The following is a 57,048-nucleotide window of genomic DNA, read 5'->3' on the forward strand; positions in this document are numbered from 1 at the left end:
CACTATGCCCTGATCCTGGCGCTGGCGACGGCGCTCGTGGTCTCCGTCGTGCCGGTGATCGGTGCAAGGCGCCTCGACCGTGCGATGATGGATCTGGCCTCCGTCGGGTCCCTGGCTATGTTCGCGCTGGTGGCGTTCTCCTTCGGAGTCCTGACCTACGCCCATGTCGTTTCCGACTTTTCGGTCGCCAACGTCTGGGAGAACTCCCATTCGCTGGTGCCGCTGCTGTTCAAATTGTCAGGTGTCTGGGGCAATCACGAGGGCTCGATGATGCTCTGGCTGCTGATCCTGGTGCTGTTCAGCGCCCTGGTCGCGCTCTTCGGACGGAATTTGCCCGATACGCTGCGGGCAAACGTGCTCGCCGTGCAGGCCTGGATATCGGTCGCCTTCATCCTGTTCATCCTACTGACCTCCAATCCCTTCATGCGGCTGGATCCGGCTCCGGCCGAGGGGAAGGACCTCAACCCGGTGCTGCAGGACGTCGGTCTGGCGATCCACCCGCCGCTGCTCTATCTCGGCTATGTCGGCTTCTCCGTCTGTTTCTCCTTTGCCGTGGCTGCCCTTCTCGAAGGCCGCATCGATGCCGCCTGGGCGCGCTGGGTGCGGCCCTGGACGCTGGCCGCCTGGACGTTCCTGACGCTTGGCATCGCCATGGGCTCCTACTGGGCCTATTACGAGCTCGGCTGGGGCGGCTGGTGGTTCTGGGATCCGGTCGAGAATGCCTCCTTCATGCCCTGGCTTGCCGGGACCGCGCTGCTGCATTCGGCGCTCGTCATGGAAAAGCGCGAGGCGCTGAAGATCTGGACGGTGCTGCTTGCCATCCTGACCTTCTCGCTGTCGCTGATGGGCACGTTCCTCGTGCGCTCGGGGGTTCTGACCTCGGTGCACGCCTTTGCCAGCGATCCGACCCGCGGCGTCTTCGTCCTGTTCATTCTGCTGATCTTCATCGGCGGGTCGCTGTCGCTCTTTGCCTTCCGTGCGCCGCAGCTCTCGGCCGGCGGCCTGTTTGCGCCGATCTCGCGCGAAGGGGCGCTTGTCCTCAACAACCTGATCCTCACCGTCGCCTGCGGCACGGTGCTGACAGGCACGCTCTATCCGCTGCTTTTGGAGACGCTGACCGGTGACAAGATCTCGGTCGGGCCGCCCTTCTTCAACATGACCTTCGGCCTGCTGATGGCGCCGCTGCTGGTCATCGTTCCCTTTGGCCCGCTGCTCGCCTGGAAGCGCGGCGATCTGCTCGCTGTTCTGCAGCGGCTCTATCTGGTCGCGATCCTGGCTTTTGTTGTTGCGGTGGTCTTCTTCTATGTCCAGCACGGCGGTCCCGTGCTTGCCGTGCTCGGGCTGGCTGGAGCGCTGTTCCTGATCTTCGGCGCGATCGCCGATCTGTGGTATCGCGCCGGCGTCGGCAAGGTCGCGGCCTCCGTCGCCTGGAGACGCCTTGCCGGCCTGCCGCGCTCGGCCTTCGGCACGGCGCTCGCGCATGCCGGGCTTGGTGTTGCCGTCCTCGGCATCGTCGCGGTGACCACCTTCGAAACCGAGCATGTCATCGAGATGAAGTCCGGCCAGAGCGTGGAAGCCGGCGGCTACGCCGTGCGGTTCGACGGCATGAAGCCGGCGACCGGACCGAACTACAGCGAAGAGCGCGGTCACTTCACCATCAGCCGCGGCGGCGTCGAGGTTGCCGATGTCTGGTCGTCCAAGCGGATCTACACGGCGCGGCAGATGCCGACGACGGAAGCCGGCATCGTGACGTTCGGGCTGAGCCAGCTCTATGTGTCGCTCGGCGATCCGACGAACGACGGTGGCATGGTCGTGCGCATCTGGTGGAAGCCCTTCATTCTCTGCATCTGGGGTGGCGCGGTGATCATGGCGATCGGCGGCTTCGTGTCGCTGAGCGACCGGCGCCTGCGTGTCGGGGCGCCGAACCGCAGGGCAAAGCCGCTGCGTCCTGCCATGGAGCCGGCCGAATGATGAGGCGTCTGCTCCTGGTGATAGCGATAGTTCTGTCGGCCGCGCCGGCCTTTGCCGTCAATCCGGACGAGGTTCTTGCCGATCCGGCGCTCGAGGCGCGCGCCCGGGCGATCTCCGCCGAACTGCGCTGCATGGTCTGCCAGAACCAGTCGATCGACGATTCCAATGCCGAGCTTGCGAAGGACCTGCGCCTGTTGGTGCGCGAGCGGTTGACCAATGGCGATACGAACGAACAGGTAATGAACTACATCGTCTCGCGCTACGGCGAGTTCGTGCTGTTGAAGCCGCGCTTCGAAACGAAGACGATCCTTCTGTGGGGCGCGCCGCTCCTGCTCGCCGTCGCAGGCGGCCTCTCGCTGATCGTCTTCGCACGGAAATGGGTAGGCCGGCCGACGGGCTCCAAGCTGACAGCCGAAGAACAGGCTCGCCTGAGAGAATTGCTCGACGAGTGATCCTACGACCGCCTGTGGAGGCGGCGGCGCACCACAGACGCGACAAGCACCCCCGTGAATGCCAGCACCACACTACCGGCGGCAATAGGTCCTGCCGATGGCGAATAGACGTCCATCATCGCGCCGACCGAGGACGAGCCCGCCGCGCTGCCGACAGCGTAGGCGAGGGCGAAGGCCGCACTTCCCGCGACAAGCGTGTCCCCGGCATAGCGCTCGCCGAGGATCGTCAAGGCGCAGGTGTAGAGCGAAAAACTAGCAGCGCCCATGATGCCGAACATCACCAGGATCGCCGCCTGCGACTGAAGAAACGGGATCGCGATGAAGCTCAGCCCGGCGAGCAGGCCGGAGCAGATGGCGACGCCAAAGCGCGAGGTCTTGTCGAGCAGCCAGCCGACGACAGGTTGGGCAAGCGCGGTCGGCAGCGCGAGCACCGTAACGCTGATGGCGGCGAAAGCCTCGGAATAACCGAGCCGGACGAAATAGACGGGCATCGCCGCAATGGCGGCAATGTCGGCGAATGCAAATGCGACCACCATGCAGATCAGCATCGGTGCGCTTCTGACAAACTTGAAGAGCGCTCCCGAGGCGGCCTGCTCGGGAAGCGTCCGTGCTCTCCGGGTGAGGATGATCGTCAGGAAGGCGACGCAGGCGACGTAGACGGCAAGCAGGGCGAAGGCGAAGCCTTGCTCCGTGCCGAAGATCGGGATCACGAGCGGACCCGCGGCAAAGCCACCGCACATGCCGGCGCCGTAGAGACCGGAAACGCGCCCGCGCAGGCGGTCGGGACAGGCGGTGTTGAGCCAGGCCTCGCTCAACATGAAAATCAGGCTGACGAAGAATCCGAGAAAAAGTCGGGCGACGCACCACACCCAGAACGAGTCGAATGTTGCGAAAGTGGAGAGGCTGACGGCACAGCCGATGAGGCCTGCGACGATCAAGCGATCGCCGCGGACTTTTCGCGACAGCCACGTGACCGCAAACGTTGCGACAGCAAGGCCCGCCGCAAAGCAACCGGCGTTGAAGCCGATGAGGCTGGGCGCAACGTTACGATGCTCGAGGACCAGAGAAATCAGCGGGTAGGTCAGTCCCTGTGCAACCGCGAAGGCGGTGACACCGAAGATGACGGCTGCCAGCGCGGCAGTGTCGGGCGCAAAATCCTCCCCCGTGACCACATGGGCCATTGTCTCGTCCTCCTCCGGTTGTGGAAAGGAGGCTTATCGACTCCCAGAGCCTTAGTCGAGGGCGAGATTGCTGCACGGATCGCAACGCGTCGTATTGCACATTACGAATTTTTCATCGGTCGGACAGTTCGCAGTAAGGTGTGCCGTCCTATATCTTGCTTCATCACCCGATCTGGTCATCCCGATCCTGTAGATGTTGAAGTCAAAGAAGGTGCACTCATGTTTAAGAATATCAAAGCTCCGTCGCTCAATACCGCGCTGAAGGCTTCGACCGTCGCCGGCCTTGCCGCTGCGGTGTTTGCGACCGGTATTCCCCTCGAAATCACCCGTTCTTATGCCGAAGCCGTAAAGGTTCAGGCCCCGTCTGTTCCTAGCTTCGCGAACGTCGTCGATGCGGTTTCGCCGGCAGTTGTTTCCGTGCGTGTCGAAAACCGTGTCAACCCCGTCGCCGATGACGAGGGCAACGGCTTCGCCTTCGACTTTAATGGCCGTGGCTTCGACGATCTTCCGGATGCCCTGAAGCCTTTCTTCCGCCAGTTCGGTGAGCAAGGTCCGCAGGGCCAGCAGGGCCGTCGTGGTCCGCAGGGTCACCATGGCCCGCAGGATGGCAAGGGCCGTCTGCGTCCGGTTGCCCAGGGCTCGGGCTTCTTCATTTCTGAAGACGGTTACATCGTCACCAACAACCACGTCGTTTCCGACGGCGCGGCATTCGTTGCGGTCATGAACGATGGCACCGAGCTTGATGCCAAGCTGATCGGCAAGGACCCCCGTACGGACCTCGCCGTCCTCAAGGTTGATGGCAAGGGCCGCAAGTTCACCTACGTCAACTGGGCCGATGACAACGGCGTTCGCGTCGGCGACTGGGTTGTCGCTGTCGGTAACCCCTTCGGTCTCGGTGGTACGGTAACGGCCGGTATCGTTTCGGCTCGTGGCCGCGACATCGGCTCCGGCCCGTATGACGACTATCTGCAGGTTGACGCTGCTGTGAACCGCGGCAACTCCGGTGGCCCCACCTTCAATCTCAGTGGCGAAGTCGTCGGCATCAACACCGCGATCTTCTCTCCGTCGGGCGGCAATGTGGGTATTGCGTTTGCCATCCCGGCGTCTACGGCCAAGGATGTCGTTGCTGACCTGATGAAGGACGGCCAGGTATCTCGCGGCTATCTCGGCGTGCAGATCCAGCCCGTCACCAAGGACATCGCCGACTCACTCGGCCTTTCCGAGGCGAGCGGTGCGCTTGTCGTCTCCGCTCAGGCTGGTACGCCTGGTGAAAAGGCTGGCATGAAGGCAGGTGATGTGGTCACCGCCGTCAACGGCGAAACCGTCAAGGATGCCCGCGACCTCAGCCGCCGTATCGGCGCCATGACGCCCGGCAAGAAGGTCGAGCTCTCCGTCTGGCGTGCCGGCAAGGCTCAGTCTCTGACGGTCGAACTCGGAACGCTGCCCGCCGAACAGAAGGATGCTTCCGCTGACGACGGCGATCAGGCACCGGAAAGCCAGGCTCCTGCTTCCGAAAAGGCTCTGGCTGATCTGGGCTTGACGGTTGGTCCTTCCGAAGACGGCAAGGGTCTGCAGATCACCGGCATCGACCCGGATTCCGACGCGGCCGACAAGGGCATCAAGGAAGGCGAAAAGATTACCTCGGTCAACAACCAGGAAGTCTCTAACGCTGATGATGTCGTCAAGGTCCTGAACCAGGCGAAGAAGGATGGCCGCACGCGGGCACTCTTCCAGATCCAGTCGAAGGAAGGCAGCCGCTTCGTCGCCCTTCCGATCAATGGCCAGGGTTAATCCGCCAACCCTGACATAGGGGGGAGCCGCGCCTTCTGGGCGCGGCTCCCTTTCGTCCATATCCGTAGGTGATCGCAATGACCTCTTCGCAACAGGAAGAAGCTTTGAGCCTTGCCGAAACGCAGCCGGCAGGTAATGTCGACCGCATGAAGATTCTCATTATCGAAGACGATCTCGAAGCAGCGGTCTACCTCACCAAGGCATTTCGTGAGGTTGGCATTGTGGCCGATCACGCGAGCGATGGCGAAAGCGGGCTCTTCATGGGCTCGGAAAACAGCTATGACGTGATCGTCATCGATCGCATGTTGCCGCGCCGCGACGGTTTGTCCGTCATCAGCGAATTGCGCCGCAAGGGAATTCATACGCCGGTTCTCATTCTCTCCGCTCTCGGCCAGGTGGACGACCGCGTTACAGGCCTCAGGGCGGGTGGTGACGACTATCTGCCGAAGCCTTATGCCTTCAGTGAACTTCTTGCTCGTGTCGAGGTGCTTGGCCGCCGCAAGGGCACGCCGGATCAGGACGTTGTCTATCGCGTCGGCGATCTTGAACTGGACCGGCTCGCGCATGAGGTTCGACGCGGTGGCAAGGAAATACCGCTGCAGCCGCGCGAATTCCGCCTCCTCGAATATTTGATGAAGAATGCCGGTCAGGTCGTGACCCGAACGATGCTTCTCGAAAACGTCTGGGACTACCACTTCGATCCTCAGACCAACGTCATCGACGTTCATGTTTCGCGACTGCGGTCGAAGATCGAGAAGGACTTCGCCCAGCCGCTTCTCAAGACCATTCGCGGTGCGGGGTATATGATCAAGGACGAGGGATGAACCGCTTCTGGTTTCTCTTCAAGTCTACGGCAGTCCGCCTCTCGGCACTTTACATCCTGCTCTTCGCCATCTGCGCCGCGACGTTGGTCTTCTATGTGACCGCGATGTCCGAGCGGCTTCTGACCAACCAGATCCGCGAAGCCGTCCAGCAGGAAGTCGATCAGGTCCAGCGGGCCTATGATGCCGGCGGCATGAACCTTCTTCTTCGGACGATGGAGCGTCGCGCGCGCCAGCCCGGTGCCAATCTCTATATCATTGCCGGTCCCTCGGGCGATATCCTCGCCGGCAACGTCGCATCTGTGCAGCCCGGGGTGCTCGATGAGGAGGGGTGGACCTCCATGCCCTTCACCTATCAGCGTTATGCGGAAAGCGGCATCAGTCGCCGGCACATGGCCGTTGCCAACATCTTCGTGCTGGACAACGGGTTGCGTCTGCTGATCGGCCGCGACCTCGGGGAGCCCGAGGCATTCCGCGGGCTGGTCCGGCAGGCGCTGATGATCGCGCTCGCGATCATGGGTCTCGGGGCGATCATCATCTGGTTCGGCATCGGTCGAAATGCCTTGAAACGCATCGACCGCATGTCCGATGCCAGCAAGAAGATCATGGCTGGCGACCTCTCGCAGCGTCTTCCAGTCGGCGGTTCCGGCGACGAGTTCGATCGCCTGTCTGTTTCACTCAATACGATGCTCGGCCGGATAGAGAAGCTGAACGAGGGATTGCGACAGGTCTCAGACAACATTGCGCACGACCTCAAGACGCCGCTGACGCGGTTGCGCAACAAGGCCGCCGACGCACTGGACACCAAGGACGGCGAGGTTCGACGCGTCGCGCTTGAGGGAATTATATCCGAGTCCGATCAGCTGATCCGTACGTTCAATGCACTGCTGATGATCTCGCGCGTCGAAGCGGGATCGGTCGCCGCAGAAATGTCGGCGGTCGACCTCTCGGCGATCGTGGCAGACAGCGCTGAACTCTATGAACCCGTCGCCGACGAAGCCGGGTTGGTGCTCACATCATCGATCCAGCCGGATATCGAGGTGCAGGGCAACCGCGAGCTAATCGGCCAGGCGATTTTCAATCTCATCGACAATGCCATCAAATATTCCTCGGATGCCGAGGGCCACGGCGATATCGCGCTGAAGCTGCTCCGCCGGGCCGATGGCATTTGTCTCTCAGTCGCTGATCATGGGTCGGGTATCCCGGCCGAGAAGCGGGAGGATGTGCTGAAGCGCTTCGTGCGGCTGGATGAAAGCCGCTCCAAGCCCGGCACCGGCCTTGGCCTCTCCTTGGTCGAGGCGGTGATGGAACTGCACTGCGGGAAGCTGGAACTGTCCGATACCGATCCGCAAAATCAGGAAAAGCGCGGCCTCACGGTCAGTATGATCTTTCCGGTGAATAGCTCTCCGCGAACACGTTGACTACTGATTGAATTCTGTGTTGGCCATCGCTGCCACAGACCCTAGGTTAGATTCCAGTTGCCGGAAGTTGTGTGATTCTCCCCGGCGGTTCTCGGTTCTGTTCGCCAGGGAGGGTGCATGCTGACGGGTTCGAGGCATAGCCTTGTGGAAGTAGCCGACGGGCTGCTGAAACCGCTGAACAAGAGCGAGTTGAAGCTTGCCCAGACGGATCTTCAGAAGATCGGCAAAAGCGAACCTGCCGTGGCGCAGATGCTCAAGGCGGACGGCACGCTTCGCGACTTCATCACAACCGCACTGACCTTGTCTCCCTATCTACGCGAGATTGCCAACATCGATACGGCAATCGTCGCAACTGCGATTTCGGAGCCGTTGGAACCGCGCATCGAGGCGCTGATCGCGGAGGCGCGTTCCTGCTGGAAGCCGGCAGCAAATGGCGAGGCGCCGAGCGAAGCGGAAGTCATGAGCCGCCTGCGCATCATCAAGCGCAAGGTCGCTTTCCTCGTCGCCCTGGCGGATCTGGCCCGGATTTTCGACGGTCGCGTGACGACCGCCTGGTTGAGCCGGCTCGCAGAAGCATCCGTCAGCGCGGCGATCGATCACCTTCTGCTTGCTGCTCACGATGGGGGCAAGGTAACGCTCAAGGACGTGACCGCGCCCGGTGAGGGCTCGGGGCTGATCGTTCTTGGCATGGGCAAGCTCGGCGCATCGGAGCTCAATTACTCATCGGATATCGATCTGGTCGTGTTCTTTGACGAACAGGCGGGGATCGTCGCAGATCGTGATGACGCGATCGAGATCTTTCCGCGTCTGATGCGGCGGCTGGTAAGGATCATGCAGGAACGGACCGCCGATGGATACGTCTTCCGCACCGACTTGCGGCTGCGGCCGGATCCGGGATCGACGCCGCTTGCCATCTCGTTCGATGCGGCAATGATCTATTATGAGGGCAGAGGGCAGAACTGGGAACGTGCCGCTTTCATCAAGGCACGGGCGGTCGCTGGCGATATCCAAGCCGGCGAGCAGTTCCTGCGCGGGCTGGTTCCGTTCGTGTTTCGCAAGTATCTCGACTACGCTGCTATCGCCGACATCCATTCCATCAAGCGGCAGATCCATGCGCACAAGGGATATGGCGCAATCGCGGTCAAGGGCCATAACGTAAAGCTCGGTCGTGGCGGCATCCGCGAGATCGAATTCTTCGCGCAAACGCAGCAGCTGATCGCCGGCGGCCGGATGCCGGCACTTCGTTGCCGCGGTACCGAAGAGACGTTGGCGGAGCTGACAAAAGCGAGATGGATCGACGAGGAGACGCGCGACGAGCTGACAGAGGCCTATTGGTTCCTTCGCGACGTCGAGCATCGAATTCAGATGGTGCACGACGAGCAAACCCATCTTTTACCCGAGACCGAAACCGATCTGAAGCGCATCGCCTTCATGATGGGGTTCGACGACACGCCGAGTTTTGCCACGCGCCTGGTCGAGGTCTTCAAGACGGTCGAGCGGCGCTATGCCCGCTTGTTCGAACAAGAGACCAAGCTTTCAACAGAAACGGGCAATCTGGTGTTCACCGGTCAGGCCGACGATCCCGATACGCTGAACACGCTGCGCAAGCTCGGCTTCGAGCGCCCGTCCGACATTTCTCGCGTTATCCGCACATGGCACTACGGTCGCTACAAGGCGACGCAATCCGTGGAGGCACGCGAACGGCTGACTGAACTGACACCGGAGCTGCTGCGCGTGTTCGGGGAAAGCAACCGCGCCGACGAAGCGATCCTGCGCTTCGACAGCTTTCTCTCCGGCCTGCCCTCCGGCATTCAGCTGTTTTCGCTCCTTGGCAGCAACCCGGCGCTTTTGTCGCTCATCGTCAACATCATGTCCTCGGCGCCGAAGCTGGCAGAGGTCATTGCCGCCAAGCCGCATGTGTTCGACGGCATGCTTGATCCCGGCCTGATGGCGGAATTACCGACGCGATCCTATCTCGCCGAACGCATACGCGGCTTTCTCGCGCCCGCGCGGGACTATGAGGAGGTGCTCGATCGACTGCGCATCTTCGCGGACGAACAGCGCTTCCTCATCGGCATCCGGCTGTTGACCGGCGCGATCCGAGGCGCCATGGCCGGCCGCGCCTTCACTCATCTGGCCGATCTCGTCCTTGAGGCAGTGCTCGATGCCGTCATGAAGGAGATCAGGACGGCACATGGCGATTTTCCGGGTGGTCGTGTGGCTGTGGTCGGTATGGGTAAGCTTGGGACCTTCGAACTCACTGCAGGTTCCGACATCGATATCATCCTGCTCTATGATTACGACGATGAAGCCGCCGAATCATCGGGCCCCAAGCCTCTGGACTCGACGCGCTATTTCACCCGCATCACCCAGCGGCTGATTTCGGCGCTCTCGGCGCCGATGGCGGAGGGCGTGCTCTATGAGGTCGACATGCGCCTCAGGCCCTCGGGAAACAAGGGGCCGGTCGCCACCCGCATCAAGTCCTTCGAAAAGTATCAGCGCGAGGAAGCCTGGACCTGGGAGCATATGGCTCTGACGCGTGCCCGCCTCGTGTGCGGCGACAAGGAATTGATCAAGGAGGCTGAGCGGATCATCGCAGACGTGCTTCGTTCGAAGACCGACGCAGAGAAGATCGCCAAGGACGTGTCGGAGATGCGGGCCCTGATTGAGCAGGAAAAACCGCCGGCCAGCATCTGGGACCTGAAGCTCATTCCGGGCGGCTTGATCGACATCGAATTCATCGCGCAGTATCTGCGGCTCGTGGCCTCCACCAAAGGCATCGCCATCGAGGAGGACGACTTCAATACGGCAGGGCAGGTGAAGTTAGTCGGCGCGGAGCTGATGGACCGTGATGATATGGAACTCTGCCTAGCGACACTGTCGCTCTATACCGATATCTCACAGCTCATCCGCCTATGTATCGATGGCTTGTTCGAGCCGAAGGAGGCGCCGGCGGGCCTCATTGATCTTGTCTGCCGTGCAGCCGATTGCCCTGACATCAAGACGCTTGAGGGAGAGATCAAACGGCTCTCGAAAGCCATCAGGAAAGTATTCCAGATAGTTGTGAAAACTTAGCGGTCGCCGTTCGGGATGTGCAGGGAAATGACGGTGCCGATCGCCTCGCGCGAACGGATCTTCATTTTCCCGCCTTGAAGGATCGTCAGCGACCGCGAGATCGCGAGACCGAGGCCAGAGCCTCCCTTGCTTTTCGCGTACTGGTTTTGCACCTGTTCGAAAGGCTGGCCGATCTTGCCGAGCGCCGCGCGAGGGATGCCGATGCCGGTGTCGGCAATCGTCAGCATGACGCCGCTGCTGGTACGACGCGTGCGCACGGCGATGTGACCGCCTTCGTTGGTGAACTTCACGGCGTTGGAGAGCAGGTTCAGCAGGATCTGCTTCATGGCACGGCGATCGGCGGTCAACCGCATTCCATCGCAAAGGCGCTGTTCGACGAAGATGTTCTTTTGGGCGGCCGGGATTGCTGTGAAGCGAAGGCTTTCCTCGATGAGCGGCGCGAGATCGATCGTCTCGCACTCGAGCTTCATGTGGCCGGCCTCGATCTTCGACATGTCGAGAATGTCGCTGATGACGTTCAGGAGATGCTTGCCGCTGTCGTGAATGTCGCGGGCATATTCGTTGTACTTCGACGACCCGAGCGGACCGAACATCTGATCCTGCAGGATCTCCGAAAAACCGAGGATTGCGTTGAGCGGCGTGCGAAGTTCGTGGGACATGTTTGCCAGGAACTCGCTCTTCGCACGGTTGGCGCCTTCCGCGCGCTCCTTCTCGAGCAGGTAGTTGGAGTTGGCGACAGAAAGGGCCGCCTTCTGGCTTTCCAGCGTCTGGCGGGAAGCGGAGAGGTCTCCGATCGTCGCCATGAGACGGCGTTCGGAGTCGCGCAGGCGCTCCTGGTTGCGCTTGAGCAGCGTAATGTCGGTGCCGACCGAAACCATGCCGCCGTCGCGCGTACGGCGCTCGTTGATCTGCAGCCAGCGCTCGTCGGCAAGCTGTACTTCGGTTGTGCGGGAATAACCGGAGCCATCTGCGTCTGCGATACGGCGTTCGATCACGGGGCGCGCGGCGGCAGCATTGACGACTGTGCGCTCGGTGCCGGGGACCAAGACGCTATCGGGAAGTCCGTACGCCTGCTGGAAGTGCGCGTTGCACATGACGAGGCGGTCGTTCTTGTCCCAGAGCACGAAGGCTTCCGATGTGCATTCGATGGCGTCGGCCAGTCGCTGATCGGCCTCGGCATAGCGCTGGGCGAGGCGATGCTGCTCGGTCACGTCCATCGCGATACCGATCATGTGGACGCGGCCGGAATTGGTGCGGATCACCTGCGCGCGAGCCCGCATCCAGACATAATGGCCGCCGGCATGCCGCATGCGGAAGATCTGGTCGACCTGGCCCGCATCACCGCGAGCGATTGACCGGGCGATTTCGTAGACGCCGCCGTCATCCGGATGCATCAGGCGGGCGGCATCGCTGAAGCACATCGTCCGGTCCGAGCCGGGAAGCCCAAGCATTTCGTACATCGAGCGCGACCAGTAAAATTCGCGGCGGTCGAAATCGAAGTCCCAGAGCCCACAGCGCCCGCGCGACAGCGCGGTTTCGACGCGAAGGTTCGACTCGAGAAAGGTGTCGTCGGCATCGCGGGCGCGCTTCACCTGCATATAGTAGGCGTAGAGGATGACGAGCAGGATCGAGGAGATGCCTGCGAAGAGGGTCACGTTCAGCGTGACCTCGTCTCGCCAGAGCTTGCTGATCCGCTCCAACGACGTTGCCGCGATGACATAGCCGCCGGAGTTGCCGATGAGCGTGATTTCCGCGTAGTGCGGAAGCCCGCTGATTGTTGTCTCGATGACGCCAGCGCGATCGCCGAACCGGCGAACCGCCGAGATCTCTGAGAAGAAATCGCCGACGCTGGCGCCGAGGTAAGCCGAGCCGGCCGCAGTTGCGGCAAACACCTTGCCGCTTGGCTGCACGAGCAGCACGAACGCATCGTCATCCAGGCGGTCCTGCGGAAGGAAGCGCGCCAGCCGAGCCTGCGCCTGCGCGGCATCCGCGGTTTCGAAGATCCGGTTGGCTTCGGCGAAGGCCGCGGCGGCGGTCGCGGCGGCAAGCGCGGTGGAATGACGGGCAGCGGCTTCTGTCCGCCCGTATTCGGAGACCATTCCAAAGAAGTGTGACGCGGCTACAACCGTAAGGAAGGCTACGATCAGGATCGGAATAATTCGCTTCAGGACGATTTCGACCTGCGACAGGCTGCGCGAAGACGATGAAGTCATGGCGGAGCGGCGGACTGAAAAGCTGTCCCGCCAGGCCAGGAGGCCGTCGAAATCGACACGCAGCCGTCCCTCGGCTGCGGTTGCCCGCCGCACGTTCATCATCTCTTCAGCCTTGATCCCTCGTGTGATTCGCAGCGCCGCTCGCCCGAACCTAACTCAATGAATCACTGGTGATTCGCCTTGTCCAGAGGAAAAGGTAAAAATCTGTTAACCGATTCTAGATGCTGAATTTTCTTTGGCGGTCAGAAGGTCGCTGCGACCAGCGCAGCGGCCTTCGACAGCAAATCACCCTTTCAGGGTGCGTTCCACGATGTCGCGGACGTCGGTCGAAAGCTCCGCGGCGCGTTCGATTTCCAGCAGGGCAGCGCGGGCATGGTCCTGTCGAACCGGCTCCAGGGAGCGCCAGGAACGCATCGACGTCAGAATGCGCGCGGCCAACTGAGGGTTGCGCCGGTCGATGTCGAGAATCTCGCGTGCGAGGAAGCGGTAGCCCTCTCCATCGGCCCGACCGAAGCCTGTCGGATTGGCAAAAGCGTAGGTGCCGACCAATGAACGGACGCGATTGGGGTTAGTCCTCTTGAACAGAGGGTTCTCCATGAGCTTCAGCACCCGATCGAGCGTGCCGCCGCCTGGTATCGTTGCCTGCACCGAAAACCATTTGTCGATGACCAGGGCGTTCTCGGAGAACCGATCCCGGAAGGTCGACAACGCTTCGGCAGCTTCCGCGCTGTCTGGGAAACGGTGCGCAAGGAGCGTCAGCGCATGTAACAGGTCGGTCATGTTGTTGGCGGCATCGAAGGCAGCCTTGGCGCGTACCGGCGAATTCTCGGCATAGGAGAGGTACGTCAGCGCGGCGTTGCGCAGGGCGCGGCGACCCGCGCTCGTTGCGTCCGGGCTGAAGGTGCCGGGCGTCGTCATCGAGTGATAGAGTGCAGCGAACGTGTCGCGTCCGGCGTCGGCAACCTGTTTCATGACTGCCTGGCGGCCGGCGTGGATTGCGTCCGGATCGTTATTGCCCCCGAGTTCGCGGGCAATATCGGCTTCGCTGGGCAGCGCCAGGGCCTGGGCGCGGAAGGCGGGTTCCAGGCTCTCGTCAGCCGCCGCGGCGACGAGGCTGTCGACGAAGGTTGTCTCACAACCGACGGGGTTTCCTTCCCGTGCATCGCGAGCGGCCTTCAAAAGGTTCGGAAGTGCAAGGTCCGTCAGGGCCTGCCAGCACGCGAAATGGTCCGTCTCATGGCGGGCGAGCAGCGCCAGGTCGGCAGGCGACTGGTCGAAATGGAGATTGATGGGAGCCGAGAAGCTGCGATTGATCGAGATCACCGGTCGCGTCTGGATCCCGTGGAATACTGCCGTTTGGGTGCGCTCTGTGAGATGCAGAATGGTGCCGGTATATTCCGCACTTTCAACGGAAGTCGGCGCTATGGCTGCTCCATCCTCCGCAAAAAGTTGCAGGTTCAGCGGAATGTGCATCGGCTGCTTGTCGGACTGACCCGGGGTTGCAGGGATCATTTGCTCGAGCGAGAGGCTGAAGGCTTTTGCGGCAGCATCGTAAGAGCCGGAAGCCGTAACCAGCGGCGTGCCGGCCTGATGGTACCACAGTGAGAATTGTGTGAGATCGCGTCCGCTGGCATCCTTGAAGCATTTCACAAAGTCCTCGATCGTGACAGCCTGGCCATCATGACGGTCGAAGTAGAGGTCCATGCCCTTCTTGAACGTCTCCTTGCCAAGCAGCGTCGCGATCATTCGCGTGACTTCGCTGCCCTTCTCGTAGACGGTTGTCGTATAGAAGTTATTGATTTCACGGTATTTTGTCGGTCGAACAGGATGTGCGAGCGGGCCTGCATCCTCTGGGAACTGCTCGGATTTCAGGTGGCGGACCTCGGCGATGCGCTTGACCGGGCGCGAGCGCTGGTCGGCCGAGAACTCGTGATCACGAAAGACGGTCAGGCCTTCCTTCAGGCACAGCTGGAACCAGTCGCGGCAAGTGATGCGGTTGCCGGTCCAGTTGTGGAAGTACTCGTGGGCGATGATCGCTTCGATGTTGGCGTAGTCGCTATCCGTGGCCGTTTCCGGATCGGCAAGTACGTACTTGTCGTTGAAGACGTTGAGGCCCTTGTTCTCCATCGCGCCCATGTTGAAGTCGGAGACGGCGACGATCATGAAGATGTCGAGATCATATTCGCGCCCGAAGACCTCTTCGTCCCACTTCATCGAACGCTTCAGTGCGTCCATCGCGTAAGCGGCGCGCGGCTCTTTGCCGTGCTCGACATAGATCTTCAGGGCGACCTCGCGACCGGACATCGTCGTGAACGAATCCTCGATGACGCCGAGATCGCCGGCGACCAGCGCAAAGAGATAGCTCGGCTTAGGATGCGGATCGAACCAGGCGGCGAAGTGCTTGCCTTCGCCATAGCCCGCGCCGCCGAGGAAATTGCCGTTCGACAGCAGCAGCGGGTTGGCGGCCTTTTCGGCAATGATGTTGACGGTGTAGGGCGCCAGAACATCGGGACGGTCAAGGAAATAGGTGATCCGCCGGAAACCTTCAGCCTCGCACTGCGTGCAGTAGATGCCGCCGGTGCGGTAAAGGCCCATCAGTTTCGTATTGGCTTCGGGGTTGATGATCGTAGTGATCGTCAGCTCGAACGGATCGGATGCGGGTAGATCGCGGACCGTCAGGCTTTCCGGCGTCGCCGTGTATTGGTCGGCCGGCATTTCCATCTGATCGAACAACAGGCCGGACAGCGTCAGTTCATCGCCGTCGAGCACCAGCGGAGCCTTGGGATCGACACCCTCGCGGCGATGGAAAATCAGTCGTGCTTCAACCTTGGTTTCAGTGGGATCGAGTTCGAAGGTCAGATCCACGCGTTCCAGAACGAATTCGGTGGGCTGGTAGTCTGCCAGATTGATGACCTGGCCGGTATCTGTACGCATGGTGTTCCCTGAAGACCTTGAGCGGATGAGTGCTTCGTACGCAGAGTAGGCACTCCGCCACAAATTTTGACAGGCATCTTTACACCAAAGTCTGAACCAAAGTTAAAGCGAAATCGCGGCAACGGCAGATTTGGAGGATCTCGGAACGGCCAAATCTAGGCGGATCCGTGACTAGGATTTTAGGTTGAGGGTTGCCCTTATCGCCTCATCGTCTTCAGTCCGCTGAACGACGACGCCATGCCAGCCCAAGCCATCGTAATCCTCGTAGCCGAGTGTCCTGGCGAAAGCGACAATCGAGCCGTTGTTATCATAGTAGCTACCGCGGGCCGTACCTGCCTGGTTCTGAAGCGCAAAATGGCTGAAGAGAAGGTTGGGATTGCTGGAGGCGATGATCCTGTTTGATCCATCGAGCAACATCACGGTCGTTTTCTCTGCTATCTGCGGAGGCAGGTTGGCTTCGGTTTCGACGATCGCCTGTCCCTGCTTCTGCCAGTCAAAATACACACCCAGTGTTCCGAGAGTTTTGCCGTGGAGCGTGCCGCCCTCGCGCACTGCCGTTGCATAGACAAGGGCGGTGCGGTTGCCATGCAGATGGCTGTCGCGGACATCGTCGACGATGTAGTCGTCTCCCGACGCGCAGCGTACGGATGCTTGGAACCAGCCGTCGCCTGCAAGCGATCTTCCGGCGGTCTTGCGCCGAAATTCAGGGTTTGCCGAGGCGATCACCTGACCTGAGGCATCTGTCAAAACGAGGTCGAGATAGACGCTGTAGAAGCGATTGATGACCCCAAGTCGTTGGGCAGCGAAGGTCGCCCTTTCCTTTGTCGGCTCCTGCAGCGCCTGCCAAAGCGCGGCATCGGTCGCCCACCACCGCACGTCGGCGGTTCGCTCGAAGAGATTGCGGACGATCAGTTGCACGAGAGTTTGGGCGAGATCGGTAAGCCTTACGCCCTCCATCTCGTTCACGAGCGCTTCCGCCATGACGCGGGAATGCCCGATACGCCCAACGACGTTGCCTTCGAATTTCCCTGAAATGTCGCTTGCGACCTGTGCCAGCCGCTGCACCTCGTTGGCAACGACAGCAAAGCCTTTCCCGGCTTCGCCGGCGCGGGCGGCTTCGATCAACGCATTGATTGCAAGAAGCTTGATCTGCTTGACCACATGCGAGTTCGCGGCGCTGAAACTTTCAAGATCGGTGCCGATTCCCTCCGTTACCGCACGCATCAGCCGTGGTGTGGCGGTCAACCGTTGCTGATCGTTGTCCCTGGATTTGAGCTGCGTCATGGAAATTGCCCCGATAGCTATGCAAGCTGAGAGAAAGAGGACTGAAATATCGGCCAATCAATGCGATTCTATGGTTTCCGAAGCGTTAAGGCAGACACTCATCGGATGAACATTTTTGGGCACATCTCAGATTTGATGAAAATTTGTGCGATCCGATTGATTGAGCATCGAAATTTTCCGATTTTCTATCTGTTCATTCGGCCCGGCGACTGTCACAGTCGAGATGTGCCGAGTCTGGCGCGTCCTCCTGCCTCCAAACAGCAATCCAAGAGTTCAAGACATGCGGTCGGCTACGGGAAACCCGATGAGGGGTATTGCGTTCAAGGTCGGCTCGGTGGTTGTTTTCCTGGCAATGCAGACCTTCATCAAGCTCGCCGGCAGTGACATCCAGCCGGGGCAGGTGACGTTCTGCCGCTCCTTCTTCGCACTGTTTCCCATCATGGCTTACCTTGCCTATCGCGGCCAGTTGCGATCGGCATTCTATACGGCCAATCCGATCGGTCATCTGAAGCGGGGAACGCTCGGCATCATATCAATGGGGCTCGGCTTCTATGGGCTGCTGCACCTGCCGCTGCCGGAAGCCATTGCACTTGGCTACGCGATGCCGCTTGTCGCCGTGATCTTCGCAGCTGTGTTTCTCGGGGAAACTGTCCGAATCTACCGCTGGAGCGCCGTACTTTTCGGGATTGTCGGCGTGGCCATCATATCGTGGCCGAAACTGACCCTTTTCCGTGAGGGCGGGATCCATGCCGAGCAGGCGATTGGCGCGCTAACGGTGTTGCTGGCTTCGGTGCTCGGCGGCATGGCGATGATTCAGGTGCGACGATTGGTCGAGGAAGAGAAGACCGCCACGATCGTCCTCTATTTTTCGATCACCGCCACGGTGTTCTCACTCGTGACAGTGCCGTTCGGCTGGCAGGTCCTTGATCTGGCGCCGCAATTGCTTCTCATCGCGGCCGGCTTCTGTGGGGGCGTGGCGCAGATCCTGTTGACGGAGAGCTACCGGCACGCTGATGTCTCGACGGTTGCGCCGTTCGAGTACACATCGATCGTCATCGGCGGTGTCGTCGCGTATTTCGTGTTCGGCGATATCCCAAGCGGGGCCACACTCCTGGGGACAGCAATTGTCGTGGCGGCCGGAATATTTATCATCTACCGCGAGCACCAGTTGGATCTGGAGCGCCGTGAGGCACGGCAGGCCGGATCCTGAAGGCCGCCTGCAATCGCAGCTTTGCGACGACGCAACGGAAGTTCTCGCGTCTTGCGGGAGAAATTCAAACGAAATAGTGAACGACATCCGAACAGTTCTTGCGTCTTATGAACTTGACGAAGCATCATTTATTCGCAAATGCGCATGTTATGGGCTGGTCGGACGTCCTGGTGCCTGGGGAGTGCCGACGCCGGATACGCGCGTCGGGAGAAAAATGCCTCTTAGTGCCGAAGACTTGGTTGCGAACCCGAAGTTCATCCTGGCCCTCCGCTTCCATGCGGGGCGTATGCGCGGCATGTTCAACACCGGCCCGCGATTGGCGCGTTTGCTTGCTTCACAACAACGCTGGTTGCTGACGCAGACTGCCTATGCGCTTGCCATGGAGCGCAATCCCGCAGAACCCACGTCGGGCTTCACGGCGGTTCGGCTGACGCGCGAGATCACATCGCACAAGGTGGCCAGCCGCAACACGGTGTTGAGCTTTATCGACGAACTCGTCACCTACCGCTTCATCGCCTATGCGCCCGGAGCCGAGCGCCGACGTCCCCGCCAGTTCGAGCCGACGGAAATCAGTCATCAGGCGATGTTTGGCTGGTTGGTCTCCAATCTGGGCGCTCTCGATCTGTTGGACGGCGGAAGCCGGGTTGCCCATGTTGAGGCTCACCCGGAACTGATCCGCGTCATGCAGCCGCGAATTGCACTCAATTGCCTCCAGGATCCCCAGTGGAGAGAGCCCCCAGAGCATGTGGCGCTCTTCCAGTGGAACGACGCTGGCGGACTGATCGTCGATCATCTTGTCTCGCGGATCGATCTGGACGGCGACGATCCCGAGCGCGTCGTGGTCGGTCATGTTGACAGTCGCGCACTGGCGGCGGATTTCATGATATCGCGTACGCACTTGCAGCGGCTTTTCGCCAGGGCGGCGCAGCAAGGATGCATTGGTTGGGACACGATCGACAAGAAACCCGTGCTCTGGATGTCGCGTTCGTTTGTCGAGCAATACAGTCGGTGGCAAGCGATCAAGTTCGCCTATGTGGACGACGCGTTCCGCTGCGAGGCGCGCGGCCCGTCGAGGATCCAGGTCGGTGAGAATTGATCAGGCAGGCAACGCGACAAGAGGCCAGCAAATGCCAGCCTCGGCCTCAGTATTGCTGAAAGTCCGCAAAGATCATGGCGGGACGCGCGATGCGTCCGCTGGCGCCAGTCCCGCGAGCAACCATTTGCTCGTTCGTGGCGAAGCCAATGCGGCTGTAGCTTTGCGTTGTGCGGCCTTGCTCGCTAGCAAGGCGAAGGGTTTCAAACCCACAGTGTATAGGACGAAAACGTGCAGTCATTGCCTTGGTTCCTGTTGATTCCTCCCAAGACACAGCAATATATTGCACTGCAACATGAACTTTTCAATGCATTAGAATAAACGGCAGATATGCGAAAATCGCATAGGTGTTTTCACAAAAGATTTGTATTTGCCTATTTTCAGGGCACGTCAGAGCGCTGCCAGTTTGGCCTGAAAAGCCAAAAGATCGTTCCAGGCCAATCGTTTGTTGACTGGTGCCGTCAATAGATCCTGAGGGTGCAATGTCGCAATCGCAGGAATAATGCGGTTTCCGACCGCAATCTCTCGCCATTGCCCGCGCAACCCGTGAATCGTATCGGTTTCGCCAAAAAAGACCCTGGCGGCAAAGTTGCCGAGTACGAGAATCGCCTTCGGCTCGGCAAGAGCAATCTGCCGCTCGATGAAAGGACGGCAAATATCCATTTCGGCGGTCGACGCAATGCGATTGCCCGGTGGTCGCCAGGGAATGACCTGCGTCAGCAATATGGCGTCGCGCTGCAGACCGATTGCCCCGAGCATCTTGTCGAGCAGTTGGCCAGGCCGTCCGGAGAAGGGCTGGCCTTCACGATCATCGTCCGCCCCTGGCGCCGAACCGATCACCATGATCCCGCTGGCCGCATCACCGCTGGCGAAGATCGTCGAGCGTGCGCTGTGCTTGAGATTGCATCCGTTGAATGCCTCGAGCGCCGTTTTCAGTTCCTGAAGCGAACGGGCGCTCTCGGCGGCGAAGCGTGCCTGCTGCACGGCCTCGCCATCCGGGACCGAAGGCTGCGGCCGCTGGGCTGCACGCTCGGGGGCGGGAGCGTTCCTTTGTGTGGTCTGAGCCGCCGGGCGGGCCGTGGACTCCCGAACGTCAGCAGTCTGCGGCGAAGGGACCGTGCTTCGCCTTGCCGCTTTCATTGCCTCGAACTCAGCAAAGCGATCGACAGCTTCCTCCTCGAGCAGCCATTCCACGCCGGCTTCGGCATGGAAATGCAGAAGCGCGGCGAGTTCGCCCGGAGAGAGTTCGCTGACGGAGATCATAACGGTGACCTTAGCGAAGCCGAGACGTCAATGAAAGAGCACGATAGGCCGGAGACGACCTATTGCACCGTCCATTGCGTGATGTCCTCACGTTCGCCAATCAACGCCAAGCCGTGGGCGATGGAAAGCAGTTCGCCGCCGGTCTCGATGCGGTCCTTATCGAAGCGCTCGGTGAAGATGCGGCGCACAGCCGGGACAAACGACGTGCCTCCGGTGAGGAACACCTTGTCGATCATGCCGGATGTCGTGTTCGTCCTTTCCAGCACGTCATCGAGTGCGCCTTCGATCCGTACGAGATCATCTGCAATCCAGCTTTCGAAATCGGCCCGTCGAATCGTCAGGTGGCCTCCGCGGCCGAGGGGCGCGAAGTCGAATGCTGCTTCGTCCGAAGCGGAGAGCGCCATCTTCGTCGCGGATACAGCCTGATAGAGCGGGTAACCTTCATCGTGGTCGACGAGATCGATGAAGGTCTCGAGCTTCTCGGGCTCGAGCGCCGTGCGCACAAGCTTCTTGAGATCCTCGAATTCGCGCGACGTCTTGAAGATGGAGAGCTGGTTCCAGCGACCGAAGCTCGAGTAGTAGTTCGTCGGGACTTCAAGGATTTTGTCGAAACTCTTGAAATGACTCCCCTTGCCGATCTGAGGGGCGACGATGTTGTCGATCATGCGATAGTCAAAGTGATCGCCGGCGATCCCGACACCCGAATGACCGATCGGGGTCGCCGTCAGTTTGCCGGCCACCGTTTCAAACCGGATAAGCGAATAGTCGGTCGTACCGCCGCCGAAGTCGGCGACGAGAACCGTCGCATCGGATTTCAGGTTCTGCGCGAAGTAGAACGCGGCGGCCACCGGTTCGTAGACGTAGTGAACCTCCGGAAAGCCGAAGCGGGACAGCGCCTCGTTATAGCGCTGGGTCGCCAGCGCAGGGTCAGGGTTCGCGCCGGCAAAATGCACGGGGCGGCCGGTGACGATACGCTTGACGTCGGACGGCCAGTTGTCGCCGGCATAGTTCCGGAGGCGCCTGATAAAGACCTCCATCAGGTCCTCGAAACTGTGGCGCTTCGCATAGACGAGGGTGCCCTGAAAGAGCGCGCTTGCCGCAAAGGTCTTGATCGACTGCAGGAACCGGCAGTCCCCGGGGTTATCGATGAATTGCCGGATTGCCGCGTGGCCGGCCTCGACCTTCAGGGCAGACGTGCCGAGTTGCGGATCCTTCATGAAGGAAAGGGCAGTACGCATGCTGTCGGCAGTTCCGGCCGCACTCGTAAAGGCCATTGAATGCGTTGTCGGCCCGTCAGCCGTGGCCAAAACCGTGTTCGTCGTGCCGAAGTCGAATCCTAGCGCCTGAGCCATGCCCGCACCTCATCAAGTCGATTGTTTTTTTGGGAACGGAGGCCAAGCTCCGCTAAGGCGCGAAACAACGCGCCCAAGGAGGGCGCGTGATGCCATAGAGGCCGCCGTTGTTCAAGGCTTGAAGTGAAAAATGGAGCGGGCGCCAAATGGCGCCCGCTTGTTCCCTACTCGGCGGCCAATGCCTGAGGTATCTCCTCATCGTGCTCGGTCTTCTTCTTCCGTCCAAAGCTGAGGAGCCAATCGCTAAGCCTGCCCATTTCGACGAAGATCACCGGGGTGATGAAAAGCGTCAATGCTTGCGACACGACGAGACCGCCAACGACGGCAATGCCGAGCGGCTGGCGCAGTTCCGAGCTTGCACCGGTCCCGAGAGCGATGGGAAGCGCGCCGAGGAGGGCGCAGAAGGTCGTCATCATGATCGGGCGGAAGCGTCGAACGCAGGCTTCATGAATCGCCTCCGACGGCGACATGCCGTTGCCGGAGCGCAGGTTCTCCAGCGCCACGTCGATCATCATGATCGCATTCTTCTTGACGATACCGATCAGCATCAGCAGGCCGATGAGCGCGATGATCGAAAGATCGAAGCCCATCACTTTCAACGCCAGCAGGGCACCGAGTGCCGCGGCCGGCAAGCCGGAAAGGATCGTCAGCGGATGAATGAAGCTTTCGTAGAGGACACCCAGCACGACGTAGATCGTCAGCACTGCCGCCAGGATCAACAGCGGCGTGTTGCCCTGGGACTGCTCAAATATCTGCGCCGTGCCACCGTAGGACGTGAAAACGTCCGCTGGCATGTTGATGTCTTTCTTGATCTGGTCGATCGCCGCCGTGGCATCGCCAAGCGCTTCGCCGGCTGGCAGGTTGAAGGAGACTGTCGTCGAGACCAGCTGACCGGTCTGGTTGATCGTCACCGGCCCCGTCGTGCGTTCTACCCTTGCGAAGTTGGACAAGGGAACGAGGGCGCCGTTGCTTGAAGCGACGCGGATTTCCTGAAGCTTCTGGTCGTCCCAGGGCTTGCTCGTATCGTACTCGACGATCACGTCATAGCTGTCGCCGGTCGACTGGATCTGGGCGGCGGTGTATCCGCCAAAGGCTTCCTGCAGGGTCGTCCGCAGCTGTCCGTCGGTAATCCCGAAGGCTGCCGCCTTCTCCGTGTCGACGAGGATATTGGCCTGCAGGGCATTGTTCTGCGCATCTGAGGCGACGTCGGTGAAACGCGGATCGGAACGCATGGCCTGCTGGATCTTGTCTGCCCAGACGTTTGTCTGATCGGCGCTCAGCGCCTGAACGACGAGCTGGTATTGGCTCGCCGTCTGACGGCCGCCGAAGCGGAGGCTCTGTTGCGGCGTGATGTAGGCCTGCAGCCCAGGAATCTTGCCGATGCTCGCCCGCAATTCCCGTAACGTCTGCTCAAGCGGTGGACGCTGATCCTTGTCCTTGAGTTCGACAAACATCGTGCCGTTGTTCAACGGACTGCGTGCGTTGCCGCCGACAATCGACATCACGTGATTGACGGCGGGATTCTGCTTCACGAGTTCCGCTGCCTGGTTCTGCAACGCTTGCATCGCCGGATAGGAGATGTCCTGGCGTGCGCGCGTCGAGATGTTAAGGCGGCCAATATCTTCAGTGGGGAAGAAGCTGGATGGCAGCGTCATGAAGAGATAGACAGTCACGCCAACCGACGCCACGAACAGGGCGAGGACGGCTGGACGATGCTTCAGGCACCAGCCGACCGATTTTTCATATCCTCTGAGTGTCCGCTCGAAACCGGCATCGAACCAACGGATGAAGAAGGGCGGGCGGTCGTGGCCACTGCCGAGCCGTGATGCCAGCATCGGCGTCACTGTGAGCGAGACAATCGCGGAGGCGACGATCGCGATCGCAACGACCATGCCGAACTCGTTGAAGATGCGGCCGACGACGCCGCCCATCAACAGGATCGGAATGAAGACGGCAATCAGTGACACGGACATGGAAATGATGGTGTAGCTGACTTCGCCGGCGCCTTTGATCGCCGCATCGAGAACCGGCATCCCTTCCTCGACATGCCGGAGAATGTTTTCCAGCATGACGATCGCGTCATCGACGACAAGGCCGACTGCGAGCGTCAGTCCGAGCAGCGAGATGTTGTCGATGCTGTATCCGAGCACGTACATCATGCCGAAGGTGGTAATCAGCGAAAGCGGCACGGCAAGGCCCGGAATGATCGTCGCCGTCAGGTGACCAGTAAAGAGGTAGATGACCAGGACGACGAGGCCGATCGTCAGGAGCAGCGTAAACTTCACGTCCTTGATCGCGTCCTTGATCGGCTGCGCAGAGTCGTTCATGACCTTTGTCGAAACAGAGGCGGGGATTTCGGCGTGCAGACCCGGCAGCTTCGCCCTGATTGCGTCGACGACCTCGACGGTATTGGCATCGGGCTGGCGTTGAATGGCAAGAATGATGCTGCGGTTGCCGTCGTACCAGCTGCCGGTATTCTGGTTCTGAACGCTGTCCTGCACGTCGGCGACGTCGCCGAGGTGGATCGGTGCGCCGTTGGGATTGGCAATGACAAGCGTACGGAACTCGTCGGCATTGGTCCGCTGAGTGTCCGCATTGATTGTCATGCTTTGCGAGTTGTTCTGCAGGGAGCCGACGGGAACCTGGCTGTTGGCAGCGACCAGCGCCTGGTTGACGGTATCGATACCGATGCCGCGGTTGAGAAGCTTGTTGGGATCGACCTCGACCCGGACCGCGTAGGTCTGTGCACCGAAGACCGAAACTTCCGCCACACCGGGAAGCGTCGAAAGGGACGGCGAAATAATGTCCTCGGCGATCTCGTCGAGCTTGCTGCGAGGCATGGTGTCGCTCTGCACGGCAAGCAGCATGACCGGCGCATCGGCGGGGTTGGTCTTGCGGTAGCTTGGCGGCGTCGTCATGTTGTCGGGCAATTGCCGCGTGGCATGCGAGATCGCTGCCTGAACATCGGCTGCTGCCGCATCGATGTTGCGATTGAGATCGAACTGCAGAACGATGCTGGTGTTGCCGAGCGAGTTCGTGGCGCTGATTTCGCTGATGCCGGGAATGGTCTGGAACTGCTTGATCAGCGGCGTGGAGACCGAAGTCGCCATCGTCTGCGGTGAAGCGCCGGTCAGCGCGGCCGAGACGTTGATCGTCGGGAAGTCGACCTGCGGCAGGGCTGCCACCGGTACGAGCTGATAGCCGGCAAGGCCGGCCAGCACGACGCCGATGGCAAGCAGCGTCGTTGCGACAGGACGTCGGATACAGAAATTCGGTATCATTCTTCCGTGCCCGCTGTGATGATTTCGGTTTTGCCTGCGGCTTGGTTAGCCGAGGCGACGTTCAATGCCTTGTCGTCGAACTGCTCCTTGACCGGCTGCTGGTCGACCAGCTGCGCCTGTCCCTCAATGATGACGTGATCGCCCTCAAACAGGCCTTGCGAGACGGCGGTGAAACCCCCGTTCGCGCGCGCCACGGTGACGGGCGTCACATGAGCCTTGCCGTCGCGCGCGACAATGGCGAAGAAGCCGTCGGCGCCGGGACTGACAGCAACGGTCGGGACCACGACCTGCTGTTCATTGTTGTTGAAGTGGACAACGATGTTGACCGATTGCCCGGGCCATAAAGCGCCGGACGCGTTCTCAAACTTCGCCTTCGCGAGAATTGTGCCGGACGCAGGATCGACGGTGTTGTCGTAAAAGCTGATATGGCCCTGACGTGGCTTGGCCTTGTCGGATTGAGGAACGGTGCTGACGTCCACCGGACCTGCGGCAAGTGCAAGCTTCAACTGCCGGAGGTCGCGTTCCTGCAGGTGGAATTTCACGTAGATCGGATCGTACTTTGCGATCGTCACGATCGCGGAGCCGGCGTTCACAAAGGCACCTGGGCTCACGGCGATATCGCCAAGGCGTCCGTCGAAGGGCGCGCGAATATCGGTATGCTCAAGCAGGACCTGATCGACGGCAAGCGCGGCCTTATCGGCCTCCACGGTCGCGGCTGCCGTATCGCGGGCCGCCTTTGCCTGGTCATAGCTTTGCTGTGTGCCGGCCTTTGAGCTCAAAAGGTCATTGGCGCGTGCCAGCGCCGTTTCGGACTCCGCCAGGGTTGCCTGGTCGCGGACGACCATGGCGCTGTCCTTGTCGACAGTTGCCTGTGCGGTGCGGGCATCGAGTTTGGCGATCAGATCTCCCTGTTTCACGGTGGCGCCGTCCGAGGCGAGGATCTGCGTAACGATCCCCTGTTCCTGGGCCGCGATAGTGGTGTTGTCGTCCGCATCCGCCCAGCCGGAGGCTGTGACGTCTCGGGGCAGGACGGTCTCCACTGCTGCGACAGTCTTGACCAGCGTTGGTCCGCCGTTGCGGTTGCGACCCTTGCTGCCGCCCTTCTGATCACCGGATTTCTGCGATGCATCGCCCGCCGTTTGGTGGCCGCCGTCGGCGGCATCGGCCTGCGGCTGACCGTGGGGCAAAAATTGCGAAAGATACGGGATTCGTTCCCTGTATTGCCAAGCGCCAACGCTGGCAGCAGCTATAATGCAGGCCGTGATCAAAAGTTTCTTCATATGCGAGACCGGTTTGGGCGAGTTGCGCGAAAATCAAGGCTCTATTGAACCACGTCTATTACGGCGCAAAAAAGACACAATTGCCGAACCGACCATCACTAAGTGGTTATAATGGCTTAAATTTTTGTAATGAAAGAATGATCTGAAATACCATTTGTTGGGCATCGGCGATCCGCCGTAGCCGACACTTTCCCAATTTCCCCTTTTCAATCAGACGGATCGCGCCGCTCCGCCGTCGCAGCGTACAAGACTGCCCGTGATGTAGCTCGCGGGCTGGCTGCAAAGAAAGGCGGCGGTTGCAGCGAACTCTTCGACCGTCCCATAGCGACCGACGGGGATTGCGGCCTCCTTGGCAGAGCGGATTTCATCGAGGCTCTTGCCGGTGCGCTTGGCGGCCGCCCCATCTACCTCGTCGGTGCGGCCGGTCAGAATGCTCCCGGGAAGCAGAAGGTTTGACGTGACCCCAAAGCGTCCGATCTCCGTTGCCAGCGTCTTGCTCCAACCGGCGAGGGCGGGGCGCAGCGTGTTCGAAAGAGCGAGGTTGGTGATCGGTTCGATGACGCCCGACGACGCGACAGTGAGAATGCGCCCCCAGCCTTGTTCCTTCATGGATGGCAACAATGCGTTGGTGAGCGCGATCACCCGCAGCACCATGGAGAAGAAATAGGTCTCCAGTTTCTCGGGCGTCATGTCCTGCGTCGTTCCTGGCGTGGGGCCGCCGGTATTGTTGACCAGGATATCGATGCCACCAAGCTTTTCATGCACGGCGGCGGTCACGGTCTCGACGAAATTCTCGTCCGAGAGATCGGCCCAGATCCAATCCGCCTTGCCATTTCCTTCGGCGTTGATGGCGCGGCAGTTTGCCTCCAGCGTCTCGCCGCTGCGGCCGCAGAGAAGAACGTTCGCGCCCTCACGTGCCAAAGCCACGGCGATGCCATGCCCCAATCCGCGCGACGATGCCAGAACGAGTGCGCGCTTGCCCTTGATGCCCAGATCCATGTCAATTTCTCCATTTGTCCGTCTTTCTATACGGCGCGCCGACGGGAGACGAAAGCGGCGTCTGGCACTGTTTATAATTTGACGTTTACGTAAGCTGCATATATTTATCTGGCGCTAGAAATGCTGTTGCGCGAATTGGGGGATTCGCTGTCGTTTCCCGGCTCGACAATAGAGCTCTGTTTTGCCAAGAGATAACCCCATCACGGGGAATGTGGCCGCGATGTCGGCCGAGCGGAGATGATGCATGACCGATACGACTGAACTGCCCGAGCGCGAAAGCATGGAATTCGACGTTGTGATCGTCGGTGGCGGCCCTGCGGGGTTGTCGGCTGCGATCCGCCTGAAACAGGTCAATCCGGAACTGTCGGTCGTCGTGCTCGAGAAGGGGGCTGAGGTCGGCGCGCACATCCTGTCAGGTGCCGTCGTCGATCCCATCGGCATCGACCGTCTGCTGCCTGGCTGGCGCCAAGAGGCTGATCATCCGTTCAAGACCGAAGTGACGGACGACCACTTCCTGGTGCTCGGCCCGGCGGGCTCGGTGCGCCTGCCGAATTTCATGATGCCGCCGCTGATGAGCAACCACGGCAACTACATCGTTTCGCTTGGCAACGTCTGTCGCTGGCTCGCCACCAAGGCGGAAGAACTCGGCGTCGAGATCTATCCGGGTTTTGCCGCGACCGAGGTGCTCTACAACGACGAGGGGGCCGTCATCGGCGTCGCCACCGGCGACATGGGCATCGAGAAGAACGGCGAGCCCGGCCCGAACTACACCCGCGGCATGGCGCTAACAGGCAAGTATGTGCTGATCGGCGAGGGGGTCCGCGGTTCGCTTGCCAAGCAGCTGATCACCAAGTTCGATCTGTCTAGGGGGCGTGAGCCGCAGAAGTTCGGGATCGGCATCAAGGAACTCTGGCAGGTGAAGCCCGAGCACCACAAGCAGGGCCTAGTGCAGCACTCGTTCGGCTGGCCGCTCGGCATGAAGACCGGTGGCGGCTCCTTCCTTTACCACCTCGAAGACAATCTCGTTGCCGTCGGCTTCGTCGTCCACCTGAACTACAAGAACCCCTATCTCTATCCCTTTGAGGAGTTCCAACGCTTCAAGACGCATCCGGCGATCCGCACGACCTTCGAGGGCGGCAAACGGCTGTCCTATGGTGCGCGTGCGATCACCGAGGGCGGTTATCAGGCTGTACCGAAGCTCAGCTTCCCTGGCGGCGCGCTGATCGGCTGCTCGGCGGGCTTCGTCAACGTGCCGCGCATCAAGGGCAGCCACAATGCCGTGCTGTCGGGCATGATGGCAGCGAACCGGATCGCCGCGGCGATTGCCGCCGGTCGCGCCAATGACGAGGTGGTCGAGATCGAGAACGAGTGGCGCTCGAGCGACATCGGCAAGGACCTGAAGAGGGTGCGCAACGTCAAGCCGCTGTGGTCGAAGTTCGGCACGGCAATCGGCGTGGCGCTCGGCGGTTTCGACATGTGGACGAACCAGCTCTTCGGCCTTTCGATCTTCGGTACGCTGAAGCACGGCAAGACGGATGCGGCCTCGCTGGAGCCGGCCGCCAAGCACAAGCCGATCGCCTACCCGAAACCCGACGGCGTTCTCACCTTCGACCGTCTGTCCTCGGTGTTCCTGTCGAACACCAACCACGAGGAAGACCAGCCGGTGCATCTGCAGGTGAAGGACATGGCGCTCCAGAAGTCGTCCGAGCACGACATCTATGCCGGTCCTTCGACGCGCTACTGTCCGGCCGGCGTTTACGAATGGGTGGAGAAGGATGGGCAAGAGACCTTTGTCATCAACGCCCAGAACTGCGTCCACTGCAAGACCTGTGACATCAAGGACCCCAACCAGAACATCAACTGGGTGCCGCCGCAGGGCGGCGAGGGGCCGGTCTATCCGAATATGTAAGAAGCAGTGAGCAACGCCTGCGCCATACGGCAGGCGCGTCTCGATGAGCTGCCGCGCCTGACTGAGATCGAGCTCGATGCCTTCGCGACGCTGGCGGAGGCGCTCGGTGTTATCAGGGAAGCGCACACGCTGCCACACGATTTGTTGCGGGGGTCGCTCGATGCGGGCCTGCTGCTCGTTGCCGCCGATGACGGCGACTGTCCGGTCGGCTTTCTCGCGGTCGAGGAAATCGAAGGCACGCTCTATGTGATCGAACTGGATGTCTGCCGGGATTGGCAGCGCAGGGGTGTCGGGCGGCGTCTGATGTCGGCTGCAATCGAGATGGCGCAGCAGCGTCAGCTATCGGCACTGACGCTGACAACGGATCGCTACGTTCCGTTCAACGCGCCCTTCTACGCCTCCCTCGGCTTTGTGCTGCCGAGTGTCGAAGCCGTTCCGCACTTCCTGAAGAAAAAGCTGGATCACGAAATCGCGGTTGGGATGGATCCGGAACGACGGGTTGCGATGCTTCTTACGCTGAAGCGATAGCGGCATGGAACAATAGAGTGAGCCGGCGATTGGCCGCCGACCCGAACTGCGGAGTTGCTATCGGCGTGAGGCGATGCCGGTCGAGAGTGCTACGCCGAGCCCGGTGATAACAGCGGCGGCAATCTCGGCGATGCCGATTTCCTCCCCAAGCAATAGGCCGCCGCCCATCGTTGCCAGCACCGGCGTGATTGCCGTGAAGGCAGCTGCCTGGGTGCCGCCCAGCGCATGAACCGCAAGGCCGTAGGCGACCGTGGCAGCAAGGCCGGACAGCACGCCTTGGCTCAGTACCTGCAAGCCGACCTCACCAAGTGGTGCGCTGGCAATCGACGTACCGAAGGCGACGGCCAGACCGATGTGGATGAGAAATGACCAGATGGCGATGAGCGCGCTGGCCTGCAGAGCCGTCAGGCCGGAGCGGCGAAAGGCATGCGTGTAGCTTGCCCATAGGATCGCTCCCATCGGTAGCAAAACAAAGCTGGTCCAGGGTAGTGCCGCACCGGCGAGACTGCGGACCAGTAGGATGGCAACGCCGCCGACGATCGCGGCAAGACCGAGCACGCGCATGAAGTCCGGTCGTTCCCGGAAGACGATGACGCCGATCAGCGCAGTGGCAAGTGGCATGGAGCCCCCGAGCAGAATGCCGGCGGCGGATGCCGGGGTCGAGTGAATGGCCGACGTGGTCAGCTGGAAGAAAACGGCGCCAGCGCCCGCGACCATCGTGGCAAGCAGGCGGAGCGGCACGCCTTTCGGCAGCAATCCAGTCTTCAGCCAGACGGGCGCCAGAACAAGCACCGGAATACCGTAGCGGATCAGGCCGATATCGATCGTGCCAAGCTGCGTCGCCGCGCTGTGACGCGTCGCCAGGATCCACGCTGCCCAAATGAGGACGGTGACGACGGCGCCGGCATATCCGACAGATGTCGACGTGGACTTTTCATTGTTCGTGAAGGTAACGGCGCTCATCGATCTCTCCTCTCGTGATAGTCCGGATTGCTGTCCGGTTGAGAGAAGAATAAGCGGAAACGGCGAAGCATGTCCTTGCTATCTATGCCGCCAGAATACTGGTATGAGCAATTATCTGCCAATCACGCCAAAGGATTTTATCGAACATGCCAAATCTTGATAAATTCGATCTGGCGATATTGGAATGCCTCCAGGAGGATGCCCGGGCGACCAACGTGGAGATTGCCGAAAAGGTCAATTTGTCGCCGTCCCCCTGTCTGCGGCGTATCCGCAATCTGGAAAAGACCGGCGTAATCCGCGGCTACCGCGCCGATATCGACCGCAAGGAAGTCGGTCTCGGCCTGACGGTTTTCGTCGAGCTCAAGGTCGCCCATCACAGCCGCGAGAACGCGCAGGCGCAGGAGGCGGCGTTGCTCGCCATTCCCGAGGTGGTGTCGTGTTTTCTAATATCGGGAACGGCCGACTTTCTTGCGGAGGTGGTGGTCGAGGATCTCGCAGCCTATGAGCGGCTGCTGACGGACACGCTGCTGACCCTGCCGAATGTCAGCGATATCCGCTCGAACTTTGCCATTCGCAGCATGAAAACCCACGGAGCGCTGAAGCTGCCGGAACTGAAATAGAAACGGGGCCAATCGGCCCCGTTTTCGTGCTTAGAGCAGCGTGCCACTGAGAATCAGCAGCGCGACCGAGAAGTAGATCACCAGCCCGCTCACATCGACCAGCGTGGCGACCAACGGGGCGGAGGCGCTTGCCGGATCAAGCCGCAGCTTCTGCAGGATGAAGGGTAGCATGGAGCCCGCCAGCGAACCAAACGTGACGATGCCGATCAGTGCGGTAAAGATCGTTACGCCGACCAAGACCCAGTGCTCGCCGTAGTCATAGAGCCCGATTTTTTGCCAGAGCACGATGCGGGCGAAACCGACCAATCCCAGGATCGTGCCGAGCACGATGCCTGTCGGCAGCTCGCGCAGCAGCACGCGCCACCAATCGGAGAGCTTGAGTTCGCCGAGCGCCAGCGCCCGGATGATCAGCGATGTCGCCTGCGATCCGCTGTTGCCGCCGGAGCTCATGATCAGCGGCACGAACAGCGTCAGCACGATCGCCTTCTCAAGCTCGCCTTCGAAGTGCTGCATGGCGCTTGCCGTCAGCATTTCGCCGAGGAAGAGGGCGCACAGCCAGCCAGCACGCTTGTGGATCATGCCGGCAAAGCTGATCTTGGTGTAGGGCTTGCCGAGGGCTTCCATACCACCGAATTTCTGGGCGTCTTCGGTCTGGTCAGCGATCATCGTGTCGATGACGTCGTCGACTGTAACGATGCCGAGCATGTGGCCGTCCTCGTTGACGACGGGCAGGGCGAGCAGATTATGCTTGCGGATTAGCCGGGCGACATCTTCCTGCGTCATCAGCGGATCGGCACGCACAACCCCTTCCTTCTGCGCAACGGTCAGAACGGATTCACCGGGGTCGCCGGTGATGAGGCGGCGGAGTGTGACGACGCTCGTTAGTACGCGGCTGACGGCATCGAGAACGTAGATCGCATAGACCGTCTCGCGCGAACGCTCGACTTTGCGCACGTGCTCCAGCGTCTGTTCGACAGTCCAGGTGTCGGGCACGCTGACGAATTCGGTCGTCATGATGCTGCCGGCCGTGCGGGGCGGATACCCCATCAGGTGCTGGACGGCGAGACAGGTCGTGCGGTCCAGCCGCGAGAAGAGGTGTGGACGAACCTCCTCGTTCATTTCCTGAAAGAGGTCGGCGACACGGTCGTTTGCCACGGCGTTCAGCAGCCGTGCGGCATGCTCGACCGGCATGTCTGCAAGGATCGCGGCGGCGTGATGCAACTCGGGACGTCCGAGAATTCGCACAGCCTTTTGCTGCGGCAGCGTAACCAGGATTGCTGCGGCTTCGGATATTTCAAGTGTGTTCAGCTGTTCGACGCGCTCGGCCGTGGTGATCGGGCCGAGGTGGTCGCTGCTGAAGAAACGAGCGGCATGGCCCGCCCGCAGTGGGAAGCGATTGATGTTCATAGGCTCGCCTTTCCGTCGATCCGCCGTAGCGTCCGACGGGCGAGCCCGACAGAGTCAGGTCAGCGCACGAGGGCCGCGTACGGCAAAGGCAATCGACTGCTACTGTCGCTTGGCATCGTGATGATGGCTCCGTTGATATCCGCGGAAAATGGAGGTGATCCGCGTAAGGCTCTAGGTGGTCTCAATTGGCAAAAAAGTCAAGCGCTTGAGGTGCTTGATGCCAGAATGCCGCACCTTCCGACGCGGCATATCGTTCGAGCAGCATTCTTTCGAAATTGCTGTCGACTATGCGTCGACGCCGGGGGCGGCCGCGTCAGGCGCTCTGGTCTCGGCGATCGAGGCTTAGAGATGCCACGAACACAAAGATGCCGATAAACGACAGGATCGCGCCGACATAGCCTGTGGCGGCGAAGCCATAGCCCTGTGCGATAACCAGGCCGCCGAGCCAGGCGCCCAGCGCATTCGCAATATTGAATGCCGAGTGGTGAGATGCGGCAGCAAGCGTCTGCGCATCCGCCGCGACATCCATCAATCGGGTCTGGACAGCGGGACCGGCAGCAAAGCCGCAACCGATGCAGAATACGCAAAGCGCCAGCATGAACGGATTGGCAGCCGTGAGGGAGAACAGTGTCAGCACGACGATGTTGAACACAAGGCAACCACCGATCGTTCCCATCAGCGATTTGTCGGCGAACCAGGAGCCGACGACATTGCCGACGTTCATGCCGATGCCGAAGATGATCAGCATCACGGCGACCATACTCTCCGGCAGCATTGCGACCTCGGTCGTGGTTGGTGCGATATAGCTGAACATGGCGAACATCCCACCGAAGCCGACGGATGCCGTGGCGAGCGTCAACAGGACCTGCGGACGCTTGAATGCGCCGAGCTCCCGCTTGAAGCTTGCGCCCTCGGCAACTCGGTCGCGTGGCACGTAGTACCAGATCAGGGCGACCGTCAGCAGGCCGATGATTCCAACGATCGTAAAGGCAAGCCGCCAGTTGAGAGACTGCCCGAAAACGGTGGCGAGCGGGGTTCCCAGGAGGGTCGCAACCGTCAACCCGAGCATCACGCGGCCGACGGCGCGAGCGCGCTTGTGCATCGGCACCATGGATGCCGCGACGATCGCGGCAACGCCGAAGTAGGCGCCATGCGGCAACCCTGTGATGAAGCGCATCAACGTGAAGCTCTCGAAGGTCGGTGCCATCGCGCTCAACAGGTTGCCGACGGCAAAGATGCCCATGACGAGGAGAAGCAGCGAGCGGCGCGCCATCTTTGCGGCGAGAACCGCGATGATTGGAGCACCGATAACGACGCCGAGCGCATAGGCGCTGATCACGTAGCCGGCCTGCGGCGTCGTCACCGAGAAGGTGTCGGCGACGTTAGGCAAAAGACCCATGATAGCGAATTCGCCGGTGCCTATCCCGAAGCCGCCGCAGGCAAGCGCCAGTTGTACGAGCGCAATTGCCGCCGGAGACGGGGCCTCTTCTGCCGCCATCGTATCTATGGAATCGTTTACGGCGACCTGGCTCAAGAGGCACTCCTTGGCATTCGATAGATGACATACGCGACGGGACGCAAGATGCGCCGGTGACCGGTAGGCCGGAGATGAAGGGAGATGAAGACGATGCTCCAATATCCCATCTATCAACGATAGATTGCTGCAGGTCGAGTGCGTTTTCTGCAGTGCAGCTTCCCCCGATTTGCATACGTCCCTTGCAAATTTGGGGGCTCTGTCGCCGCTCGCGGCGGCCGTGAGACGCGCTTCAGCTTGAAATTGCCGCTGCGGGAACCATCTGCTTTGCAGCGCCAACAGACTTTGCCTGTCGGGATGGATCAACGGGAGCCTGATGAAACTAGTTGGCTTTTTCAATCGAGATGGTGGAACGTTCAGGACCACCGACATGGAAGCCTATGAAAGGCGCGCTGAGGCGATCTTCAGGGAAGCGGGTCACGATTTCGATGCAATCGTCTTTTCCGGCAAGGAGATTGTACCCGCGATGGAGCGGGCGGCCCGCTGGGGAAACATCGATGGCATCGTCGCTGGCGGTGGCGACGGGACGATATCGGCGGCAGCGTCCATAGCCTGGAGAAACGGTATTGCACTCGGCGTTGTGCCGGCCGGGACAATGAACCTTTTCGCCCGTTCCTTGCGCGTTCCACTCGATATCTGGCAAGCGCTTGAAACACTCGCCTTTGGCGAAGTCGATCGTGTGGATATCGCTAGCGCCAACGGCAGGCCGTTCATTCACCAATTCTCGGCCGGGCTGCATGCGCGCATGGTGCGCTATCGAAATTCCTACTCGTACCGCTCCCGACTTGGAAAGATGGGGGCAAGCGCGCGGGCCGCATTTGGTGTCGTGTTGAATCCACCCGAATTCGAGGTCGAGTTCGAAGCGGGGGGAGTTTATGAGAGGCGCCGGGTCTCCGCGGTCTCGGTTTCAAACAACCCTTTCGGCCAGAATGCCTTGCTTTATGCCGACAGCCTCACAGGTGGCGAACTAGGCTTCTATACCGCCAATCCACTAAAGCCGCTCGGCGTCGCGCGTCTGGCGATCGATCTCTTGCGAGGCAAGGTGAGGGAGAATGCGGACGTGATGATCATGCATCCGGCAGAAGTGCATCTGCACTTTCCAAAGCTGCCGTCAAAGGCGAATTGCGTGATGGATGGCGAGCTGCGTCCCCTGGAGCGAGACGTTGCATTGAAATTGCATCCAGGCGAACTCAAGGTATTGGTCCAGCAAGGACTTGCAGCGCAAGTTGACGAAGCGGAGCGGCGCGAAGTCGCTCCCTAGCAGCTCCTGCTGGTGGCGCGCATCCCAGAAATCGCTCTGGATCGGTCGGACGAGCTGAGGGGGACGCCGGAGCTAGCGCGGATATATCCAGGCGTAGCCGAAGAGCCGTTGATCCTCCGGTCGCCCGCCGATGTAACCGATGCTTGTGTACTTGGTCGCCACTGCGGAGTATTGCGGGCCGAGGTTCTGTTCAATCCAGTTAACCAGTACCGGCGGTAGCGCCGTTCGATCCTTGGAGGGAAGCCAAACCACCAGGATCGGCTTCTCCGCGGTCCAATCGTAATCGATAGCCAGGTTGCCGAAGAACGTGGACATCGTTGGAACATCAGGCAACTGCACATGCATATTTCCCGACGCCGGCCAGCTGTCGGTGAGCACAAGCCCAGGACGCTTGCCTTCCTCAGCAATGATCTTGCCGGCAAACTCCTCGTAAGGCGCGTTGTAGGCCTCAGGCCGGCCGAAGAGTGACGGCGCGTGCGCGAGAACCAGACTCAGCGACGGGACGATGATCATGACCGCGAGAGGTGCGATAAAGAAGCGCCGCGCAAAATCCTGCGGTCGAATGCCTCGGGCCTGTATCTTCAGGCAAAACGCAATCGGCATCAGGAACAGGAGGGGCAGCACCCATCGGTCGCGCATGGACGTTATGCCGATGGCGAAAACCAGCACGAGAACCTGCACGCCAATCGCCAGAAATATCGTGTCGAAAAAGTGAGCCCAGATGGTCGTCGGTCGCAGACTGCGGAGGAACTTCTTGCCGAAAACGATTGCATAAACCGCAACAAGAGGCGCCATGATCACGAGCACCTGACCGAAGAACTCGGTCGGCCCCTTGATCAGTTTCGCGAGTACGCTGGCCGGCGCTTCCTGCGCCATGGTATTCAGCGTTCGGGTTGCGGCCAGGCCGATATTGTTAAGGAGCCAAAGGCCGTGCGGCGCGAAGATGAGGACCGCGATAGCCAGTGAAAGCAAGAAGCGACGGTCGAACAGGCGCTTCTGTCCCTCTGGATGCAGAAACACTGCAATGAGCGCTGCAAACACGACGAGAGTGAAGTTGTACTTCGACAGCATGCCGAGTCCCAGCGTGACGCCGATTGCCGCGTAGGAGAACAGGGATGGGGCCTTCAGCGTTTTGATGATGCTGTAGATGAAGAGGTTTATCATCAGCATCTGGGCGACTGTATGGGTCAGGTCCCTTTGTGCCTGCCAGAAAACCTGTGGAATCGTGAACAGCGAAAGCGTCGCGATGGCAGCAAACAGGCGATCATCGAGCACCAGTTTGGCCAGCTTGTAGTAGGTCAGGAAAAGAAGAAACAGCACCAGGTTCTTGGTTGCGGCAATCGTTGCGATCGACAATCCGAAGCCGGATACCACCATCGCCTGCAGCCAGTTGTAGAGCGGCGGCTGGGTGTCGTAGCCGGCCACAAGCCATTGCGAGAAGAACGCCTGCTGGGACTCATCGACCCGCAGGCCGTTTGGCACGAGGAGGCGAACGACAAAGCTGACGACAAAATATGCCGCCAGCAGCAGGACAACCGCGTCCGGCTTGCGAGCCAGCAGATTACGCATTCTCACTTCCGTCGAAGACCTGGCGGACGATGTAGTTCGGCGAGGTGTCGTCGCGATAATAGGTACGGGCAATCATCTCGGCAAGAATGCCGGTCGTGATCAACTGCACGGAGGACAGCATGAAAACGATGCCGACCATCAGCATCGGGCGGGTGCCGATGTCGTTGCCCAAGACGAACTTGTCGACGAACAGATAGAGCATCACCAGAGCGGAGATCCCACCCAGTCCGAGGCCCAGTGAGCCGAAGAAATGGCCTGGCCGTGCCTTGTAGCGCATGAAGAACATGACGGAAAGCAGGTCGAGGATCACGCGAAAAGTACGCGAGATGCCATACTTGGACTGCCCGTGCTGGCGGGCATGGTGGGTCACGACCATTTCGCCGATGCGCGAGCTTGGCACGACGCCGGCGACCCAGGCGGGGATGAAGCGGTGCATTTCGCCCATCAGCTTCACCTGCTTGATGATCGAGGCGCGGTAGATCTTCAGGCTGCAGCCGTAGTCGTGCAGCTTCACGCCGGTAATGCGCCCGATCAAGTAATTGGCACACCATGAGGGAATCTTGCGTAGCAGGAGACCGTCTTGGCGGTTCCTGCGCCAGCCAACCAAAAGATCGAGCTCACGCCGCTCCAGTTCGGCGACCATGGACGGAATGTCTTTCGGGTCGTTCTGCAGATCGCCATCCATTGTGGCGATCAACCGGCCGGTCGCGGCGTCGATGCCTGCCTGCATCGCGGCCGTCTGGCCGAAATTGCGCTGCAGTTCGACGATCCTCAGCGTAAGGCCCTCGCGGCCGATGTGCTTGCGCGCATTTACCAGCGTGGCATCGGTGCTGCCATCGTCGATCAGGATAAGCTCCCAGCGATCGGAGTAGCGGGCCATGGCCAAGCAGATGCGATCGACAAGCGGGCCGACGCTCTCTTCCTCGTTGAAGACAGGCACAACGAGCGACAATTCGACCGGCCGCATCGCTTCCACGAGGCCCTGACGTGGGTCTACTGTTGTCTGCACGTTTGAATTCTCCTACAAGGCGCACGGCCAAAAGCGGCATTCGCCGCGATAGTCAGGAAAGCCTACTATATGAAGTTTCCGGTTGTTGCCAGCCGACAATCCTGGTTTATCCGCAATCGGATGACGCTGCTGACGATCGTGATCGTGGCGGCTTACGCGCTTTTCATCCAGTGGTTTTGGGGCTGGCCGGTCATTCTCGGACAATGGGCCGAGGTCGGTGCTATCCCGATTATCGCCGCTCTCGCACTTCTGACCAGCACCTACTTTCTCAGGACCTGGCGCATCTACGATTATTTTCCGAGAGAAACTGCGGGCCGCTTCAAGGTGCTTTTTCGCGTCACGCAGATTCACAATCTCCTGAATATCATGCTGCCGTTTCGAACGGGGGAGACAAGCTTTCCGGTGTTGATGCGCACCGAGTTCGGTATTCCGCTGGCGCGCGGCACGTCGGCGCTGTTCGTCATGCGCCTGCTTGATCTGCACGCCTTGCTGGCTGCCGCCGGCATAGGCTTCGCGATCGCGTCACCGCACAACATCGTTGCATGGATCGTCTGGGTGTCCTTCCTGTCACTTCCGGTAGTCGCTTTTGCTCTGAGGCGACCCTTGTTGTGGCTTGCCGGCACGATGCTGCCGGTAAAAGGGCAGAAGCTGGTGGTTGAGGTTGAGAGGGGACTTCCGGTCGATGCCGCGGCTTTCACGCGCGCCTGGGCGATGACCGTCATCAACTGGCTCGTCAAGGTTCTGGTGCTCGCCTGGGCCCTCAACCTGATGGGCGTATTGCCGATGGCAGCAAGTTTCGGCGGGGCGCTTGGCGGCGAGCTCTCCTCTGTGCTTCCGGTGCACGCGCCGGGTGGCGTCGGCACTTATCCGGCCGGGATCACTGCCGGTGCCGTTGCCCTAGGCGCATCCAGCGAGAAGACGGCCCTTGCTGCCTTGGCGCAAGCAAGCATCAATGCGCATTTGCTGATCATCGTCTCGGCACTGACGGGCACTGCGATATCACTGCCGCTCGGCCGCAGCCGTAAGCTCTGAAATCCGTTCTCTCAGGAATGTCTGCTCTGGCGCCTGTTGACACAGCCTCAAGGCTGTCTCGTAGGCTGCAATCGCCTCGGCCTTCTGTCCCAGTTGCCTCAGAAAATCGGCACGGGCCGAATGCGCAAGATGATAGCTCTCCAATTCTCCTGCCTGCAGGATGGCGTCAACGAGCTGCAAACCTCTTTCTGCTCCCTCCACCATCGCCACGGCGACGGCCCTGTTGAGTTCGGCAATCGGCGACCGCTGGGCCGATAGCAGTAGATCATAGAAGCCGACGATGCGGCGCCAATCCGTTCTCTCAGGCGTCTCGGCTCGCGCGTGCTCCGCAGCGATGGCCGCCTGCAGCGTGTAGATACCGACCTCGCCATTCCGCAGGGCGCCGTCGAGGCGCTCGAGACCTTCGCGAATCTTTTCACGGTCCCAAAGCCCGCGATCCTGATCGGCCAGGAGAGTGAGACCTCCCTGCGAACTCCGCCTGGCGGCGCGACGCGAATCCTGAAGGAGTAGGAGCGCAAGCAGCCCCGAGACATCGGGGTGCGGCAGAAGGCGCGCGAGCAGCCGTGTCAGGCGGATGGCCTCCGAAGTGAGATCGGCTCGGACCACCTCCTCGCCGGACGAAGCGGAATATCCCTCGTTGAAGACCAGATAGATCACATGCAGTACCCGGTCGAGCCGCTCCGGCAATTCCTCGCGCTCAGGCACCTCGTAGGGAATCTTCGCTGTGCGGATCTTGTTCTTCGCGCGTACGATGCGCTGTGCCACGGTCGGGGCGGGGACCAGAAATGCGTGGGCGATCTCTTCAGTCGTAAGTCCGCATATCTCTCTAAGCGCCATCGCCATTTGCGCGTCGGCGGGTATGACTGGATGGCAGCAGGTGAAGATCAACCGGAGCATGTCATCTTCGATCAGGTCCACGTTGCCAATCTCCGTTTCATCGAAAGACCCGTACAGACTTTCCTCGATGTCCTTCGCCGACATGTCGAAACGCGACCGGCGCCTGATGTGGTCGATCGCGCGAAATCGCCCGGCGGAAACGAGCCAGCCGAATGGGTTTGCCGGAACACCATCGCGGGGCCACGTCCGAGCGGCGGCCGCAAACGCGTCGTGCAGGGCTTCTTCGGCCCTGTCGAAGTTTCCAAGGAGACGGATGAGTGTCGCAAGCACCCGGCGAGACTGCGATCGGTAGATATCCTCGATCAGACGTTCCAAGGTCTACTCCGGCAATGTCAGGATCCGCACTGGGCGGATTTCCACAGCGCCAATTCGCGCACATGGAATTCCAGCGGCGATTGCCTTTGCCTCATCCATATCGGAGGCATCGATAACATACAGGCCGGCCAGATGCTCCTTCGTCTCGACGTAAGGGCCATCAGTCATGCTAAGCTCGTTGTTGCGCACCCGCAGGACGACAGCCTTATCGGGCGTTTCGAGCGCATCGGCATGAATCAGCGTGCCCCGTTCGCGCAACCCTTCGTCGAAGCCGAAATGCGCGCGAACGACAGCTTCGGTTTCGGCAGGGGCCTGACGACCGTCGACATCGGCCGAATTGTAGATCAGGCAAACATAGCGCATCGCATTATCTCCCGTCTTTGATGGAATAGGCCGGCCGTATCTCGATCGAAGCGTATTTCAATATGGGGAACGTCGAGGCGATCCTCTCGGCTTCTTCCATGTCGGCGGCGTCGATCAATACGAAACCACCAAGATGTTCCTTGATTTCGGCGAAGGGACCGTCGGTTGCCGTCGTGACGCCCTGCCTCACTCGAAGAGTAACTGCAGATTCGGGCTCGTGCAGCGCAAGAGCGACTTGCAGGACACCGCAGCCATGCCAGTGATCGTCGCTTGCGATGCATTCCTGCGTGACCACATCCCACTCTTCCTGCGGGACGAGCTTGCTCTTCTCGGTGTCGAACCAGACCTGGCAGAGATATTTCATGACGTCTCCCTCAACTATAAACCGGAATATCGTAGATCGGCCGGACTTCGATTGACCCTAGTCTTGCAAGCGGGATACCGGCCGCAACGCGAATGGCATCGTTCAGATCTCTTGCGTCGATAAGAATGAAGCCGCCGAGTTGTTCTTTTGTTTCTGCAAAAGGGCCGTCCGTCACTGACATTTCATCTTTGCGAACGCGGACGGTCACGGCATTCTTTGGCGATTGCAGCGCCTGCGCGGCGATCATGTGCCCGCTGGCGATCAGATCATCGTCGTAAGCGAGTGACGCTCTGTCGAGGTTCCTTTTTTCCTCCTCGGTCATGGCTTCAAGCGTCGCCGGCTCGAACCAGACCTGGCAGAGATATTTCATCGTTCGCTCTCCCTGGCTGTCACGATCATTGGACGCTCAGCCTAGGGTGATTTCGACAGCAAGCGAAAAAATCTTTTTGCGGAAATTTGGGTCGAAACGAGCACACTGGCTTCGACCAAGTGTCGTCAACAATATGGAGTGACGACGATGGGTTTTTTCGAGATCGTGCTGGCGAACGCCATCCGCGCAAGTCGCCAACAGAACAAACAGCCCTATCAGGCTGATACGGAACTCCCAATGATGCGGGCCACAATCGCACGCCTCGTTGCCGTCGCAGCCCTTTTTGCGGTTACGATTGTGGTGCTGGATGCCGCGGGCGAGCACTATGAGCGCCAACTTGCGACTAGCGCGGTCGCAGCCACTCGCCAATAGGGAAACGGCCTATTGGAAGGCCGTTTCGAAGAAGCTTCTGAGCTTGCGCGAATGCAGTGCTTCCGGCGGCATTGCTGCAAGTTTCTGGATCGCACGGATACCAATTTGCAGATGCTGGTTGACCTGCGTCCTGTAAAAGGCGGTCGCCATGCCGGGCAGCTTCAATTCGCCATGCAACGGCTTGTCCGATACGCAGAGCAGGGTGCCGTAGGGCACGCGGAAGCGGAAGCCGTTTGCGGCGATCGTCGCCGATTCCATGTCGAGCGCGATGGCGCGAGCCTGGGACAGACGCTTGACCGGGCCGCGTTGGTCGCGCAACTCCCAGTTCCTGTTGTCGATCGTGCCGACTGTGCCGGTGCGCATGATGCGCTTCAGCTCGAAGCCTTCGTAGCCGGTGATCTCTGCCACGGCGCCCTCCAGGGCGACCTGCACTTCCGCCAGTGCCGGGATCGGCACCCAGACAGGCAGATCGTCGTCAAGGACGTGGTCTTCGCGCATGTACGCGTGAGCAAGGACATAATCACCCAGGCGCTGGCTGTTGCGCAGGCCGGCGCAGTGGCCGAGCATCAGCCAGGCATGCGGGCGAAGGACGGCCACGTGGTCGGTGATCGTCTTGGCATTGGATGGGCCGACGCCGATATTGATCATGGTGATCCCGGCATGCCCTTTCTTTTTCAGATGGTAGGCCGGCATCTGCGGGAGGCGCGAAAGCGTAACGTCGGTCTCGGGCTGATTGGAGCCGGCATGCGTGATGATATTGCCCGGCTCGACAAAGGCCGTGTAGCCATCTCCGCCTTCCGCCATCAGCTTGCGTGCCCAGATGCAGAATTCGTCGATGTAGAATTGGTAGTTCGTAAACAGCACGAAGTTCTGAAAATGCTGCGCGCCGGTCGCGGTGTAGTGGGCAAGACGGGCAAGCGAGTAGTCGATGCGCTGAGCCGTAAAGGCGGCAAGCGGCGAAGGTTCGCCTGGCGGTGGAATGTATTCGCCGTTGGCAATCTCGTCGTCCGTTGTGTTCAGGTCCGGCGTGTCAAACAGATCACGCATTGGAATGTCCATGAACGCCGCGGCGGATGCCTCGACATGGGCACCCTCACCGAACGCAAAGTGCAGTGGAATAGGCGTCGTCGATTCTGAAACGACGACCGGCACGTTATGATTTCTCATCAGCAAGCCAAGCTGCTGCTTCAGATAGTGCCGAAACAGCTGCGGCCGAGTAATTGTCGTCGTGTAAATGCCGGGAGCGGTAACGTGCCCGTAGGACAGACGAGTATCGATGTGGCCGTAACTCGTCGTCTCGATGCTCACTTGTGGGTAGAAGGCGCGATAGCGCGATGTAATTGGCGCGCCCTTGGCTAGCGTTGCGAAGCTCTCAACCAGGAAATGGGTGTTGCGTTCGTAGAGTTCTGTCAGCGCGTCGACTGCCTCGACGGGATCGTCAAAGGTTTGCGGCGCGAAAGGTGACGGAGACGAAATGTCGAGAGGGGAAGAGATTCGTTTGTTCATGCGGCATTATAGGGTGTTGTTCCTAACAAGCAAACGACGCGTCTAAAGGGATTGCAGAGATTTTTGGGGGCTGCGATGTGCCGCCGCGCAGCCAGTCAGTTGCTTGTTCTGCAGAACGGGCGGCTGGCGTCGAAGCACGTATAGTTGGCCCCGAAGTGTGACTGCGCACCGCCACCGGCATTGCGGTTGACCGCAACCGAAAAGCTGACGGCGAAGACTGCTGCAAACAGCGTGATGATGGTGAAACGTCTTGCCAAAATGAGCATATCCATGACTTTGCCCCGGTATCGCCTTAGCGTTGAGACAGTCTTGCCACGTTGTGGCTGAACGGGTGCTGAGATCATGGTTCATCAGGCGTTCAGGAAGCCGGGCAGCTTGAAGCGCGGCTGCTACTTTGGTCCCGCAAAAGAGATTTTCATGACGGCACACGATTGAGCTTTATTACTGGCCCAACCCCCCAACGGCTGGAAGATCAGCATCATGCTCGAGGAACTCGGCGTTCCCCACAAGGTCAAGTACATCAACATTGGTAAGGGGGAGCAGTTCACGTCGGAATTCCTGAAGATCGCCCCGAACAATCGTATGCCGGCAATTGTCGATCCCGATGGCCCCGGTGGCGAACCGGTCTCGGTGTTTGATTCCGGCGCCATCCTCCAATATCTCGGTCGCAAGTTCGGGAAGTTCTATTCGACGGACGAGCGCACACGCGTCCAGATCGAGGAATGGCTTTTTTGGCAGGTCGGTGGCTTGCGCCCCATGGCCGGACAGGCGCATCACTTCCGCGGTTATGCGCCGGAGAAGATCGAATACGGCATCAACCGCTATACCAATGAAGTGAACCGCCTATACGGCGTGATGAACAAGCGGTTGGCAGAGCGCGAATATCTCGCCTGGGACTACTCGATCGCCGACATGGCTTGCATCGGCTGGGTCGTTCCATACGAGAAGCAGGGACAGGACCTGAACGAGTTTCCCAACCTCGAGCGCTGGTTCGAGACGATGATGGAGCGCCCGGCCGTGGTCCGCGGCACGGCAATCGGCAAGGAAAAACGCGAACGCAGCAATCTTGCCGATGACAAGGAAGCGCAAAAGATCCTTTTCAATCAGCGCGCCCGCTGACAATTGACGCAGAAAAGCGCCCGGCTTTCCGGGCGCTTCCTTTTGGAAAGCCGTTTCTTACAGGCGTGTCCAGGTCTGCGATTTGCAGAGCACGTTGAGGACGCAGCCTTTCATCTTCAGTGAATTTCCGAAAATATTGCCGGATCCGCTATAGGTCTTGTCGTTGGCTGGATCGGTGATCTGGCCGGTATAGGTAACACCGCTTCCTGCGAGAATGCCGATCTTCTTGCCGGCATACTTGCCGGATTTCAGCACGATGCAGTAGCTGCCGCCGCAAGATGCAATCTGGGCCGTATCGCCCGCAGCTGTCTTCCAGTTGCCGACGATCGGTTCGTCAGCAGAAGCTGCCCCGGCGGCAAACATCAATGCGCCAGAGAGAATAAGTGTTCGGATCATTCGTTCCTCCCTAATGTCCAGGCGCGAAAATATATGACGCGAACGTAAACGTAAATGTGTTTCTCACTGCTTCAGTCGAGCGTTTTCGCAGACCGACAGCGGCGAAATCTTCCGTTCTGGGCATTTGATGCTGATTTCGTGGTGAACGGAAGGTTGATTTTCAGATCTGAATATTCCGTAAAATTGTGTCGAAAATCCTTAATCCGCAAGGGATCCGATGTTTAACAAAAATCCAATTTTACCAAGCGTTTGCACTTTGTTTGTCTCACATTAATCATGCATTTTAGGCGTTTTTTGAAAGCGCATCGGCATAGTGGATCCATCAAACGAGCGGGGCAAACCCGCCGAACCGAAGGGTACTTAAAACCGCGATAGACGGCAGGTCTCCGGAGGTAAAACAGGGCAAGTCGATAACAGGCAAAACAGGGATAAACCGATGGCACGCTTTGAAATGCACAATGCTGAAATGGCCACCATGGGTGGCGAGAACAACGCCGACATCTTCTGCGAAATGGGTCTGATGTATGCGACCGGCCGCGGCTGCGCTGTCGATCTGGTCGCCGCTCACAAGTGGCTGAACATCGCAGCGATCAAAGGCAACGACCGCGCCGCCGAGCTTCGGGCTGACGTTGCAGCAGGCATGGACAAGATGCAGATCGTGGAAGCGCTGCGCGCTGCCCGCGAATGGATGACGATCCACTGAGAACCGTTTGCCCGCAAAGGCGCGGGCAAGATCGACAACAACCACAAAAGGGGGCTGGCGCGGTGCTCGGACGCGCCAATGCCAGGACATCAACCGCGACCGGCAGGAACAAGGCTGGCGCGGTTCCTTGCGTTTAACCCAATGTCTTGAGTACCTGCGGCAGGGCTTCCTCGAGAAGCGCCATGTCAGCTTCCGGTCCAACGCTGACGCGGATGCAGCGGTTGAGCGGGGCAACGCCGGGCATGCGAATGAAGACGCCGTGCTGCATCAGGCCATCGACAATGGCACGGGCGTAGGTGCCGTCACGTCCGGCGTCGATCGCAACGAAATTTGTGGCGGAGGCGAGCGGAACGAGGTTGTTGGCCTTGGCGATGGCGGCGATCCGGTCGCGCGCGCCGTGGATGCTGGCCACGACCTCGGCGAGATAGGCTTGGTCCTTGAGTGCCGCCAGTGCAGCGATCGTGGCCAGTCGATTCATGCCGAAATGATTGCGGATCTTGTCGAATGCGCGCGCCGTACCTGATGTCGAGATGACATAGCCGACCCTGGCGCCCGCCAGGCCATAGGCTTTCGAGAAGGTGCGCGTGCGCACAACATTCGGCAAGTCGATCAGCGCGCTGATGGGGGGCAGCGATCCCGCCGGGCCGGTTTCGCTGTAGGCCTCGTCGAGAATGAGCATCGTGGTTTCCGGTAGCGCACGGGCAAAGGCGACGACACTGTCGGCACCCCACCAGCTTCCCATCGGATTGTCCGGATTGGCGAAATAGACCAGCGGCGCGTTCTCGCGTTTGACGGCTGCGAGGAGACCGTCGAGATCTTCGCGATCGCTGGCATAGGGCACGGTCACGAGCCGCCCGCCGAAGCCGGCAACGTGGAAATTGAACGTTGGATAGCCGCCGAGCGATGTCACGACGGGTGCGCCCGGCTCAATGACGAGCCGTACGATCTGGCCGAGCAGTTCGTCGATGCCGCCCCCTATCGCGATGGAGTCGATTCCGACGCCCAGATGGTTGGCAAGTGCTTCCCTGAGCTCGTAGTTTTCAGGATCGTTGTACTTCCATATCTCGCCAGCCTGGACGCGCATGGCTGCGAGTACGGATGGGGCAGGGCCAAAGCCATTCTCGTTGGCGCCGATACGCGCCTTGACCTGAAGGCCGCGCTGACGCTCGATTGCTTCTGGGCCGACGAACGGAACGGTGGAGGGAAGGGCGTTAGCAAGCGGCGTGAAGCGCGAGAAGGCGGACATGCTGGGGCAATTTCCTGGATGCTGTGAAAATTCGGACCGACAATAGGCCCCGCTGCCGCCAAGGCAAGAAACATTATTCCCAGGTATTCACGATTTACATCCGCACGATTCCGCGGGCTTCGATCGCTTCCATGTTGCCAATCATGAAGTCGGCGCGCAAAACGCGGCGCAGCACGTCGGGTTCGATCGTATTGATGAAGCGGACGCCGATACGTTCGTTGTTGCGATAGGTTTCCGCACAACCGATCCGATAGGCAAGGCCGAGAATGTTAAGGTAGTAGTGCTTTGGCAGGCCCGCGGTGGATGACACGACAAACGTAGCGCCACCCTGCGAGATATCGACGATCTCCGCACTCCGGACGGAGATGCCGGTAAGACAGGGCCGAACCGCAACGATCCGGGCGGGGCGCCTTACGTTGAATTTTTCCCAGCGCGTCTCGTAAACCGCGGATTTCACGGTTGCAAGGTGTGTGGCACGAAGCATCGACATTCCGCGTTTCCCTGAACCAAGGTAATCCCGGTCCTCTTCAATTGAAGCCTCACACGAATGCCTTGCACAATTGTGAACGAGGAAAATACAATTTTAGCGATGCGGCCATTTCCGCCCGCTCGGCCAGCTGGGGCGAACATCTTCTCGCGTCGAGTAGCGAATGGATCGCCGGACCGTAGTTGTCGCGAAATGTCATCGAACTCTTTGTCGATTTGCACGTTTGCCTAATTGTCGGCGGCGCACAGCGCTTCAAAATTGCAGAGCGAGGAAATCACAATGGTTGATGTCAGAGTTCCGTCGAAGTCGTGGGTCGTCGTTTGCGATGGTGCCAAGGCATTGATCCTGCGGAACGCAGGCGGTGCGGAATTGATGAACCTCAAGGTTGAAGAAACCCTGAGTCAGCCCAACGAACCGGACCGCGAAATAGGCGCAGACAAACCGGGTCGAACGCACGCGGCCGATGGGCAGAGTGCCAGCGCCGTTGAGCAGACGGACTGGCACGAGCAGGCCGAGGCAGAGTTCCTGAAGCTGGTAGCCGCAAAGATGGAGGTGCTTGTGCGTGAAAAAAACACGCGTCGCATCATTTTGGTTGCGCCGCCAAAGGCGCTCGGTACGCTGCGAGCCAACCTATCGGCCGATGTTCAGGCTGCAGTTTCGGCTGAGGTGCCGAAGGATTACATTAATCTGCCGGTCGACCAAATAGAGCGGCACCTAGCTTCTTGACGCAACCTCCTACGGCCGCGGCGCACCGCCACCAGGGAAGCGGCGGTTTCGCAGACAAGATGCAAGAGCAATACATCGAGGCTAAGATTCGAAATTCAGCCTTAAGACGTGATGCAGGAATTCTGGGTTGATCAGCATGTTGAAGCTGATCGTCACGAGGTCGCCCTCGCGCTTGACCACCGTCGAGCCGATCTCGTCGTGGATGCCGAGGATTTCGAGGAAGAAGTGGTTCGGGACCTCGAGGCTCGGATTGACCTCCAGCACCGCGCCGGCAAGCGTGATCGTGCGGATCAGGCAGCGGACCTGCGTTCCCGTGCTGAGGTGATGCCCGACGAAGATGATCTTTCCGGGGCGGTCGAGCGAAAACTCCCGGTAAGCCTGCTCGGGCTGCTCTGTGTCGAGGTGCATCTGAAAGGCCATGGTAGCCTCCGCTTGTTCTACGCTTCGAGATTAGCGCAAGATTGCTGACAACTTCTGAATGATCTCCCTACAATCCGAAGCTTATGCCTGTCTGGAGATCAAAATGGCTCGTTATTAGACAGGGATGGGCCTCCTTGGCATCGCTTGACAGTTCGCCGCCGTTCAAGCATATCGAACTTGGCTCGAGGCGCCTGCCGCTCGCGGACGACAAGTCCATGGTGAAGTACTCGATAGGATCAGTCGCAGCCAATTGGTGCATGCTGACTGCAGGCAATGCGAGCACCCTTGTACAGGTCGAAATGGCATGCCTTCCGAAAGGCTGAATCCGTGACCACCGCATATCCGACAATCGAAGAATTGAAATCGCAAGCCAAGCGCCTCCGCCAGGCCATGGAAGCGCGCGGCACCGCGATCTCTCATAGTGCCGCGCTGGAACTCATTGCCCAGCAGCATGGCGTGCGTGATTGGAACACGCTTTCCGCACTCGCCACCCGGCCGAACGAGGAACCGATCGCCGCCATCTCCGTAGGCTCCCTGGTGCGCGGCCGCTATTTGAACCAGCCGTTCACCGGCAAGGTCCTGGCGCTTGCCGCTCAACCGGGCGGCGGGCTCCACAAGATCACCATCCACTTCGACGAACCGGTGGATGTCGTGACCTTCGAGAGCTTCTCCGCCTTCCGGCAGCGCATCAACGCGCAGGTCGACAGCAATGGCGTATCTCCGCGCAAGACCTCGAACGGCGTCCCACATCTCGTGCTCGAGATTTAAGTGGCCACTTAGTGTGCGCAGTGTTGGCGGCAGTTGATGGAGGATTGGACCATCAACACGCTGCCGCGCTGTCAGGCTATTTCCCGATCGTGATTTCGCCTACGCCTTCAGCAGCCATTCGTGCTCTGGCTGGTTGTGGAACTTCCATACCCGCTTCGGGCCGGCCATGACGTTGAGATAGTAGAGATCATAGCCGTGGACGGTGGCGCACGGGTGGTAACCCTTCGGCACCAGCGTCACGTCGCCATTCTCCACCGCCATCGCCTCATCGAGCGACCGATCATCGGTATAGACGCGTTGGAAGGCGAAGCCCTGCGGCGGGTTCATGCGGTGGTAATAGGTCTCCTCCAGCAGGCTCTCGTTCGGCAGATTGTCCTGATCATGCTTGTGAGAAGGGTAGGAGGATGTATTGCCGTTCGGCGTGATGACCTCGACGACCAGCAGCGAATGAGCGGAGTTGTCGTCCTCGGGCATGATGTTGGTCACGAGGCGAACATTCGAGCCCTTGCCGCGCTGGAATTGCGGGTGCACGCCGGGCGGGATGAGCTTCGCCTTGTAATCGCCGCCGCCAGGCGCCGAGCAGACGGCAAGTTCGAGATCGGTTTCCGCCGTCACCGACCAGCTTGTGCCAGCCGGAACATAGAGCGAGTGCGGCGCACCCTCGAATGGGCTCATGCGCCCGCCGACCGAACCGAAATCCTCTCCAGCGGCGGTCGCCTTGCCTTTGCCGGCCACCCAGACGAGGCAGACTTCACGGTCGCTTGAGGCGCCGGAGACGGTCTCACCCGGCTTCAGCCGATGCATGTCGAAGCCGACATAAGTCCAGCCGGCGGTGTCGGGCGTGACGTGGGTGACGCGACCGCTGTCACCCTTGGGCTTTACGAGAAGGTTCGGCATGAACGTATGTCCTTCATTCCACATCAATGCGCTTCAACGGGCGTGTTATCCCTTCGGGAAGCCTTCGGTTTCCACCGTGTAGCCAGCGGCCGTCATCACCCGCATCAGTTCGGCGTGACCGATCTCCGCCATCTTCTGCGGCGGCGCCTTGCGCGGATCCTGTTCTGCCTCGACGACGAACCATCCCTCATACCCGTAACCGGCGAACCGCTTGACAATGGCGCCGAAATCAAGCGAGCCATCGCCGGGTACCGTGAAGGCGCCGAGCGCTACCGCATCGAGGAATGACTGCTTCCTGCGGTCGAGCCCGTCGACAACGGCTTCGCGGATGTCCTTGACGTGGACGTGGTTGATGCGGGCGTGGTGGTTATCGATGGCGCGCAAGACGTCGCCGCCGGCGAAAGCCAGGTGCCCGGCGTCGAGCAGAAGGGGAATGCCTTCGCCCGAATTGCGCATGAAGGCATCGAGCTCCGGCTCGGTCTCGACGACGGCCGCCATGTGGTGGTGATAGGAAAGCGGCATGCCCTGCTCGGCGCACCATTCGCCAAACTGCGTGACCTTGCGGGCATAAGCCTTCATCTCGTCGTCGGAGAGGCGCGGCTTGGTGGCAAGCGGCTTGGAGCGGTCCCCCTGAATTGAACGGCCAACCTCGCCATAGACGATGCAAGGCGCGTTGACGGCTTTGAACAGCTCGATCATCGGCGCAATGCGCTCCTTGTTGGCGGAAAGGTCCTCGTCGACAAGCGTGCCGGAGAACCAGCCGCCGCAGAGCGTCACGTCGGCGGCGCGCAGGATCGGCAGCATCTCGGCCGGATTGTTCGGAAAGCGGCGGCCCTGTTCCATGCCGGTGAAGCCGGCGCTGCGCGACTGGCGCAGGCATTCTTCCAGGGATACGTCGTCGCTGAGCTCAGGAAGATCGTCGTTCCACCAGGCGATCGGCGACATGCCAAGTTTGGCCTTCATCAATAGTCTCCTCAAAGGCATTGCTGGAAGAGCGGGACCGCTCTTCCGAAAATTAAAACAGCCGGTTAGGCGATACGCTGGTCGGCGCGCGCCTTGACGTAAGCCGCATGCGCCTTGTTGACCTGTTCACGCGGGCTGACTTCAGGGACAGCAACATCCCACCAATAGCCCCCAGCTTCCGTCGTGATCAGCGGATCGGTGTCGATGACGAAAACCGATGTACGGTCATTCTTTTTCGCGTCGGCGATGGCCTTTTCAAGCTCGGCGATCGACTCAACCTTGACCGCAATCGCGCCCATGCTCTCGGCGTGCGCCCGGAAGTCGATCTCGGGCATGACTTCGTAGTGAGCGTCCTTCAGCAGGTTGTTGAAGTTCGCGCCGCCGGTCGCCATCTGCAGCCGGTTGATGCAGCCGTAGCCGCGGTTGTCGAGCAGGACGATGTTGAGCTTCAGGCCGAGCATGACCGACGTCGCGAGCTCGGAATTCAGCATCATGTAGGAGCCGTCGCCGACGAGGACGAAGACTTCCTTTTCGGGATGCGCCATCTTGGCGCCGAGCCCGCCGGCAATCTCGTAGCCCATGCAGGAAAAGCCGTATTCCATGTGATAGCTGCCAGGTGCTGTCGCCGGCCATAGCTTGTGCATCTCACCCGGCAGACCGCCGGCGGCGCAAAGGCCGATTGCCCTTTCGAGGTCGATCGTGCGCGTAACGGCGCCGATCACCTGGGCGTCGGAGGGCAGGGCGGCATTGGTGCTCGCCATCGCCTTGGCGGCCGCCTCCACCCAGACCTTCTTTTCCCGTTCGGCCTTCTCCGCCAGCGCGGTCGGTGCTTTCCAGCCTGCGAGCCCACTTGAGATTGCCTTCAGCCCTTCACGGGCGTCAGCCACCAATGTCTGGCCGTCGTGCTTTGCGGCATCGTAGGCGGCAATGTTCACGCCGAGAATTTTCAGCTTCTCATTCTGAAACAGTGCCCAGGAGCCGGTCGTGAAATCCTGGCAGCGCGTGCCGACTGCGATGATCAGATCTGTTTCCGTTGCAATCGCATTGGCCGCCGATGTCCCTGTGACGCCGACCGAGCCAAGCGCCAGCGGATGCCTCTCGTCGATCGCCGACTTTCCGGCCTGCGTCACGACAACGGGAATTCGATGTTCCTCGGCAAATGCCGTCAGTTCCTTGGTTGCTTGGGAGTAAAGCACGCCACCGCCGGCGATAATGACCGGCTTCTCGGATTTCTTGATGAGAGCGATAGCGTTCGCCAACTCATCGGCATCCGGGCGCGGACGGCGCATGGTCCAGACGCGCTCCTGGAAGAAGCTCTCGGGATAATCAAAGGCTTCCGCCTGCACGTCCTGGCACAATGACAGCGTGACGGGGCCGCAATCATAGGGATCGGTCAGCACCTGCATGGCGCGCTTCAGCGCCGAGATGATCTGCTCAGGGCGTGTGATGCGGTCGAAATAGCGGGAGACCGGACGGAAAGCATCGTTGGCCGAAACCGTTCCGTCGCCAAAATCCTCGATCTGCTGCAGCACCGGATCCGGTACACGGTTGGCAAAGACGTCGCCCGGCAGGAAGAGAACCGGAATGCGGTTAACGTGGGCGACACCGGCGGCCGTCACCATGTTGAGTGCACCGGGGCCGATCGAGGTGGTGCAGGCCATGAAGCGTTGGCGGAAATTCGCCTTGGCATAGGCGATCGCCGCATGGGCCATGCCCTGTTCGTTATGGGCGCGATAGGTCGGCAAATCGCCACGCACTTGGTATAGGGCCTCGCCGATGCCGGCGACGTTGCCGTGCCCGAAGATCGCCCAGACGCCGCCGAAGATCGGCACCTTCTTCCCGTCGACCTCAGTCATCTGCTTCTTGAGAAAATGCGCAACGGCCTGCGCCATCGTCAATCGTACAGTCTTGCCCATGGGGCACCTCCCAAATGCTCTAATTAATGTAGGCCGCGGGTTTTCAACCAGGCCTCGGTCAATTGGCGGAAGCGTCCGGCCATGTCTGCGATCGCTTCTTCATCATTCAACTTGCCGGAAAGCCAGCCGCGGGCTGCCTCGGCAAAAATCGTGCGGCCGACGGCGAATCCCTTCACGGAAGGAGCTGCCAGCGTCGCCTCGAAGCCTTTCACCAGCTCGTTGGCCGGCGCTTCAAGGCCGAGCAACACGATGCCGCGGCACCAGGGGTCGTTCTTGGCGATCACGGCATCGATTTTCTTCCAGGCGGCCGTCGAAGCTTGAGGCTCGAGCTTCCACCAATCCGGTTTGATGCCGAGCGCATAGAGCTCTTCCAGCGCCGTCGAGATCGTATCATCGGTCAGCGGTCCGTTCTTGCTTGCGATGATTTCGACGAGCAATTCGCGGCCAACCTTGCGGGCGGCTTCAAAGAGCGTCCGCAGCTTTTCCTGCTGCTCGGTCTTCAGGGCTGCCGGATCGTCCGGATGGTAGAAGCACAGGCATTTGATGCAATGATCGAGAGGCCATTCCACAAGCTGCGAGCCGATGTCCTGGCTGAACTCGAAGCGAAGCGGTTTGGAACCCGGCAATTCCACCGGGCGACCGATCCATGCGAAGTTCTTGGTTGCCGCATCGAAGAAGGCGTCGCGTCCGAAGCGCTCGTCGATCAGCATGCCGTAACCGTTGCGGCCATCCGCGACACGGGCGGCGGCTTCTACCGCAAGGCGCTTGAAGGCGACGATCTTCTTGTAATCTACGCCGAGTTCGTCGCAGACGCTGGTGAGCTGCGACCGGTGGTCGATGGCAAGCGCCATGAGAAGCGGAATGTCGCCCTTGCGCGTCGAGGCCCAGTGAATGTGATTGATCGCTTCGTCCTTGCGCAGCGCGCGATGCTTGCTGCCGTGCTTCAGAAAGAAGTCGAGCTCCGCCCAGGTCGGATACTCAGGCGAGCAGAGCAGGCGGGAGACGGCGAAGGCGCCGCAGGCGTTGGCCCAGGTGGCGCAGGTCTTCAGCGGCTCGTTCTTCAGCCAGCCGCGCAGCAGGCCTGACATGAAGGCGTCGCCGGCGCCGAGCACGTTGAACACCTCGATGGGGAAGCCTTCGCCGACGATGCCGTCTTCCAGATTGTCGCTGATCGGACCGTCATAGACGATGCAACCCATCGCACCGCGCTTGAGAACGATCGTTGCCGGCGACAGGCGGCGAATTTCCTTGAGTGCGCCAAGGACGTCGTCGGCGCCTGACGCAATCAGGATTTCCTCTTCCGTTCCGACAATCAGGTCGCAGTCTGGAAGCGTTTCCTTCATCTTGGAGGAGACACGGTCCGACTTCACATAGCGCTCAAAGCCCTCGGCATGGCCTGCGAGGCCCCAGAGATTCGGCCGATAGTCGATGTCGAAGATTACCTTTCGGCCATTGGCCTTGGCGATGCGGATGGCCTTGCGCTGTGCGGCTTCCGTGTTCGGCCGGGAAAAATGCGTGCCCGACACCAGCACGGCGCACGACGACTTGATGAAGCTTTCGTCGATATCACCTTCATCGAGCGCCATGTCGGCACAGTCCGCGCGATAGAAGATCATCGGCGATACGCCTTCGGCTTCGACGGCGAGGAGCACCAGCGCCGTCAGGCGCTCCTTGTCGGTCTTGATGCCTTTCGTCTCGACCCCTTCGCGCGCAGATTGCTCAATGATGAACCGGCCCATCTGCTCGTCGCCGACGCGGGTAATCAGGCCCGACTTGAGCCCGAGACGGGCTGTCCCGATGGCAATGTTCGCAGGGCAACCGCCGACAGACTTGGCAAAAGAACCGATATCCTCAAGGCGCGAGCCGATCTGTTGCCCATAGAGGTCGACCGAGGAACGCCCGATCGTGATCACGTCAAGCGACGGTTCTAACTGCGAGCCCGGGTTCGGTTGTGCCATGATGTCCTCCCGCTAGATTTTGGCTACGGCATGACGCCTGCTGATTGCGAGCAATGAAACATCGGTTCCGTATTGTTGTCAATTCGGAATGTTTGTTCCATTTTTTATTTAGTCGATTTTGCGTGGGCTCGCTTGCGCCGCCGCTCGGCGATCGCCACCGGAATTGCCATTGTCAGGGCCATCGAAGCGGAAAGCGAGCGGAAGCCGGCAAAGTCTGCCTCCGCCACCTCGAACCAGCAGGTGGCGCGGGCGGCGAGGGGCGAAAAGGCCGAATCGGTGATGGCAACGACAGGCACGCCACGATCCGCCAACGCTTCCGCCTGGCTGAGGCTGTCGGCGGCATAGGGAGAGAAGCTCGCTGCGATTGCTGCATCCTTCCCCGTCGCGAACTGCACCATTTCCGGGTCGACGCCATTTGGCGATGCGACGATCTGGTGCCGAATGTTCAGCTTCGAGAAGGCGTAGGTCATATGCGCCGTCAGCGGATAGGAGCGTCGCTTGGCGATCAGGTAAATCGTCTCGGCAGCCGCGAGGATATCGACTGCCTTGGTAAAGGTATCCGTCTGGACGGTAGCCGCCAGCCTGTTGACCGATTGGCTCGCAGCCGAAATGAAACCCGAAAGCAGGTTGGCGTCCTCGTCCTCGCCGCTTGCCTGCTCCAGCGTCACCAGTCGCTCTTCATATGTCAGCGTTCGGTCACGCAGGCGTTCGCGAAAGATGCTCTGCAGGTCGGAAAAGCCCTCGTAGCCAAGATGATGGGCCAGACGCACCAGGGTCGACGGTTGCACGTCGGATGCCGCGGCGATGCTTGCCGTCGTGCCGAAGGCGATTTCGTCCGGGTTGCCGAGTGCGAAAGCTGCGACCTGCGCAAGCCGCTTCGGCATGTTTGCTTTCCGTTCGATGATGATGCTGCGCAGGCTCTCGAAGTCGCGAGGAACCCTGGCGGGTGTTTTGCTGTCACTGTCCATGCGCGCTGTCCATTGAACGAAATAAACATTCCATATTTATGAGCATAGATGATTTTCATTCGGGAGCCCAATTGTTTTTATTCTATTGAAATCCAAGTGTTTTGAACAGTTTTTGGAGCCGGGGCGGCAAAAGTGCGCGAGAAAGGCGGCTTGTCAAAATGATCTAAATATTCCAAAAATCCGCCCGACATCTGGAGGAGATACAATGAAAGCACTGGGAATCGGCCTGATCGGCACTGGCTATATGGGCAAGTGCCACGCACTCGCATGGAATGCGGTCAAGACCGTATTCGGCGACGTCGAACGCCCGCGCCTGGTCCATCTGGCCGAAGCCAATGCCGAGCTTGCCGAGAAGCGCGCCTCCGAGTTCGGCTTCGAAAAGGCAACCGCCGATTGGCGCAGGCTGATCGCCGATCCCGAAGTTGATGTCGTTTCCATCACCACGCCGAACCAGTTCCACGCCGAGATGGCGATTGCCGCGCTCGAAGCGGGGAAGCACGTCTGGTGCGAAAAGCCGATGGCACCGGCTTATGCCGATGCCGAACGCATGCTGGAGACGGCAAGGGCCTCGGGCAAGATCGCCGTTCTCGGCTACAATTATATCCAGAACCCCATCATCCGGCATATCAAGGCACTGATCGAGGAGGGGGCGATCGGTGCGGTCAATCACATCCGCGTCGAGATGGACGAGGACTTCATGGCCGATCCCGATGTCTTCTTCTATTGGAAGAGCGAGCTTTCCGCCGGCTACGGCGCGCTTGATGATTTCGCCGTGCACCCGCTGTCGCTGCTCTGGTATCTGTTCGGTCACGTTGAGGCTGTCATCACCGACATGGTAAAG

At 60.2% G+C, this 57,048-nt stretch carries 49 protein-coding genes and 1 pseudogene (1 of these 50 only partly in view); 20 read left to right on the top strand and 30 right to left on the bottom strand.

The genetic code is table 11. The features are described from left to right. Positions 1-1,971, top strand: a 1,971-nt coding sequence (locus AS026_RS32360; protein WP_245307705.1) for a heme lyase CcmF/NrfE family subunit, incomplete at its 5' end; no start/stop codon positions are given. Continuing rightward, positions 1,968-2,423 carry a cytochrome c-type biogenesis protein gene (locus AS026_RS32365; RefSeq protein ID WP_062374588.1) on the top strand — a complete coding sequence of 152 codons (456 nt, stop codon included), beginning with the start codon at positions 1,968-1,970 and terminating at the stop codon, positions 2,421-2,423. The genes AS026_RS32360 and AS026_RS32365, both read left to right, overlap by 4 nt. Positions 2,424-2,425: 2 nt before the next feature. Here the strand turns inward: AS026_RS32365 and AS026_RS32370 are convergent, their stop codons facing one another. Then, positions 2,426-3,604, bottom strand: coding sequence for an MFS transporter (locus AS026_RS32370; protein ID WP_025659903.1), 1,179 nt, complete (start codon positions 3,602-3,604; stop codon positions 2,426-2,428). A gap of 219 nt (positions 3,605-3,823) precedes the next feature. Between AS026_RS32370 and AS026_RS32375 the strand changes: the two genes are divergently transcribed. The 4 genes from AS026_RS32375 to AS026_RS32390 all read left to right on the top strand — a co-directional run bounded on the left by AS026_RS32375 (position 3,824) and on the right by AS026_RS32390 (position 10,712). After that, the gene (locus AS026_RS32375) at positions 3,824-5,395 is read left to right on the top strand and encodes a Do family serine endopeptidase (protein ID WP_062374591.1); all 1,572 of its coding nucleotides are present in this window, start codon (positions 3,824-3,826) and stop codon (positions 5,393-5,395) included. A 146-nt stretch (positions 5,396-5,541) separates the two neighbouring features. Next, positions 5,542-6,219, top strand: a complete 678-nt coding sequence (locus AS026_RS32380; RefSeq protein ID WP_192241547.1) for a response regulator transcription factor — start codon at positions 5,542-5,544, stop codon at positions 6,217-6,219. Further along, positions 6,216-7,637, top strand: coding sequence for a sensor histidine kinase (locus AS026_RS32385; RefSeq protein ID WP_062374593.1), 1,422 nt, complete (start codon positions 6,216-6,218; stop codon positions 7,635-7,637). The genes AS026_RS32380 and AS026_RS32385 overlap by 4 nt, the downstream gene beginning before the upstream one ends. Before the next feature lie 117 nt (positions 7,638-7,754). Next, positions 7,755-10,712 (top strand): bifunctional [glutamine synthetase] adenylyltransferase/[glutamine synthetase]-adenylyl-L-tyrosine phosphorylase, encoded by a 2,958-nt coding sequence (locus AS026_RS32390; RefSeq protein WP_062374594.1) that lies wholly within the window; start codon positions 7,755-7,757, stop codon positions 10,710-10,712. Here AS026_RS32390 and AS026_RS32395 read toward each other — a convergent pair. The 3 genes from AS026_RS32395 to AS026_RS44070 form a co-directional block, all read right to left on the bottom strand. Further along, complete coding sequence (locus AS026_RS32395; protein ID WP_062374596.1) at positions 10,709-13,027, bottom strand: PAS domain-containing sensor histidine kinase; 2,319 nt, start codon at positions 13,025-13,027, stop codon at positions 10,709-10,711. The genes AS026_RS32390 and AS026_RS32395 overlap by 4 nt on opposite strands. A gap of 183 nt (positions 13,028-13,210) precedes the next feature. Further along, positions 13,211-15,859, bottom strand: coding sequence for an aminopeptidase N (pepN, locus tag AS026_RS32400; RefSeq protein WP_062374598.1), 2,649 nt, complete (start codon positions 15,857-15,859; stop codon positions 13,211-13,213). 171 nt (positions 15,860-16,030) lie between these two features. Further along, positions 16,031-17,143: a methyl-accepting chemotaxis protein gene (locus tag AS026_RS44070; protein WP_062374600.1), complete on the bottom strand. Its 1,113-nt coding sequence runs from the start codon at positions 17,141-17,143 to the stop codon at positions 16,031-16,033. Positions 17,144-17,423: 280 nt separating this feature from the next. Between AS026_RS44070 and AS026_RS32410 the strand changes: the two genes are divergently transcribed. Together AS026_RS32410 and AS026_RS32415 are read left to right on the top strand one after the other, a co-directional pair. Further along, positions 17,424-18,353 carry a DMT family transporter gene (locus AS026_RS32410; protein WP_062374602.1) on the top strand — a complete coding sequence of 310 codons (930 nt, stop codon included), beginning with the start codon at positions 17,424-17,426 and terminating at the stop codon, positions 18,351-18,353. 214 nt (positions 18,354-18,567) lie between these two features. After that, positions 18,568-19,449, top strand: a complete 882-nt coding sequence (locus tag AS026_RS32415) for a hypothetical protein (protein ID WP_082728644.1) — start codon at positions 18,568-18,570, stop codon at positions 19,447-19,449. A gap of 46 nt (positions 19,450-19,495) precedes the next feature. Here AS026_RS32415 and AS026_RS43805 read toward each other — a convergent pair whose 3' ends face one another. The 6 genes from AS026_RS43805 to AS026_RS32445 form a co-directional block, all read right to left on the bottom strand. Continuing rightward, a complete protein-coding gene (locus AS026_RS43805) occupies positions 19,496-19,687 on the bottom strand; it encodes a hypothetical protein (protein WP_018857476.1) in 192 nt (63 codons plus the stop codon). A gap of 149 nt (positions 19,688-19,836) precedes the next feature. Beyond that, positions 19,837-20,709, bottom strand: coding sequence for a uracil-DNA glycosylase family protein (locus tag AS026_RS32425; RefSeq protein ID WP_025659894.1), 873 nt, complete (start codon positions 20,707-20,709; stop codon positions 19,837-19,839). A 59-nt stretch (positions 20,710-20,768) separates the two neighbouring features. Continuing rightward, a complete protein-coding gene (locus AS026_RS32430; RefSeq protein ID WP_018857474.1) occupies positions 20,769-22,061 on the bottom strand; it encodes an Hsp70 family protein in 1,293 nt (430 codons plus the stop codon). A 164-nt stretch (positions 22,062-22,225) separates the two neighbouring features. After that, positions 22,226-25,342 carry an efflux RND transporter permease subunit gene (locus AS026_RS32435; protein WP_062374604.1) on the bottom strand — a complete coding sequence of 1,039 codons (3,117 nt, stop codon included), beginning with the start codon at positions 25,340-25,342 and terminating at the stop codon, positions 22,226-22,228. Beyond that, positions 25,339-26,622: an efflux RND transporter periplasmic adaptor subunit gene (locus tag AS026_RS32440; RefSeq protein WP_025659892.1), complete on the bottom strand. Its 1,284-nt coding sequence runs from the start codon at positions 26,620-26,622 to the stop codon at positions 25,339-25,341. Before AS026_RS32440 ends, AS026_RS32435 begins: the two co-directional genes overlap by 4 nt. 210 nt (positions 26,623-26,832) lie before the next feature. After that, positions 26,833-27,621 (bottom strand): SDR family oxidoreductase, encoded by a 789-nt coding sequence (locus AS026_RS32445; protein WP_018857471.1) that lies wholly within the window; start codon positions 27,619-27,621, stop codon positions 26,833-26,835. A 244-nt stretch (positions 27,622-27,865) separates the two neighbouring features. Between AS026_RS32445 and AS026_RS32450 the strand changes: the two genes are divergently transcribed. Both AS026_RS32450 and AS026_RS32455 read left to right on the top strand, forming a co-directional pair. Continuing rightward, complete coding sequence (locus AS026_RS32450; protein WP_062374607.1) at positions 27,866-29,530, top strand: electron transfer flavoprotein-ubiquinone oxidoreductase; 1,665 nt, start codon at positions 27,866-27,868, stop codon at positions 29,528-29,530. A 6-nt stretch (positions 29,531-29,536) separates the two neighbouring features. Then, positions 29,537-30,058: a GNAT family N-acetyltransferase gene (locus tag AS026_RS32455; protein ID WP_062374609.1), complete on the top strand. Its 522-nt coding sequence runs from the start codon at positions 29,537-29,539 to the stop codon at positions 30,056-30,058. A 57-nt stretch (positions 30,059-30,115) separates the two neighbouring features. Here AS026_RS32455 and AS026_RS32460 read toward each other — a convergent pair whose 3' ends face one another. Further along, the gene (locus AS026_RS32460) at positions 30,116-31,021 is read right to left on the bottom strand and encodes a DMT family transporter (protein WP_062374611.1); all 906 of its coding nucleotides are present in this window, start codon (positions 31,019-31,021) and stop codon (positions 30,116-30,118) included. 146 nt (positions 31,022-31,167) lie between these two features. Here AS026_RS32460 and AS026_RS32465 point away from each other — a divergent pair, with 146 nt between their 5' ends. Further along, positions 31,168-31,641 (top strand): Lrp/AsnC family transcriptional regulator, encoded by a 474-nt coding sequence (locus AS026_RS32465; RefSeq protein WP_018857467.1) that lies wholly within the window; start codon positions 31,168-31,170, stop codon positions 31,639-31,641. Positions 31,642-31,671: 30 nt separating this feature from the next. Here AS026_RS32465 and mgtE read toward each other — a convergent pair whose 3' ends face one another. Next, positions 31,672-33,048 carry a magnesium transporter gene (gene mgtE, locus AS026_RS32470; protein WP_062374614.1) on the bottom strand — a complete coding sequence of 459 codons (1,377 nt, stop codon included), beginning with the start codon at positions 33,046-33,048 and terminating at the stop codon, positions 31,672-31,674. A gap of 313 nt (positions 33,049-33,361) precedes the next feature. After that, a complete protein-coding gene (locus AS026_RS32475; protein WP_062374616.1) occupies positions 33,362-34,582 on the bottom strand; it encodes an MFS transporter in 1,221 nt (406 codons plus the stop codon). Between the two features lie 316 nt (positions 34,583-34,898). Here AS026_RS32475 and AS026_RS32480 point away from each other — a divergent pair, with 316 nt between their 5' ends. Then, on the top strand, positions 34,899-35,843 hold the full coding sequence (locus AS026_RS32480) for a diacylglycerol/lipid kinase family protein (protein WP_041912210.1): 945 nt from the start codon (positions 34,899-34,901) through the stop codon (positions 35,841-35,843). Between the two features lie 72 nt (positions 35,844-35,915). Here AS026_RS32480 and AS026_RS32485 read toward each other — a convergent pair whose 3' ends face one another. After that, the gene (locus tag AS026_RS32485) at positions 35,916-37,412 is read right to left on the bottom strand and encodes a glycosyltransferase family 39 protein (RefSeq protein ID WP_062374618.1); all 1,497 of its coding nucleotides are present in this window, start codon (positions 37,410-37,412) and stop codon (positions 35,916-35,918) included. After that, on the bottom strand, positions 37,405-38,421 hold the full coding sequence (locus AS026_RS32490; RefSeq protein ID WP_025659884.1) for a glycosyltransferase family 2 protein: 1,017 nt from the start codon (positions 38,419-38,421) through the stop codon (positions 37,405-37,407). The genes AS026_RS32485 and AS026_RS32490 overlap by 8 nt, the downstream gene beginning before the upstream one ends. Positions 38,422-38,490: 69 nt before the next feature. Between AS026_RS32490 and AS026_RS32495 the strand changes: the two genes are divergently transcribed. Then, a complete protein-coding gene (locus tag AS026_RS32495) occupies positions 38,491-39,453 on the top strand; it encodes a lysylphosphatidylglycerol synthase domain-containing protein (protein WP_062374620.1) in 963 nt (320 codons plus the stop codon). On the opposite strand, the gene AS026_RS32500 is transcribed toward AS026_RS32495, so the two are convergent. Genes AS026_RS32500 through AS026_RS32515 form a run of 4 tightly spaced genes read right to left on the bottom strand, consistent with a single transcriptional unit; the run spans position 39,421 to position 41,762 of the window. Further along, positions 39,421-40,665 carry an RNA polymerase sigma factor gene (locus AS026_RS32500; protein ID WP_062374622.1) on the bottom strand — a complete coding sequence of 415 codons (1,245 nt, stop codon included), beginning with the start codon at positions 40,663-40,665 and terminating at the stop codon, positions 39,421-39,423. The genes AS026_RS32495 and AS026_RS32500 overlap by 33 nt on opposite strands. Positions 40,666-40,668: 3 nt before the next feature. Continuing rightward, the gene (locus AS026_RS32505) at positions 40,669-41,028 is read right to left on the bottom strand and encodes a YciI family protein (RefSeq protein ID WP_018116256.1); all 360 of its coding nucleotides are present in this window, start codon (positions 41,026-41,028) and stop codon (positions 40,669-40,671) included. A gap of 4 nt (positions 41,029-41,032) precedes the next feature. Beyond that, entirely contained in the window at positions 41,033-41,392 is a 360-nt protein-coding gene (locus tag AS026_RS32510; RefSeq protein WP_062374624.1) for a YciI family protein, read from the bottom strand. Between the two features lie 10 nt (positions 41,393-41,402). After that, complete coding sequence (locus AS026_RS32515) at positions 41,403-41,762, bottom strand: YciI family protein (protein WP_062374626.1); 360 nt, start codon at positions 41,760-41,762, stop codon at positions 41,403-41,405. A 147-nt stretch (positions 41,763-41,909) separates the two neighbouring features. Here AS026_RS32515 and AS026_RS32520 point away from each other — a divergent pair, with 147 nt between their 5' ends. Beyond that, on the top strand, positions 41,910-42,134 hold the full coding sequence (locus AS026_RS32520) for a hypothetical protein (protein ID WP_018116253.1): 225 nt from the start codon (positions 41,910-41,912) through the stop codon (positions 42,132-42,134). Between the two features lie 9 nt (positions 42,135-42,143). Here the strand turns inward: AS026_RS32520 and AS026_RS32525 are convergent, their stop codons facing one another. Together AS026_RS32525 and AS026_RS42535 are read right to left on the bottom strand one after the other, a co-directional pair. Next, a complete protein-coding gene (locus AS026_RS32525) occupies positions 42,144-43,640 on the bottom strand; it encodes an AMP nucleosidase (RefSeq protein WP_018857456.1) in 1,497 nt (498 codons plus the stop codon). Positions 43,641-43,735: 95 nt separating this feature from the next. Continuing rightward, positions 43,736-43,912 (bottom strand): hypothetical protein, encoded by a 177-nt coding sequence (locus tag AS026_RS42535; protein ID WP_018116339.1) that lies wholly within the window; start codon positions 43,910-43,912, stop codon positions 43,736-43,738. Positions 43,913-44,070: 158 nt separating this feature from the next. Here AS026_RS42535 and AS026_RS32530 point away from each other — a divergent pair. Further along, positions 44,071-44,759, top strand: a pseudogene (locus AS026_RS32530) (glutathione S-transferase N-terminal domain-containing protein). A gap of 57 nt (positions 44,760-44,816) precedes the next feature. Here AS026_RS32530 and AS026_RS32535 read toward each other — a convergent pair. After that, positions 44,817-45,155, bottom strand: a complete 339-nt coding sequence (locus AS026_RS32535) for a DUF2147 domain-containing protein (RefSeq protein WP_018116338.1) — start codon at positions 45,153-45,155, stop codon at positions 44,817-44,819. A 436-nt stretch (positions 45,156-45,591) separates the two neighbouring features. Between AS026_RS32535 and AS026_RS32540 the strand changes: the two genes are divergently transcribed. Next, positions 45,592-45,858 (top strand): sel1 repeat family protein, encoded by a 267-nt coding sequence (locus AS026_RS32540; RefSeq protein ID WP_018857454.1) that lies wholly within the window; start codon positions 45,592-45,594, stop codon positions 45,856-45,858. Between the two features lie 133 nt (positions 45,859-45,991). Here AS026_RS32540 and AS026_RS32545 read toward each other — a convergent pair whose 3' ends face one another. Both AS026_RS32545 and AS026_RS32550 read right to left on the bottom strand, forming a co-directional pair. Next, positions 45,992-47,104, bottom strand: coding sequence for a pyridoxal phosphate-dependent aminotransferase (locus tag AS026_RS32545; RefSeq protein ID WP_062374629.1), 1,113 nt, complete (start codon positions 47,102-47,104; stop codon positions 45,992-45,994). A gap of 94 nt (positions 47,105-47,198) precedes the next feature. After that, on the bottom strand, positions 47,199-47,594 hold the full coding sequence (locus AS026_RS32550) for a hypothetical protein (protein WP_018116335.1): 396 nt from the start codon (positions 47,592-47,594) through the stop codon (positions 47,199-47,201). A gap of 276 nt (positions 47,595-47,870) precedes the next feature. Between AS026_RS32550 and AS026_RS32555 the strand changes: the two genes are divergently transcribed. Continuing rightward, the gene (locus tag AS026_RS32555) at positions 47,871-48,317 is read left to right on the top strand and encodes a baeRF12 domain-containing protein (RefSeq protein WP_062374632.1); all 447 of its coding nucleotides are present in this window, start codon (positions 47,871-47,873) and stop codon (positions 48,315-48,317) included. Between the two features lie 81 nt (positions 48,318-48,398). Here the strand turns inward: AS026_RS32555 and AS026_RS32560 are convergent, their stop codons facing one another. After that, on the bottom strand, positions 48,399-48,725 hold the full coding sequence (locus AS026_RS32560; protein ID WP_062374651.1) for a hypothetical protein: 327 nt from the start codon (positions 48,723-48,725) through the stop codon (positions 48,399-48,401). Positions 48,726-48,871: 146 nt separating this feature from the next. On the opposite strand from AS026_RS32560, the gene AS026_RS32565 reads away from it, so the two are divergent. Continuing rightward, entirely contained in the window at positions 48,872-49,060 is a 189-nt protein-coding gene (locus AS026_RS32565) for a hypothetical protein (protein ID WP_018857450.1), read from the top strand. A gap of 4 nt (positions 49,061-49,064) precedes the next feature. After that, positions 49,065-49,505: a glyoxalase superfamily protein gene (locus AS026_RS32570; protein ID WP_025659877.1), complete on the top strand. Its 441-nt coding sequence runs from the start codon at positions 49,065-49,067 to the stop codon at positions 49,503-49,505. Positions 49,506-49,604: 99 nt separating this feature from the next. On the opposite strand, the gene iolB is transcribed toward AS026_RS32570, so the two are convergent. The 5 genes from iolB to AS026_RS32595 all read right to left on the bottom strand — a co-directional run bounded on the left by iolB (position 49,605) and on the right by AS026_RS32595 (position 56,207). Further along, positions 49,605-50,402 (bottom strand): 5-deoxy-glucuronate isomerase, encoded by a 798-nt coding sequence (gene iolB / locus AS026_RS32575; RefSeq protein WP_062374654.1) that lies wholly within the window; start codon positions 50,400-50,402, stop codon positions 49,605-49,607. Between the two features lie 45 nt (positions 50,403-50,447). Further along, on the bottom strand, positions 50,448-51,365 hold the full coding sequence (iolE, locus tag AS026_RS32580; protein WP_062374635.1) for a myo-inosose-2 dehydratase: 918 nt from the start codon (positions 51,363-51,365) through the stop codon (positions 50,448-50,450). Positions 51,366-51,430: 65 nt separating this feature from the next. Continuing rightward, on the bottom strand, positions 51,431-53,281 hold the full coding sequence (iolD, locus tag AS026_RS32585) for a 3D-(3,5/4)-trihydroxycyclohexane-1,2-dione acylhydrolase (decyclizing) (protein WP_062374638.1): 1,851 nt from the start codon (positions 53,279-53,281) through the stop codon (positions 51,431-51,433). Positions 53,282-53,304: 23 nt separating this feature from the next. Beyond that, positions 53,305-55,239 (bottom strand): bifunctional 5-dehydro-2-deoxygluconokinase/5-dehydro-2-deoxyphosphogluconate aldolase, encoded by a 1,935-nt coding sequence (locus AS026_RS32590; protein WP_062374641.1) that lies wholly within the window; start codon positions 55,237-55,239, stop codon positions 53,305-53,307. A 104-nt stretch (positions 55,240-55,343) separates the two neighbouring features. Further along, a complete protein-coding gene (locus tag AS026_RS32595; RefSeq protein ID WP_018857444.1) occupies positions 55,344-56,207 on the bottom strand; it encodes a MurR/RpiR family transcriptional regulator in 864 nt (287 codons plus the stop codon). 205 nt (positions 56,208-56,412) lie between these two features. Here AS026_RS32595 and AS026_RS32600 point away from each other — a divergent pair, with 205 nt between their 5' ends. Then, positions 56,413-57,048 carry the 5' portion of a Gfo/Idh/MocA family protein gene (locus AS026_RS32600; protein WP_062374644.1) on the top strand. It continues 480 nt past the right edge of the window, so 636 of the gene's 1,116 nt are visible here — the first part of the coding sequence; the start codon lies at positions 56,413-56,415; its stop codon lies off the right edge, out of view.

Source organism: Rhizobium altiplani (assembly GCF_001542405.1).
GTDB classification, from domain to species: Bacteria; Pseudomonadota; Alphaproteobacteria; order Rhizobiales; family Rhizobiaceae; genus Rhizobium; species Rhizobium altiplani.

Bases quoted from the DNA above. Each gene is read 5' to 3' on its own strand.
- AS026_RS32365 (WP_062374588.1), top strand. From the start codon at position 1,968: ATGATGAGGCGTCTGCTCCTGGTGATAGCGATAGTTCTGTCGGCCGCG.
- AS026_RS32370 (WP_025659903.1), bottom strand. From the start codon at position 3,604: ATGGCCCATGTGGTCACGGGGGAGGATTTTGCGCCCGACACTGCCGCG.
- AS026_RS32375 (WP_062374591.1), top strand. From the start codon at position 3,824: ATGTTTAAGAATATCAAAGCTCCGTCGCTCAATACCGCGCTGAAGGCT.
- AS026_RS32380 (WP_192241547.1), top strand. From the start codon at position 5,542: ATGAAGATTCTCATTATCGAAGACGATCTCGAAGCAGCGGTCTACCTC.
- AS026_RS32385 (WP_062374593.1), top strand. From the start codon at position 6,216: ATGAACCGCTTCTGGTTTCTCTTCAAGTCTACGGCAGTCCGCCTCTCG.
- AS026_RS32390 (WP_062374594.1), top strand. From the start codon at position 7,755: ATGCTGACGGGTTCGAGGCATAGCCTTGTGGAAGTAGCCGACGGGCTG.
- AS026_RS32395 (WP_062374596.1), bottom strand. From the start codon at position 13,027: ATGATGAACGTGCGGCGGGCAACCGCAGCCGAGGGACGGCTGCGTGTC.
- pepN (WP_062374598.1), bottom strand. From the start codon at position 15,859: ATGCGTACAGATACCGGCCAGGTCATCAATCTGGCAGACTACCAGCCC.
- AS026_RS44070 (WP_062374600.1), bottom strand. From the start codon at position 17,143: ATGACGCAGCTCAAATCCAGGGACAACGATCAGCAACGGTTGACCGCC.
- AS026_RS32410 (WP_062374602.1), top strand. From the start codon at position 17,424: ATGCGGTCGGCTACGGGAAACCCGATGAGGGGTATTGCGTTCAAGGTC.
- AS026_RS32415 (WP_082728644.1), top strand. From the start codon at position 18,568: ATGCCTCTTAGTGCCGAAGACTTGGTTGCGAACCCGAAGTTCATCCTG.
- AS026_RS43805 (WP_018857476.1), bottom strand. From the start codon at position 19,687: ATGACTGCACGTTTTCGTCCTATACACTGTGGGTTTGAAACCCTTCGC.
- AS026_RS32425 (WP_025659894.1), bottom strand. From the start codon at position 20,709: ATGATCTCCGTCAGCGAACTCTCTCCGGGCGAACTCGCCGCGCTTCTG.
- AS026_RS32430 (WP_018857474.1), bottom strand. From the start codon at position 22,061: ATGGCTCAGGCGCTAGGATTCGACTTCGGCACGACGAACACGGTTTTG.
- AS026_RS32435 (WP_062374604.1), bottom strand. From the start codon at position 25,342: ATGATACCGAATTTCTGTATCCGACGTCCTGTCGCAACGACGCTGCTT.
- AS026_RS32440 (WP_025659892.1), bottom strand. From the start codon at position 26,622: ATGAAGAAACTTTTGATCACGGCCTGCATTATAGCTGCTGCCAGCGTT.
- AS026_RS32445 (WP_018857471.1), bottom strand. From the start codon at position 27,621: ATGGATCTGGGCATCAAGGGCAAGCGCGCACTCGTTCTGGCATCGTCG.
- AS026_RS32450 (WP_062374607.1), top strand. From the start codon at position 27,866: ATGACCGATACGACTGAACTGCCCGAGCGCGAAAGCATGGAATTCGAC.
- AS026_RS32460 (WP_062374611.1), bottom strand. From the start codon at position 31,021: ATGAGCGCCGTTACCTTCACGAACAATGAAAAGTCCACGTCGACATCT.
- AS026_RS32465 (WP_018857467.1), top strand. From the start codon at position 31,168: ATGCCAAATCTTGATAAATTCGATCTGGCGATATTGGAATGCCTCCAG.
- mgtE (WP_062374614.1), bottom strand. From the start codon at position 33,048: ATGAACATCAATCGCTTCCCACTGCGGGCGGGCCATGCCGCTCGTTTC.
- AS026_RS32480 (WP_041912210.1), top strand. From the start codon at position 34,899: ATGAAACTAGTTGGCTTTTTCAATCGAGATGGTGGAACGTTCAGGACC.
- AS026_RS32485 (WP_062374618.1), bottom strand. From the start codon at position 37,412: ATGCGTAATCTGCTGGCTCGCAAGCCGGACGCGGTTGTCCTGCTGCTG.
- AS026_RS32495 (WP_062374620.1), top strand. From the start codon at position 38,491: ATGAAGTTTCCGGTTGTTGCCAGCCGACAATCCTGGTTTATCCGCAAT.
- AS026_RS32505 (WP_018116256.1), bottom strand. From the start codon at position 41,028: ATGCGCTATGTTTGCCTGATCTACAATTCGGCCGATGTCGACGGTCGT.
- AS026_RS32510 (WP_062374624.1), bottom strand. From the start codon at position 41,392: ATGAAATATCTCTGCCAGGTCTGGTTCGACACCGAGAAGAGCAAGCTC.
- AS026_RS32515 (WP_062374626.1), bottom strand. From the start codon at position 41,762: ATGAAATATCTCTGCCAGGTCTGGTTCGAGCCGGCGACGCTTGAAGCC.
- AS026_RS32520 (WP_018116253.1), top strand. From the start codon at position 41,910: ATGGGTTTTTTCGAGATCGTGCTGGCGAACGCCATCCGCGCAAGTCGC.
- AS026_RS32525 (WP_018857456.1), bottom strand. From the start codon at position 43,640: ATGAACAAACGAATCTCTTCCCCTCTCGACATTTCGTCTCCGTCACCT.
- AS026_RS42535 (WP_018116339.1), bottom strand. From the start codon at position 43,912: ATGGATATGCTCATTTTGGCAAGACGTTTCACCATCATCACGCTGTTT.
- AS026_RS32535 (WP_018116338.1), bottom strand. From the start codon at position 45,155: ATGATCCGAACACTTATTCTCTCTGGCGCATTGATGTTTGCCGCCGGG.
- AS026_RS32540 (WP_018857454.1), top strand. From the start codon at position 45,592: ATGGCACGCTTTGAAATGCACAATGCTGAAATGGCCACCATGGGTGGC.
- AS026_RS32545 (WP_062374629.1), bottom strand. From the start codon at position 47,104: ATGTCCGCCTTCTCGCGCTTCACGCCGCTTGCTAACGCCCTTCCCTCC.
- AS026_RS32550 (WP_018116335.1), bottom strand. From the start codon at position 47,594: ATGTCGATGCTTCGTGCCACACACCTTGCAACCGTGAAATCCGCGGTT.
- AS026_RS32555 (WP_062374632.1), top strand. From the start codon at position 47,871: ATGGTTGATGTCAGAGTTCCGTCGAAGTCGTGGGTCGTCGTTTGCGAT.
- AS026_RS32560 (WP_062374651.1), bottom strand. From the start codon at position 48,725: ATGCACCTCGACACAGAGCAGCCCGAGCAGGCTTACCGGGAGTTTTCG.
- iolB (WP_062374654.1), bottom strand. From the start codon at position 50,402: ATGCCGAACCTTCTCGTAAAGCCCAAGGGTGACAGCGGTCGCGTCACC.
- iolE (WP_062374635.1), bottom strand. From the start codon at position 51,365: ATGAAGGCCAAACTTGGCATGTCGCCGATCGCCTGGTGGAACGACGAT.
- iolD (WP_062374638.1), bottom strand. From the start codon at position 53,281: ATGGGCAAGACTGTACGATTGACGATGGCGCAGGCCGTTGCGCATTTT.
- AS026_RS32590 (WP_062374641.1), bottom strand. From the start codon at position 55,239: ATGGCACAACCGAACCCGGGCTCGCAGTTAGAACCGTCGCTTGACGTG.
- AS026_RS32595 (WP_018857444.1), bottom strand. From the start codon at position 56,207: ATGGACAGTGACAGCAAAACACCCGCCAGGGTTCCTCGCGACTTCGAG.